This is a genomic window from Halopiger aswanensis, assembly GCF_003610195.1.
GTDB lineage: Archaea > Halobacteriota > Halobacteria > Halobacteriales > Natrialbaceae > Halopiger > Halopiger aswanensis.
Genome location: NZ_RAPO01000003.1, coordinates 557,554 through 610,210 on the forward strand (window position 1 = coordinate 557,554; position 52,657 = coordinate 610,210).

61 protein-coding genes, 1 tRNA gene and 1 pseudogene (1 of these 63 cut by a window edge) are annotated in these 52,657 nt (G+C 66.3%); 35 read left to right on the forward strand and 28 right to left on the reverse strand.

Annotated elements, in window-relative coordinates; translation table 11 throughout:
- Nucleotides 1-146: 146 nt before the first annotated feature.
- The 4 genes from ATJ93_RS16665 (at nucleotide 147) to ATJ93_RS16680 (ending at nucleotide 2,484) form a co-directional block, all read left to right on the forward strand.
- Nucleotides 147-1,319 carry a YeeE/YedE family protein gene (locus tag ATJ93_RS16665; protein WP_120245774.1) on the forward strand — a complete coding sequence of 391 codons (1,173 nt, stop codon included), beginning with the start codon at nucleotides 147-149 and terminating at the stop codon, nucleotides 1,317-1,319.
- A 64-nt stretch (nucleotides 1,320-1,383) separates the two neighbouring features.
- Entirely contained in the window at nucleotides 1,384-1,677 is a 294-nt protein-coding gene (locus ATJ93_RS16670; RefSeq protein ID WP_120245776.1) for a sulfurtransferase TusA family protein, read from the forward strand.
- A 3-nt stretch (nucleotides 1,678-1,680) separates the two neighbouring features.
- Entirely contained in the window at nucleotides 1,681-2,004 is a 324-nt protein-coding gene (locus ATJ93_RS16675) for a rhodanese-like domain-containing protein (RefSeq protein WP_120245778.1), read from the forward strand.
- A 129-nt stretch (nucleotides 2,005-2,133) separates the two neighbouring features.
- The gene (locus ATJ93_RS16680; protein ID WP_120245780.1) at nucleotides 2,134-2,484 is read left to right on the forward strand and encodes a hypothetical protein; all 351 of its coding nucleotides are present in this window, start codon (nucleotides 2,134-2,136) and stop codon (nucleotides 2,482-2,484) included.
- 28 nt (nucleotides 2,485-2,512) lie between these two features.
- On the opposite strand, the gene ATJ93_RS16685 is transcribed toward ATJ93_RS16680, so the two are convergent.
- Entirely contained in the window at nucleotides 2,513-4,690 is a 2,178-nt protein-coding gene (locus ATJ93_RS16685; protein ID WP_120245782.1) for an ATP-dependent DNA helicase, read from the reverse strand.
- Nucleotides 4,691-4,830: 140 nt separating this feature from the next.
- Between ATJ93_RS16685 and ATJ93_RS16690 the strand changes: the two genes are divergently transcribed.
- On the forward strand, nucleotides 4,831-5,247 hold the full coding sequence (locus ATJ93_RS16690; RefSeq protein ID WP_120245783.1) for a hypothetical protein: 417 nt from the start codon (nucleotides 4,831-4,833) through the stop codon (nucleotides 5,245-5,247).
- Between the two features lie 16 nt (nucleotides 5,248-5,263).
- Here ATJ93_RS16690 and ATJ93_RS16695 read toward each other — a convergent pair whose 3' ends face one another.
- Nucleotides 5,264-6,220 (reverse strand): cation diffusion facilitator family transporter, encoded by a 957-nt coding sequence (locus ATJ93_RS16695; protein ID WP_120245784.1) that lies wholly within the window; start codon nucleotides 6,218-6,220, stop codon nucleotides 5,264-5,266.
- Nucleotides 6,221-6,442: 222 nt separating this feature from the next.
- Between ATJ93_RS16695 and ATJ93_RS16700 the strand changes: the two genes are divergently transcribed.
- Nucleotides 6,443-6,970, forward strand: a complete 528-nt coding sequence (locus ATJ93_RS16700; RefSeq protein WP_120245785.1) for a metallophosphoesterase — start codon at nucleotides 6,443-6,445, stop codon at nucleotides 6,968-6,970.
- Between the two features lie 449 nt (nucleotides 6,971-7,419).
- A complete protein-coding gene (locus ATJ93_RS24380) occupies nucleotides 7,420-7,551 on the forward strand; it encodes a DUF7859 family protein (RefSeq protein WP_281271572.1) in 132 nt (43 codons plus the stop codon).
- Here the strand turns inward: ATJ93_RS24380 and ATJ93_RS16705 are convergent, their stop codons facing one another.
- Nucleotides 7,552-8,565, reverse strand: a complete 1,014-nt coding sequence (locus ATJ93_RS16705; RefSeq protein ID WP_120245786.1) for a threonine aldolase family protein — start codon at nucleotides 8,563-8,565, stop codon at nucleotides 7,552-7,554. It abuts the gene before it with no gap.
- Between the two features lie 161 nt (nucleotides 8,566-8,726).
- Between ATJ93_RS16705 and ATJ93_RS16710 the strand changes: the two genes are divergently transcribed.
- Nucleotides 8,727-9,440, forward strand: coding sequence for a class I SAM-dependent methyltransferase (locus tag ATJ93_RS16710; RefSeq protein ID WP_120245787.1), 714 nt, complete (start codon nucleotides 8,727-8,729; stop codon nucleotides 9,438-9,440).
- Between the two features lie 15 nt (nucleotides 9,441-9,455).
- Here the strand turns inward: ATJ93_RS16710 and ATJ93_RS16715 are convergent, their stop codons facing one another.
- Nucleotides 9,456-10,118, reverse strand: coding sequence for a helix-turn-helix domain-containing protein (locus ATJ93_RS16715; protein ID WP_120245788.1), 663 nt, complete (start codon nucleotides 10,116-10,118; stop codon nucleotides 9,456-9,458).
- Nucleotides 10,119-10,272: 154 nt separating this feature from the next.
- Here ATJ93_RS16715 and ATJ93_RS16720 point away from each other — a divergent pair, with 154 nt between their 5' ends.
- The 5 genes from ATJ93_RS16720 to ATJ93_RS16740 all read left to right on the forward strand — a co-directional run bounded on the left by ATJ93_RS16720 (nucleotide 10,273) and on the right by ATJ93_RS16740 (nucleotide 14,627).
- Entirely contained in the window at nucleotides 10,273-11,295 is a 1,023-nt protein-coding gene (locus ATJ93_RS16720; RefSeq protein ID WP_120245789.1) for a hypothetical protein, read from the forward strand.
- Nucleotides 11,295-11,501 carry a hypothetical protein gene (locus tag ATJ93_RS16725; protein WP_120245790.1) on the forward strand — a complete coding sequence of 69 codons (207 nt, stop codon included), beginning with the start codon at nucleotides 11,295-11,297 and terminating at the stop codon, nucleotides 11,499-11,501. The genes ATJ93_RS16720 and ATJ93_RS16725 overlap by 1 nt, the downstream gene beginning before the upstream one ends.
- Before the next feature lie 60 nt (nucleotides 11,502-11,561).
- Nucleotides 11,562-12,656 carry an aminopeptidase gene (locus ATJ93_RS16730; RefSeq protein WP_120245791.1) on the forward strand — a complete coding sequence of 365 codons (1,095 nt, stop codon included), beginning with the start codon at nucleotides 11,562-11,564 and terminating at the stop codon, nucleotides 12,654-12,656.
- A gap of 303 nt (nucleotides 12,657-12,959) precedes the next feature.
- Nucleotides 12,960-14,162, forward strand: coding sequence for an inorganic phosphate transporter (locus ATJ93_RS16735; protein ID WP_120245792.1), 1,203 nt, complete (start codon nucleotides 12,960-12,962; stop codon nucleotides 14,160-14,162).
- A gap of 48 nt (nucleotides 14,163-14,210) precedes the next feature.
- Complete coding sequence (locus tag ATJ93_RS16740) at nucleotides 14,211-14,627, forward strand: universal stress protein (RefSeq protein ID WP_120245793.1); 417 nt, start codon at nucleotides 14,211-14,213, stop codon at nucleotides 14,625-14,627.
- 45 nt (nucleotides 14,628-14,672) lie between these two features.
- Here the strand turns inward: ATJ93_RS16740 and ATJ93_RS16745 are convergent, their stop codons facing one another.
- Nucleotides 14,673-15,446 carry an SDR family oxidoreductase gene (locus ATJ93_RS16745; RefSeq protein ID WP_211334078.1) on the reverse strand — a complete coding sequence of 258 codons (774 nt, stop codon included), beginning with the start codon at nucleotides 15,444-15,446 and terminating at the stop codon, nucleotides 14,673-14,675.
- A gap of 130 nt (nucleotides 15,447-15,576) precedes the next feature.
- The gene (locus ATJ93_RS16750) at nucleotides 15,577-16,128 is read right to left on the reverse strand and encodes a hypothetical protein (protein ID WP_120245795.1); all 552 of its coding nucleotides are present in this window, start codon (nucleotides 16,126-16,128) and stop codon (nucleotides 15,577-15,579) included.
- Between the two features lie 137 nt (nucleotides 16,129-16,265).
- Between ATJ93_RS16750 and thiE the strand changes: the two genes are divergently transcribed.
- From thiE to ATJ93_RS16770, 4 genes are all read left to right on the forward strand, one after another.
- Nucleotides 16,266-16,934 (forward strand): thiamine phosphate synthase, encoded by a 669-nt coding sequence (gene thiE / locus ATJ93_RS16755; protein WP_120245796.1) that lies wholly within the window; start codon nucleotides 16,266-16,268, stop codon nucleotides 16,932-16,934.
- Nucleotides 16,927-17,760, forward strand: a complete 834-nt coding sequence (thiM, locus tag ATJ93_RS16760; protein WP_120245797.1) for a hydroxyethylthiazole kinase — start codon at nucleotides 16,927-16,929, stop codon at nucleotides 17,758-17,760. Before thiE ends, thiM begins: the two co-directional genes overlap by 8 nt.
- 89 nt (nucleotides 17,761-17,849) lie before the next feature.
- On the forward strand, nucleotides 17,850-18,122 hold the full coding sequence (locus ATJ93_RS16765; protein WP_120245798.1) for a DUF7553 family protein: 273 nt from the start codon (nucleotides 17,850-17,852) through the stop codon (nucleotides 18,120-18,122).
- A gap of 68 nt (nucleotides 18,123-18,190) precedes the next feature.
- Nucleotides 18,191-18,712 (forward strand): hypothetical protein, encoded by a 522-nt coding sequence (locus ATJ93_RS16770; protein ID WP_120245799.1) that lies wholly within the window; start codon nucleotides 18,191-18,193, stop codon nucleotides 18,710-18,712.
- A 43-nt stretch (nucleotides 18,713-18,755) separates the two neighbouring features.
- Here ATJ93_RS16770 and ATJ93_RS16775 read toward each other — a convergent pair whose 3' ends face one another.
- The 3 genes from ATJ93_RS16775 to ATJ93_RS16785 all read right to left on the reverse strand — a co-directional run bounded on the left by ATJ93_RS16775 (nucleotide 18,756) and on the right by ATJ93_RS16785 (nucleotide 20,738).
- The gene (locus ATJ93_RS16775) at nucleotides 18,756-19,391 is read right to left on the reverse strand and encodes a rubrerythrin family protein (RefSeq protein ID WP_120245800.1); all 636 of its coding nucleotides are present in this window, start codon (nucleotides 19,389-19,391) and stop codon (nucleotides 18,756-18,758) included.
- 79 nt (nucleotides 19,392-19,470) lie between these two features.
- Nucleotides 19,471-19,704 carry a hypothetical protein gene (locus ATJ93_RS16780; protein WP_120245801.1) on the reverse strand — a complete coding sequence of 78 codons (234 nt, stop codon included), beginning with the start codon at nucleotides 19,702-19,704 and terminating at the stop codon, nucleotides 19,471-19,473.
- Between the two features lie 176 nt (nucleotides 19,705-19,880).
- Complete coding sequence (locus ATJ93_RS16785) at nucleotides 19,881-20,738, reverse strand: sulfurtransferase (RefSeq protein WP_120245802.1); 858 nt, start codon at nucleotides 20,736-20,738, stop codon at nucleotides 19,881-19,883.
- A gap of 282 nt (nucleotides 20,739-21,020) precedes the next feature.
- Between ATJ93_RS16785 and ATJ93_RS16790 the strand changes: the two genes are divergently transcribed.
- Both ATJ93_RS16790 and ATJ93_RS16795 read left to right on the forward strand, forming a co-directional pair.
- Nucleotides 21,021-21,833: a sulfurtransferase gene (locus ATJ93_RS16790; RefSeq protein WP_120245803.1), complete on the forward strand. Its 813-nt coding sequence runs from the start codon at nucleotides 21,021-21,023 to the stop codon at nucleotides 21,831-21,833.
- A 69-nt stretch (nucleotides 21,834-21,902) separates the two neighbouring features.
- On the forward strand, nucleotides 21,903-22,361 hold the full coding sequence (locus ATJ93_RS16795) for a winged helix-turn-helix domain-containing protein (RefSeq protein ID WP_120245804.1): 459 nt from the start codon (nucleotides 21,903-21,905) through the stop codon (nucleotides 22,359-22,361).
- A gap of 60 nt (nucleotides 22,362-22,421) precedes the next feature.
- Here ATJ93_RS16795 and ATJ93_RS16800 read toward each other — a convergent pair whose 3' ends face one another.
- Entirely contained in the window at nucleotides 22,422-22,991 is a 570-nt protein-coding gene (locus tag ATJ93_RS16800; RefSeq protein ID WP_120245805.1) for a DoxX family membrane protein, read from the reverse strand.
- A gap of 351 nt (nucleotides 22,992-23,342) precedes the next feature.
- On the opposite strand from ATJ93_RS16800, the gene ATJ93_RS16805 reads away from it, so the two are divergent.
- A complete protein-coding gene (locus ATJ93_RS16805) occupies nucleotides 23,343-24,155 on the forward strand; it encodes an aldo/keto reductase (protein WP_120245806.1) in 813 nt (270 codons plus the stop codon).
- A 33-nt stretch (nucleotides 24,156-24,188) separates the two neighbouring features.
- Here ATJ93_RS16805 and ATJ93_RS16810 read toward each other — a convergent pair whose 3' ends face one another.
- The 4 genes from ATJ93_RS16810 to ATJ93_RS16825 all read right to left on the reverse strand — a co-directional run bounded on the left by ATJ93_RS16810 (nucleotide 24,189) and on the right by ATJ93_RS16825 (nucleotide 28,031).
- The gene (locus tag ATJ93_RS16810; protein ID WP_120245807.1) at nucleotides 24,189-25,679 is read right to left on the reverse strand and encodes a dihydrolipoyl dehydrogenase; all 1,491 of its coding nucleotides are present in this window, start codon (nucleotides 25,677-25,679) and stop codon (nucleotides 24,189-24,191) included.
- A gap of 105 nt (nucleotides 25,680-25,784) precedes the next feature.
- Nucleotides 25,785-26,666, reverse strand: a complete 882-nt coding sequence (locus tag ATJ93_RS16815) for a DUF106 domain-containing protein (RefSeq protein ID WP_120245808.1) — start codon at nucleotides 26,664-26,666, stop codon at nucleotides 25,785-25,787.
- A 157-nt stretch (nucleotides 26,667-26,823) separates the two neighbouring features.
- Nucleotides 26,824-27,699 carry a universal stress protein gene (locus ATJ93_RS16820; RefSeq protein WP_120245809.1) on the reverse strand — a complete coding sequence of 292 codons (876 nt, stop codon included), beginning with the start codon at nucleotides 27,697-27,699 and terminating at the stop codon, nucleotides 26,824-26,826.
- An 86-nt stretch (nucleotides 27,700-27,785) separates the two neighbouring features.
- Entirely contained in the window at nucleotides 27,786-28,031 is a 246-nt protein-coding gene (locus ATJ93_RS16825) for a type II toxin-antitoxin system HicB family antitoxin (protein ID WP_120245810.1), read from the reverse strand.
- A 150-nt stretch (nucleotides 28,032-28,181) separates the two neighbouring features.
- Here ATJ93_RS16825 and ATJ93_RS16830 point away from each other — a divergent pair, with 150 nt between their 5' ends.
- Nucleotides 28,182-28,862: a haloacid dehalogenase type II gene (locus ATJ93_RS16830; protein ID WP_120245811.1), complete on the forward strand. Its 681-nt coding sequence runs from the start codon at nucleotides 28,182-28,184 to the stop codon at nucleotides 28,860-28,862.
- Nucleotides 28,863-28,908: 46 nt separating this feature from the next.
- On the opposite strand, the gene ATJ93_RS16835 is transcribed toward ATJ93_RS16830, so the two are convergent.
- Entirely contained in the window at nucleotides 28,909-29,883 is a 975-nt protein-coding gene (locus tag ATJ93_RS16835; protein ID WP_120245812.1) for an aldo/keto reductase, read from the reverse strand.
- Nucleotides 29,884-30,043: 160 nt separating this feature from the next.
- Here ATJ93_RS16835 and ATJ93_RS16840 point away from each other — a divergent pair, with 160 nt between their 5' ends.
- The gene (locus ATJ93_RS16840; protein ID WP_120245813.1) at nucleotides 30,044-31,441 is read left to right on the forward strand and encodes a signal recognition particle protein Srp54; all 1,398 of its coding nucleotides are present in this window, start codon (nucleotides 30,044-30,046) and stop codon (nucleotides 31,439-31,441) included.
- Between the two features lie 187 nt (nucleotides 31,442-31,628).
- Nucleotides 31,629-32,612, forward strand: a complete 984-nt coding sequence (locus ATJ93_RS16845) for a hypothetical protein (protein WP_120245814.1) — start codon at nucleotides 31,629-31,631, stop codon at nucleotides 32,610-32,612.
- 130 nt (nucleotides 32,613-32,742) lie between these two features.
- Here the strand turns inward: ATJ93_RS16845 and ATJ93_RS16850 are convergent, their stop codons facing one another.
- Nucleotides 32,743-33,156 carry an RNA-binding domain-containing protein gene (locus ATJ93_RS16850; protein ID WP_120245815.1) on the reverse strand — a complete coding sequence of 138 codons (414 nt, stop codon included), beginning with the start codon at nucleotides 33,154-33,156 and terminating at the stop codon, nucleotides 32,743-32,745.
- Nucleotides 33,153-33,806 (reverse strand): AAA family ATPase, encoded by a 654-nt coding sequence (locus ATJ93_RS16855; RefSeq protein WP_120245816.1) that lies wholly within the window; start codon nucleotides 33,804-33,806, stop codon nucleotides 33,153-33,155. Before ATJ93_RS16855 ends, ATJ93_RS16850 begins: the two co-directional genes overlap by 4 nt.
- Before the next feature lie 277 nt (nucleotides 33,807-34,083).
- Here ATJ93_RS16855 and ATJ93_RS16860 point away from each other — a divergent pair, with 277 nt between their 5' ends.
- The 5 genes and pseudogenes from ATJ93_RS16860 (at nucleotide 34,084) to ATJ93_RS16875 (ending at nucleotide 35,422) form a co-directional block, all read left to right on the forward strand.
- Nucleotides 34,084-34,326: a hypothetical protein gene (locus ATJ93_RS16860; RefSeq protein ID WP_120245817.1), complete on the forward strand. Its 243-nt coding sequence runs from the start codon at nucleotides 34,084-34,086 to the stop codon at nucleotides 34,324-34,326.
- A 30-nt stretch (nucleotides 34,327-34,356) separates the two neighbouring features.
- Nucleotides 34,357-34,572, forward strand: coding sequence for a hypothetical protein (locus ATJ93_RS16865; protein WP_120245818.1), 216 nt, complete (start codon nucleotides 34,357-34,359; stop codon nucleotides 34,570-34,572).
- An 84-nt stretch (nucleotides 34,573-34,656) separates the two neighbouring features.
- Nucleotides 34,657-34,797: a hypothetical protein gene (locus ATJ93_RS23770; protein ID WP_170155598.1), complete on the forward strand. Its 141-nt coding sequence runs from the start codon at nucleotides 34,657-34,659 to the stop codon at nucleotides 34,795-34,797.
- Between the two features lie 87 nt (nucleotides 34,798-34,884).
- Nucleotides 34,885-35,262: pseudogene (locus tag ATJ93_RS16870) on the forward strand (YccF domain-containing protein).
- A gap of 55 nt (nucleotides 35,263-35,317) precedes the next feature.
- Nucleotides 35,318-35,422: transfer RNA gene (locus ATJ93_RS16875), tRNA-Arg, on the forward strand.
- A 344-nt stretch (nucleotides 35,423-35,766) separates the two neighbouring features.
- On the opposite strand, the gene ATJ93_RS16880 is transcribed toward ATJ93_RS16875, so the two are convergent.
- Both ATJ93_RS16880 and ATJ93_RS16885 read right to left on the reverse strand, forming a co-directional pair.
- The gene (locus ATJ93_RS16880; protein WP_147376661.1) at nucleotides 35,767-36,003 is read right to left on the reverse strand and encodes a hypothetical protein; all 237 of its coding nucleotides are present in this window, start codon (nucleotides 36,001-36,003) and stop codon (nucleotides 35,767-35,769) included.
- 439 nt (nucleotides 36,004-36,442) lie between these two features.
- Nucleotides 36,443-36,898 (reverse strand): type IV pilin, encoded by a 456-nt coding sequence (locus tag ATJ93_RS16885; protein ID WP_120245820.1) that lies wholly within the window; start codon nucleotides 36,896-36,898, stop codon nucleotides 36,443-36,445.
- 993 nt (nucleotides 36,899-37,891) lie between these two features.
- Between ATJ93_RS16885 and ATJ93_RS16890 the strand changes: the two genes are divergently transcribed.
- Complete coding sequence (locus ATJ93_RS16890; protein WP_120245821.1) at nucleotides 37,892-39,067, forward strand: C45 family autoproteolytic acyltransferase/hydolase; 1,176 nt, start codon at nucleotides 37,892-37,894, stop codon at nucleotides 39,065-39,067.
- A 67-nt stretch (nucleotides 39,068-39,134) separates the two neighbouring features.
- On the opposite strand, the gene ATJ93_RS16895 is transcribed toward ATJ93_RS16890, so the two are convergent.
- Nucleotides 39,135-40,241 (reverse strand): glutamate-cysteine ligase family protein, encoded by a 1,107-nt coding sequence (locus ATJ93_RS16895; protein WP_120245822.1) that lies wholly within the window; start codon nucleotides 40,239-40,241, stop codon nucleotides 39,135-39,137.
- 501 nt (nucleotides 40,242-40,742) lie between these two features.
- Here ATJ93_RS16895 and ATJ93_RS16900 point away from each other — a divergent pair.
- Genes ATJ93_RS16900 through ATJ93_RS16910 form a run of 3 tightly spaced genes read left to right on the forward strand, consistent with a single transcriptional unit; the run spans nucleotide 40,743 to nucleotide 42,673 of the window.
- Nucleotides 40,743-41,369, forward strand: a complete 627-nt coding sequence (locus ATJ93_RS16900) for an FAD-dependent oxidoreductase (RefSeq protein ID WP_120245823.1) — start codon at nucleotides 40,743-40,745, stop codon at nucleotides 41,367-41,369.
- A gap of 6 nt (nucleotides 41,370-41,375) precedes the next feature.
- Nucleotides 41,376-42,002 carry a VOC family protein gene (locus ATJ93_RS16905; RefSeq protein ID WP_120245824.1) on the forward strand — a complete coding sequence of 209 codons (627 nt, stop codon included), beginning with the start codon at nucleotides 41,376-41,378 and terminating at the stop codon, nucleotides 42,000-42,002.
- On the forward strand, nucleotides 41,999-42,673 hold the full coding sequence (locus ATJ93_RS16910) for an alpha/beta hydrolase (RefSeq protein WP_120245825.1): 675 nt from the start codon (nucleotides 41,999-42,001) through the stop codon (nucleotides 42,671-42,673). The genes ATJ93_RS16905 and ATJ93_RS16910 overlap by 4 nt, the downstream gene beginning before the upstream one ends.
- A gap of 15 nt (nucleotides 42,674-42,688) precedes the next feature.
- Here the strand turns inward: ATJ93_RS16910 and ATJ93_RS16915 are convergent, their stop codons facing one another.
- Nucleotides 42,689-43,294 (reverse strand): GNAT family N-acetyltransferase, encoded by a 606-nt coding sequence (locus ATJ93_RS16915; protein ID WP_120245826.1) that lies wholly within the window; start codon nucleotides 43,292-43,294, stop codon nucleotides 42,689-42,691.
- Between the two features lie 135 nt (nucleotides 43,295-43,429).
- Here ATJ93_RS16915 and ATJ93_RS16920 point away from each other — a divergent pair, with 135 nt between their 5' ends.
- Entirely contained in the window at nucleotides 43,430-44,077 is a 648-nt protein-coding gene (locus ATJ93_RS16920; RefSeq protein WP_120245827.1) for a bactofilin family protein, read from the forward strand.
- A 23-nt stretch (nucleotides 44,078-44,100) separates the two neighbouring features.
- On the opposite strand, the gene ATJ93_RS16925 is transcribed toward ATJ93_RS16920, so the two are convergent.
- The gene (locus tag ATJ93_RS16925) at nucleotides 44,101-45,081 is read right to left on the reverse strand and encodes a phosphatase PAP2 family protein (RefSeq protein ID WP_120245828.1); all 981 of its coding nucleotides are present in this window, start codon (nucleotides 45,079-45,081) and stop codon (nucleotides 44,101-44,103) included.
- Nucleotides 45,082-45,203: 122 nt separating this feature from the next.
- Here ATJ93_RS16925 and ATJ93_RS16930 point away from each other — a divergent pair, with 122 nt between their 5' ends.
- Entirely contained in the window at nucleotides 45,204-45,713 is a 510-nt protein-coding gene (locus ATJ93_RS16930; protein ID WP_120245829.1) for a DedA family protein, read from the forward strand.
- Between the two features lie 113 nt (nucleotides 45,714-45,826).
- Here ATJ93_RS16930 and ATJ93_RS16935 read toward each other — a convergent pair whose 3' ends face one another.
- The 5 genes from ATJ93_RS16935 to rpl18a form a co-directional block, all read right to left on the reverse strand.
- A complete protein-coding gene (locus ATJ93_RS16935) occupies nucleotides 45,827-47,503 on the reverse strand; it encodes a Coenzyme F420 hydrogenase/dehydrogenase, beta subunit C-terminal domain (RefSeq protein ID WP_120245830.1) in 1,677 nt (558 codons plus the stop codon).
- Complete coding sequence (locus tag ATJ93_RS16940; protein ID WP_120245831.1) at nucleotides 47,493-49,193, reverse strand: nitrite/sulfite reductase; 1,701 nt, start codon at nucleotides 49,191-49,193, stop codon at nucleotides 47,493-47,495. The genes ATJ93_RS16935 and ATJ93_RS16940 overlap by 11 nt, the downstream gene beginning before the upstream one ends.
- A 546-nt stretch (nucleotides 49,194-49,739) precedes the next feature.
- A complete protein-coding gene (gene ftsY / locus ATJ93_RS16945) occupies nucleotides 49,740-51,182 on the reverse strand; it encodes a signal recognition particle-docking protein FtsY (protein WP_120245832.1) in 1,443 nt (480 codons plus the stop codon).
- 49 nt (nucleotides 51,183-51,231) lie between these two features.
- Complete coding sequence (pfdA, locus tag ATJ93_RS16950; protein ID WP_120245833.1) at nucleotides 51,232-51,687, reverse strand: prefoldin subunit alpha; 456 nt, start codon at nucleotides 51,685-51,687, stop codon at nucleotides 51,232-51,234.
- A complete protein-coding gene (gene rpl18a, locus ATJ93_RS16955) occupies nucleotides 51,687-51,878 on the reverse strand; it encodes a 50S ribosomal protein L18Ae (RefSeq protein WP_120245834.1) in 192 nt (63 codons plus the stop codon). The genes pfdA and rpl18a overlap by 1 nt, the downstream gene beginning before the upstream one ends.
- Before the next feature lie 295 nt (nucleotides 51,879-52,173).
- On the opposite strand from rpl18a, the gene ATJ93_RS16960 reads away from it, so the two are divergent.
- The gene (locus tag ATJ93_RS16960; RefSeq protein WP_120245835.1) at nucleotides 52,174-52,485 is read left to right on the forward strand and encodes an ASCH domain-containing protein; all 312 of its coding nucleotides are present in this window, start codon (nucleotides 52,174-52,176) and stop codon (nucleotides 52,483-52,485) included.
- 41 nt (nucleotides 52,486-52,526) lie between these two features.
- Here the strand turns inward: ATJ93_RS16960 and ATJ93_RS16965 are convergent, their stop codons facing one another.
- Nucleotides 52,527-52,657, reverse strand: partial view of a hypothetical protein gene (locus ATJ93_RS16965; protein WP_120245836.1) — the end only. It continues 202 nt past the right edge of the window; the window shows 131 of its 333 coding nt (coding positions 203-333); its start codon lies off the right edge, out of view; the stop codon is at nucleotides 52,527-52,529.

The window sequence follows — 52,657 nt, forward strand, 5'->3', positions numbered from 1 at the left end:
TACGCCGCCGACCGAGGCGGCTTTGTCCGCACATCGCCCGCGAGACCCATCGTATGCACCTACTTCTTGAATACGGCGCCGTCTCGAGCCGTGGCCAAAGCGGCCGACTGACTGCGGGTTAAGTCGGTCGAGTTCCTGGTAACGGTGTGGTTTCGACGCTACTCGTCGCAGCGGTCGTCGGGATCGCCCTCGGGGCCTTCCTCCAGAAGGGGCGGTTCTGCTTCGTGAACGCTTTCCGGGATTTCTTCGCCTACAAGGACTCCCGGGTCACGAAGGGCGTTCTCGCGGCGACGCTGCTCACGATGGTTTTCTGGGGCATCGCCTATCAATTCGGCTACTACCAGGGATTCTGGACGCCGCGGTGGGGCCTGACCGGCCTCGTCGGCGGCTTCATCTTCGGCGTGGGGATGACCTACGCCGGCGGCTGCGCCAGCGGCACGCTCTACCGGGCCGGCGAGGGCTACCTGCAGTTCTGGCTCACCCTGCTGTTCATGGGCGTCGGCTACGCCGGCTTCACCGTCGCCTTCCCGACGCTCGAGAGCACGTACTTCGACGCGCTCACGTTCGGTGAGGGCGTGAGCCTGTTCGCGTACTCCTCGCTGCCGGCCGGCCTGCTCGCGCTGCTGGTCTCGGGCGCCGCGTTGCTCGTCTACGCGACGCTCACCGGCCGCTCGTCGGTCGGCGCCGCGCTCGGCGAGCGCGCCGACGCGGCCGAGTTCCGACCGGCGGCGCTGGCCGCGCCCGCCGTGGGCCTCCGGCAGTTCGCCGACGGGACTCGCGCGTACTTCGCCGGGCTGGCCCGCGCCTGGCGGAACCCGATCGAATCGAGCAAGCAGCCGTGGGACCCCCGCACCGCGGCGCTTGGAATCACCGCCGCCGCGGTGCTGTGGTTCACGCAGGTCTCGATCGTCGGCGTGACCGGCCCCGAGGCTCGCTGGACGGGCTACCTGCTCTCGCAGGTCGGCGTCGACGCGGGGTCGTTCGAGTACTGGGGCTCGGTGCTGTTCCAGGGCCAGGGCGTCGGCGTCACGGTCGACATGGTGATGATCGCGTTCGTCATCGTCGGCGCGTTCCTAGCCGCCCTCTGGAGCGGCGACTTCTCGGTGCGCGTCCCGAAGCGCCGCCGGCTTCCCAACGCCGTCTTCGGCGGCCTCGCGATGGGCGCCGGCTCGCGGCTCGCGCCGGGCTGTAACATCGGGAACATCTACTCCGGCATCGCGGAACTGTCGGTCCACTCCTTCATCGCCGCCGTCGGCATCGTCGCCGGCGTCTACGTGATGACCCACTGGATCTACCGCGAAGTCGGCTGTGCGATCTAAGCGACTCGAGCGGTATCGTTCGCCAACCATACCACGCAGCGACAACTGACACACGCACACCACAATGCCATCCATCGACGACGTCACCGACGCACCGGACGAACTGAGCGACGACCGAGCCGACGAACTGCTCGAGGAGGCCGACCTCGTCCAGGACATGATGGGCGAGGTCTGCCCGTATCCGCAGGTCGAGGCTAAGAAGGGGCTCCAGCAACTCGAGTCGGGCGACCTCCTCGTGCAGGAGACCGACCACGTCCCCTGTACCGAGAACGTGCCCAAGGCCGTCGGCGACGACGCCGAGGCGAAGGTCTGGCGCAGCGGGGACGCGACCTACCGCATCTACCTCCGCAAGCAGTAGAGCATGGTCGAGGAACTCACCCCCGAGACGGTCCGCGAACGCATCGAGCAGGACGACGCCGACGAGTTCGACCTGATCGACGTCCGCGACGCCGACGCCTACGACGACGGCCACCTCCCCGGCGCCGAGCACGTCACCATCGGGGAACTCGAGGACACCGTCCTCGACCGCGACTGGGCCGACGACGTGGTCGTCTACTGCTACGTCGGCAAGACGTCCGTTCAGGCCGCCAGACTCATCGAGGAGTACGGCGACGCCGAGTCCGTCGCGAGCATGGCCGGCGGCTACGACGCCTGGGAGCCGCTCGAAGCGGAAGCCGCGGACTGACTCGAGGCGTCGGCTCGAGGAGAGCCGCCCGAACGCTGCGACGGCGTCGACCCCGAAGTCGAGTCACCGCCTGTTTTCGCCGCCGTGATCGGCCAGTAGCTATATTTTCGCGTACTGATATCTCATCCCATGCGCCGACGCACGTTCGTCTCGCTCGCGGCGGTCGTCCCGCTGGCCGGCTGTAGCGGCTTGCTGCCCGGGGGCGGCGTAGACACGACGCTCGAAGAGGGCGATCGGGCGGAGTTCAGCGCCGACGAAGGGGCGGAACTGACGGTGACGGTCGAGGTTCAGGAGGTATTCCAGATCGAGGACATGGACATCGAACGGGAGGGCGTGAGCCTCCGCATCGACCACGCCGACGCTGGGCTCGTTGAGACTCGGACCATCGCGGAGACGACTACGTTCGATCTGACGATCGCCAACGGCGGGACACACACCGTGGCGGTCGCCGGCGGGGTCGCCGACGTGACGATCGAGTAACGCGGCATCGTTCGGCGTCTCACGACCCTCACGGCGCCGGCGGCTCGCCGTCGTACGCGCCGTGATCGCCGTAGAAGTTCCGCATCGCGAACTTGAGCTTTTCCGGGCCGATGTCGATCAGTTCCTCGCGCTCCTCGTGGGGGAACGTGCCGTTGACGCTGTACCGACCGAGGTCGGATTTGGCCGACCGCGAGTAGCGCCGGTCGAGTAGCGCGCGGACCCCGACATCCTCCGGCGAGCGGAGCACGCGGCCGAGCGCCTGTCGCGTCTTGCGGACCGTCGGAATCTCGACGGCGTAGCGCCAGCCGGTCTCGGTGCCGTCGAAGGCCGCGTCGTAGGCCTCCTGAACTGCTTCTGCGCGGTCGTCGAGGTGCGGATAGGGGACGCCGACCACGAGGACGGTGTGGGCGTCGTCGCCGTCGAAGCTCACGCCCTCCGCGAGCGTTCCCCACAGTGACGTACAGAGGACGGCGTTGTCATCCGCGACGAACTCCTGTCGCAGTTCCTCGACGGCCACGCCCGGCTCGTCTACGTAGAGTTTCCGGTCGCCGCCGAGCCGGCGCTCGAGGCGATCCGCGTACCGCTCGGCTTCGCCGTAGTTCGGGAAGAAGGCGAGCGTATTGCCGGGCGTCATGCGGGCGGCGTCGTAGATGGCGTCGGTGACCTCCTCCTGAACGGCGGGATCGTCCCGGTCCGACGCGAACAGCGGCGGCGTCTCGACGGCGTAGGTACGACGGTTCTCCTCGGGGAACTGCAGTCCGTAGGCCATCGTGACGGGATCCTCGAGGCCGAGCACGTCCTCGGTGACGTCGAACGGCTGGAGGGTGGCGCTCATCAGGACGGTGGCGTACACCTCCTCGAACAGTTGGCCGGTGACCTGTCGCGGGAGGCACGTGTACAGTTCCGCGCGGCCGTAGATTTCGTCGGTGCCGGCGTCGCGCGTGACGGAGACGACCGGGTACTGGCCCTCCTTCGAGCCCTCCGACATCCACGCGCTGACGAAGGCGGCGGCCTGCAGGGTCTGACACTCCGTCCGGGTCGCGGTCTCGCCCTCCCGATACGCTTCCTCGTACTGCTGGTCGAGTTCCTGGCCCAGCTTCATCGCCGCCTCGAGGTCCTCCTGGATCCCACGACCCGAGTAGCGCTGGAGGAACTCGAGGGTCAGATCGTCCTTGCGGTCCTCGTTGGCGATGGGGACGTCTTCCCAGTTCTCGCCGATCTGTTCGCGCTCGCCGAAGCCGAAGGAGTCCTCGTAGGTTTCGACGAGCGCGCGGTGGAACGCCGAGAGGACGTTCGCGGCGTCCTCCGATCGCGGGTCGTCGGCGTCGGCGAGTTCGTCCAAAGCAGCGTCGAAGGTCCGCTCGGAGCAGTGTTGCGTGGCGTGGTCCCTGGCGGCGTCCTCGACGTTGTGGGCCTCGTCGAAGACGGCGATGACGTCCTCGGGGTCGCGGCCGAGCCAGCGGAAGAACTGCTCGCGGATCATCGGGTCCAGCAGGTGGTGGTAGTTACAGACGACGAGATCGACGCCCTCGATGCCCTCCTTCAGCAGTTCGTAGCCACAGAGGTGCTGTTGCTCGGCGTACTCGTAGATGTCGTCGGGCGTGCGGACGTCCTCGAAGAGCCAGCCGAAGAAGTCGTCCGTGTTCTCGGTGAGGTTGTTCCGGTAGTAGTCGCAGACGTTCTGGTCCTCGAGATCCTCGAGTCGCTCCTCGATGTTCTCGAGTTCGTCCATCACCGCGGAGCGGGCGTCCGCGGCGCTGCCGTCGCCCTCCTGACTCTCTGCGAGCAACTCGCGCTGGCGGCGCTCGAGTTGCTGCTTGTCGCGTTCGGCGTCGACCAGCGCGCGGGTGTTGTCCCGCAGCGCCTGGCACTCTTCGTAGCCGACGTCGATGTGGCACATCGAGCCTTTTCCCTTGAAGACGACGGCGCGAATGTTCTCTTCGCGGGTGATCGCCCGGGCTTCGGCGACGAACTGGCGCATCTGCTGGTGGACGTTGGTCGTGATGACGACCGTCTTGTCCTGCTCGCGGGCGACCTCGAGCGCCGGCACGAGCGACGAGAGGGTCTTGCCGGTCCCGCAGGCCCCCTCGAAGAGGACGTTCTGGCCGCGTACCAGGGCGTTGTGGATGCGGTCCATCGCCTCGCGCTGGTTCTCGTACGGCTGGTCGTACGGGAAAAAGCGCATGTACCCGGTAGTCTCGGACACAGTGCGTGATAGGTTCCCGCTGCGATAAAAGCGTTCGTCTCGAGTCAGAGTCGGATATAACCTGCCGACTGCGAATCGACCGCCGGCCGGCTATCGCACGGTCCACAGCCATACGTCTTGAGCGCTTCGCCCCGAATAGAATGGCCATCCCGGGATACGATTCCGATAGCGTCGCGGAAGCCACACTCGAGTACGCCGGCGCTCGCGTCGCCGTCGTCGCGGGCGTCGTCCCCGACGAGTTCGGGCTCGAGCGAAGCGACAGCGAGCCGCCGGTCGACGGCCTCTCGGAGCCGGTCGACATCGCGGGGCTGGACGGGCTGAAAGCGATCGAGGCCGTCCGCATCTCGCTGGTTTACGACCCCTCCAAGCTGCCGCCCGGCGCGAGTCCGACCGACGTCGCGGTCGCCGTCGAGACGGACGACGGCTGGGACCCGCTCACCTCGACCGTGGATCTCGAGGAGACGACCGTCGAGGCGGTGCTGAACGAGCGCCCGCCGGGGTCGACGATCGTGGCCGGCTACGACGATCGGGACGAGACCGACGCCTCGAGCGCGTGAGCCCGCGCGTCGACGATTAGGGCGTCGCCTGCGTTTCGGGTTCGATGTAGACGCGCTGCACCTGACCGTCGTGGTCGCGCAGCGCGCGTTCGATCTCGGTGATGCGCTCGTCGATTTCCTCGGCCTCGAGATCGGCGTCGAACGCGACGTCGGCGGTGACGAGCAGTTCCTCGGCGCCGAAGTAGACGGTCCGGAAGTCGACGAGTTCGGTGACGCCGTCCCAGTCGGCGACGATCGCGCGGAGTTCGTCCTCGGCCGGTTTCGGAAGGCTCTCCCCGATGATGAGCCGCTTGTTCTCCCAGGCCAGCGCGACGGCAAAGCCCATGAGCAGGAGGCCGATGATGAGCGCGGAAGCGGCGTCGTACATCGGGTTGCCGGTCGCTCGAGTGAGGTAAATGCCGAACAGCGCGATCCCCGCGCCGGCCAGCGCGATGCTGTCCTCGGTGAGCGCGGTCAGCGTCGTCACGTCGCTGGTCTTGCGGAACGCCTCGCGGAGGCTGGTCCAGCCGAACTCGTCCATCTGGCGGCTGATCCCCTGATAGGCCTTCCAGAGCGCGTAGGTCTCGAAGACGATCGCTCCGATCAGGACGGCGTAGTTGACGTAGACCGGATCGAACGTCCGTCCCAGTAGGGTAACGTCCCCGGCGGCGCGGTGGACCCCGCCGTGGGTCAGCGCGTCGTAGCCGTGGTGGGCGCTCTCCCAGCCGGCGATGCCGAACAGCATGATGCTTACGAGGAGGCTGTAGAAGAACTGCGATTTCCCGTAGCCGAACGGGTGGGTCCGGTTCGCCTCCTGGGCGCCGTACTTGATCCCGATCAGCAGGAAGATCTGGTTGCCCGTATCCGAGATCGAGTGGTACGTCTCCGACAGCATGGCAGGACTGCCCGTCAGCAGATACCCGCCGAACTTCAGAATCGCGATCGCGCCGTTCGCGAACAGCGCCGCGAGCACGACGGAGGTACTACTTGCCATCGGCGGCGACTACAGAGGGCTCCGTGAAAAGTATAAGGCACTCTAGAGCAAGTCGACGCGGCTCGGGTGCGGTGAACGATCGTCGCTATCGCGGACTCGAGCGGCTATACTCGGGTCCGACCGGCAACAGGCAACCACCGGGGTCGGCCCCGTCGCCGGACGTGGACACGAACGGCGACCGGAAAGGGAAAGGAACCTGTCACCGGCGGCCGAAGCCACGCTATGACCAGGATCGCGATCTTCTCGGACACGCACAGCGCCGACGGCCACGAACTCGAGGGCGAGGCCCTGACCGCCGCCCGCGAGGCGGACGTGGTCATCCACGCCGGCGATTTTACGAGCACGGCGGCGCTCGAGGCCTTCCGGAGGGAGTGCGACCGCCTGTTCGCGGTCCACGGAAATTCCGATAGCGGTGCGGTTCGCGATCGACTGCCCGAAGCGCGGGTCCTCGAGGAAGGAGGCGTCCGCTTCGCGGTCACGCACCGCCGCGAGGGCGGCGAGGTCGGCCTGTCGATGTTCGGCCGCTCGCGCGGCGCGGACGTCGTCGTCTCGGGCCACACCCACCGGCCGACCGTCGTCGACGCCGAGGACTGTCTTCTCCTCAACCCTGGCAGTCACGCCCAACCGCGCGGGCACAGACCCGGATTCGCCGTGCTCGAGGACCGCGAGGACGGGACCGGACTCGAGGGCGAGATTCGCGAGCCGGACGGGACGCTCGTGGAATCGTTCGACGTGGCGGGGACGGCATAGCCGTTGCAGCGGTAGCCGCTGGTCAGCGGAATCGTTCTGAAGAACTCGTGACCGAACTCGGGGAAGCGTCAGCGGGATGGCGCGCGATACGCAGTCGGGGCGGTCGGGACGTCAGCGGGAGCCCCCGATCCGCTCGAGCGTTCGTCGAGCGGACCGGCGGTGGGGAGGGCGATTCGATCGACCCGAGGCCGGGGTGGATCGGATCCGGAGTGATGATCGGGACCGTGGCCGTCTCGATCCGGCCAAACAGGCCGTCGGGCGGCGGTGGCGGGCCGCAGATCGAGACGCAATACTGCCTTCGCTCTCCGGGGCATTATACGCAGCGTAAGGTGAAACTCCGGTTTTAGCTACCGTCGTGAGCGTCGATCGATCGGTCGGCACACACTCGCGAGCGGTACCGCTGAAACGCGTCGAAACCGTTATCCACGCTGACACGGTATCGCCCTCGTATGCTGGAGCTCATCCCCGACGATCCCATCATCATCGCCATCGTGTTGATCCTGCTGGCGCTGATTTTCTTCTCGTACCTGCTGCTCCGGCGCACCGTCCTCGAGTTCCGCGAGGGAATGCGCCAGAAGTAGTCAGAACTCGGCCGCGAGCCGCTCGAGCGCCCGTTCGATATCGGCGCGATCGACGTCGCGGTGGGTGCAGAACCGAACCGTCGTCGGCCCGAAGGCCGTCGCCAGGACGTCCCGCTCGCGACAGCGTTCGAGCACGGTCTCAACGTCCAGTCCCGTCTCCGAGACGTCCGCGAGGACGATGTTCGTCTCCGGCCCCCGTACGTCGAATCCCGCTACCTCGCTCAGGCCGTCCGCGAGCAGCCGTGCGTTTTCGTGGTCCTGCTCGAGATCGGCGACGTTCTCGAGGGCCTCGAGGCCGGGGCCGGCGATGATTCCGGCCTGGCGCATGCCGCCGCCGAACAGCTTGCGGGTGCGTCTGGCCTCCTCGACGAACTCCTCGCTGCCGGCGAGCATCGAGCCGACGGGTGCGCCGAGCCCTTTCGAGAGGCAAAACATGACGGAGTCGACCGGCTCGACGATGTCGCTGACGGGGACGTCCAGCGCCGTCGCGGCGTTGAACACCCGCGCGCCGTCGAGGTGAACCGGCACGTCGCGCTCGCGTGCCGCGTCGGCCGCGGCGGCAATCTTCTCGGGGTCGATCGCGAGCCCGCCGCGGGCGTTGTGTGTATTTTCGAGGCAGAGCAAGCCGGTCCCGGGTCGGTGGAGGTCCTCGGCGACGTACTCGGCGGCGACCTGTTCGGGGGCCGGCACGCCCCGGTCGGTCTCGAGCATGCGGACCTGTAGGTCGGCGTGCTGGGCGAACCCGCCGAGTTCGTACTTGACGACGTGGCTCTTGCGGTCGGCCAGCACTTCCTGCCCGCGGTCGGTGTGGACCCGCGCCGCGATCTGGTTGCCCATCGTGCCGGAGGGGACGTAGAGGGCCGCTTCTTTGCCGACGGCCTCGGCCGCGCGCGCCTCGAGTTCGGTGACGGTCGGGTCCTCGCCGTAGACGTCGTCGCCGACCGCGGCGGTCGCGGCGGCCTCGCGCATGGCATCGTCGGGGGTCGTAACGGTATCCGAGCGGAGATCGATCATACCCGTGGTACCCGCGCAACGCGAAAATAGGCGACGATCCGGCGGCTTCTTGACCGAGGATCACATCCGCCGTCCACCCACCCCCTGCGGCCCCACCCCCGTATAAAGACCCGATAGGCTTCGCGAGTACCTACTCGTTCGACTCGCCCCGAACGACGATCATGGAACGGAAGGTGCGAGACGCGACGGAGGCCGGCAATTCGGCCGGTGCAGGCGGCTCGAGACGGTCGTCCTACGAAGCCCACCTCGAGCGAAGCCGCCGAGTGTGGGATCGCTGGAGCGACTACTACGCGATGAGCGAGCGCGATCTCGAGCCGATGCGCGAGGCAGCGATCGATCGCTTGGCGCTCGAGTCCGGGGATCGCGTCCTCGACGTGGGCTGCGGTCCCGGCGTCAACTTCGAGCGGCTTCGGGACGCGATCGGTCCCGAGGGGCAACTGGTCGCGGTCGATTACAGCCCCGAAATGGTTGCGAAGGCGTGGGACCGCGTCGAGCAACGCGGCTGGGAGAACGTCGAGGTCCGCCGCGCCGACGCAACCACAGTTGAGTTCGAGGAACCATTCGACGCGGCGGTCGCGACGCTGTCGCTGAGCGTCATGCCCGACGTCCGCGGCGCCGCCGAGAACGCCTACGGCCTCCTCGCCCCTGGCGGTTCGTTCGCCGTCTGTGACGTGCGACCCGTGCCAGCGGGACCGCTACGTCTCGCGAATCCGCTGCTTCGGCGCTTCTTCCGCTGGTACGCGAACCGGAACCCCGACGGTGACGTCCTCGAGTCGCTCCGGGCCGTCTTCGACGAATGCGCGGTCCTCGAGACGTACTGGTGCGGCATCGGCTACGCCGCAGTCTGCCGGCGGGCGGGTTCGTCGGACGCGTAGCCGCAGGAAGGCGGGTTACCGCCGCGAGTCGAGTACTCGGTCGATCACGTTGGCCTCGCCGCGTCGCAGGAGCGTCGATGCCGTCGAGACTGCGCAGTCGAGTTCGTCGGCGACCGCCTCGATACCGTTGCGCCGCGGCACCTCGTAGTAGCCGACCGCCCGCGCAGCCCGCAGCGCCGTCAGTTGACGGTCCGACGCCGCCGTTTCCGTCGTCGTGACGCCGTCGCTCGTCCACAGCACGTCGACCGTCACGCCGTCCGAAAGCGACTCGATCACGGCCGTGAGGTCCGGCGAGCGGCCGACGATCGTCGTCCGGATCGTTCGATCGGCACGCAGTTCGATCGGCGGTACGACGACGACCGTCTCCTGCGCGAGCGCGTTCAGCAACGACAGTCCCTCGGACCCGAGTTCACGGCGGAGGTAGAGAAAGAACCCCTCGTCGGCCGGCGTCGCGTCGTACTCGCGGACCGCCTCGAGGTCCTCGAGCGCCGATTCGTAGTCGCCTCGTCCGTCCCCGCTCCCGCCCTCGTAGACGAACGAGGTGATCGTTTCGACGCCGTCGACCGCCTGCCCGCCGAGGACGACCTCGCGCTCGAGCGCGGGCGACGTACAGAGGGTCTCGTGGAGCGGCCCGAGCGTCGCCGTATCGCACCCGAGCGAGACGCGGACGGATCGCATCGCGCGGTGCAACGGTGCCGAGCGGGATAAAGGGTCGAGACGGTTCGAATCGTCGTCCGAGCGGGTGGGTTCCCTCTCGAGTCTCGGGACAAGGCGGCGACCGCCGCGTCGACCGAGCGAAGGTTTCAATTCCGTACCATTTGTTGGCGGTCGTATGGTTCCCGAACCGGAGTCATCCGCCGAGTCCGCTGCCAGCCCGCCGCCGCGGGATCGGTCGAGTGGCGCGTTTTCGCGACACGTCTCCCGCGTCACCGACCGCCTCGGCGACCTCCTGCCCTACGCCGTGGTCCCGTTCGTCCTCTCGCTGCTCGAGGTCGACAAGATCGAGCGGACGCTCGATCCGCACCGCACCTCTTTCTCGGTCCAGTTTTCCCTCCCCTCGCCGCTGCTCGAGCTGTGGTCGCTGGTCGATCCGCCCGACCCGGCGAGCACCGGCTCGAGTACGACGACGGGGTGGGATACGGGCGCGCCGTTCGAGGGCTCGGGCGGCGCCGCGCCGGTCGGCGGCCCGACCACTACCGGCCCCGAGATCACGATCGAGACGCCCGTCGAGTCGATCGTACTGCCGGTCGACGCCGTCGGATCCGCGGAGATCGCCTGGCTCGGAATCGCCCTCCTCGCGTACGGGGCGATCGGCGCCGCGGTCGCGGCCGCCTACCTCGGCGGCATCGATCGCCGACTGCGCGACGAGCCTGCGGTGCTGCTCGCCTGCGTCGTGGACTACGCGCCGCGGCTGTTCGCGTACTACCTCGTCGTCTTCGCCGCGTTTCTGGCCCTGCTTCCGATCGCGCTGATCGCGCCGGCGTTGGTCATCCTCGCAATTCCGCTGGTGCTCGTACTCGGCTATCTTTTCTACGCGGCGCCGTTCCTGCTCGTCGTCGCCGACGCGGGCGTCCTCGAGGCGTTCCGCCGTTCCTATGCGTTCGCGATGGCAGGCGGGGCGTACTTCCGGTTCGCCGTGGGGCACGTCGTCGCCGCTGCCATCGTTTCGCTCGTGCTCTCGATACTCTTGAACGGCGGCGTCGTCGGGTTTGCCCTCGCGTTGCTCATCGCGAGCCCGGTCGGACTCGTGCTGACGGCCGCGACGGTCTCGCTCTGTCAGGAACTCGTCGACGCCGACGATAAGCCGCATCGAGCCCCGAGCGTCGACCGCGACCGTTTCGACTCGAGCACGTAATGTCCCGGCGAATCACCGCGACCGACGTCGTTTCCCTCCTTCGGCTGGCGGCGCTGGCCCTGCTGGTGAGCGGCTTCATCGGCTGGGTAGTCGAGGGTAGTGCGTTCGACCTCGAGTCGCCGTACACGGTCGCGTTCGGTGCCGGACTGGGCTGTGCGCTGGTCGCGATCTATCTGGGCGTCTTCCTCGCGAACCGCGGGGAGTGATCGCCGCCCCATCATTTCGATTCGAAAACGGTATCCCGCCGTCTCCGGTACTCCCGCGACATGGATCCGCGCATCCGCGAACACGCCGAGATCATCGCGAACCACTCGGTCGACCTCGAGGAGGGGGACAACGTCGTCATCGACGCCCACCCAGTCGCCGAGGATCTGGTCGTCGCGCTGCACGAAGTGATCGGCGACCGGGGAGCGAACCCGGTCACGACCACTCAGCGAACCGGCGCGCGACAGCGCCGCGCCTACCTGCGCGCCGCCGATGGCGAGTTCGAGACGCCCGAGCACGAACTCGCGCTCATCGAGAACACGGACGTCTACATCGCCATCCGCGCCAGCGACAACGTCACCCAGACCAGCGACGTCGACCCCGAGACGCAGGCGGCCTACCAGCAGGCCCACCAGCCCATCCTCGAGGAGCGCCTCGGGATTCGCTGGTGTCTCACGCAGTTCCCCGCGCCGGCGAACGCCCAGCTCGCGGAAATGTCCACCGAGGGCTACGAGAACTTCGTCTGGGACGCCGTCAACAAGGACTGGGACGAACAGCGCGAGCACCAGGAAAACATGGTCGAGATCCTCGACCCCGCCGACGAGGTCCGCATCGTCAGCGGCGACACGACCGACGTGACGATGTCCGTCGACGGCAACCCGACGATCAACGACCACGGCGAGCACAACCTCCCCGGCGGCGAGGTGTTCACCGCGCCCGTCCCCGACAGCGTCGAGGGTGAAGTGCTGTTCGACATGCCGCTGTACCATCAGGGCCGCGAAATCACGGACGTCTACCTCGAGTTCGAGGGCGGCGAAGTGGTCGATCACTCGGCGGCGAAAAACGAAGGTGTCCTCACCGAGGTCCTCAATACGGACGACGGCGCGCGCCGGTTGGGCGAACTCGGCATCGGGATGAACCGCGAGATCGACCAGTTCACCTACAACATGCTGTTCGACGAGAAGATGGGCGATACGGTCCACATGGCGGTCGGCCGCGCCTACGACGACACGGTCGGCGAGGACAACGAGCAGAACGACTCGGCGGTCCACGTGGACATGATCGTCGACATGAGCGAGGATTCGTTCATCGAGGTCGACGGCGAGGTCGTCCAGCGCGACGGTACGTTCCGGTTCGAGGACGGGTTCGAAGAATAGTACCGCGACGAACAGAGTGAGTTGTGGCTTTTTCATCGAACTTTTTCCGCTCGGGTGGCTCACTGCGTTCGCCACCACTCGCGCAAAAACTTCGGTGCAGGTCGTGCAGCGAAACGGCACGTTCCGATTCGAGGACGGCTTCGACGACTAACCGTCCGACTGATTTTTCGAGTTTCGATGGCTGCATCTCGGATAGCCCTACAAACGAACGTCGTCTACTACCGGTAACTGAGGCTGTGGATCGGTAGTTGTCAGGTGCATAATCGGTAAATACCATGCGTAACATATTGGAATGTAGACAGTATGTCCGAGTTGCTTCTCGGTATCGGCGTCCTCGCCGCGGTCTTCGTCGGGTACAACGTCGGTGGCTCGACGACCGGTCCGGCGTTCGGCCCCGCGATCGGTGCCGGCGTCATCGGCAAGGGCGTCGCCGCCGCGCTCATGTCCGGCTGTTTCCTCCTCGGCGCGCTGACCGTCGGCCCGGAGGTCGTCCTGACCCTTTCGCGGGACCTCCTCCGCGATCCCTCCGTGTTCACCCTCCGCTCGAGCGTGGCCGTCCTGCTCGTGATCGGGGGCGCGCTGTTCCTCGGCAACTACGCGGGCGTCCCGGCGTCGACGTCGATGACCGCCGTCGGCGCCATCGCGGCGCTGGGTTCCGCGACTGGGACCCTCGCGTGGAGCGCGCTGGGCGAGATCGTCGTCGCGTGGCTGGTCGCGCCGGTCGTCGGCTTCTGGGTCGCCGGCGTCGTCGGTCGGTACTGGTATCCGCGACTCGCGGCTTGGCTCGCGCTCGAGGAGCGGGGAGCCGATCGCGCTCGAGCGCGACCGATGGTGACCGTGGTCTCGTCGGGACTCGTGCCGTGGCTCCGAATCCGTTCGACCGACGGGCGACGGCAACGGATCGGAGCGGCGGCCGTCGTCGGCGTCGGCTGTCTGATGGCCTACGCCTCGGGGACGAGCAACGTCGCCAACGCCGTCGCGCCTCTCTACGCGATCGACGCGCTCGAGTTGGATGCGCTGATCCTGCTCGGGTCGGGTGCCGTCGCGCTCGGCGCGTTCACGATCGCCCGGCGCACGCTTGAGACGCTGGGCGACGACCTCACAAGGCTGCCGCTGCCGGCGGCGATCATCGTCGCCGTCATCAGTTCGGTGCTCGTCGTCGCGCTCTCGGCGGTCGGTATCCCGGCGAGTTTCGTCGTCATCGCGACGACCTGCATCATCGGACTGGGCTGGGGGCGGGCGACGCGAACGACGACGCTGGCCGACGCCGCTCGCGGCGAGGACACGCCGGTTTCAGTCGGCGCGCTGGCTGCGGACGATGAGAACGGCGACTCCGAACCCGCACCGCCGATCGGCGAGGAGACGGCAAGCGACGTTCCGGCGACGGCCGAGCTATTCGATCCCGCGACAACCGCCCGCGTGCTCGTCGTGCAGAACCTCGTGCCCGCGGTTGCCACGGTCGGCGCCTTCGTCCTGTTTCGGTTCGCTCCGGTCGTCGGGGCCTAATCCCGACCCGCATCGGTCTTTATTGGCGTCGGCTCCGTACCGCCGATAATGACCGTTCTCGTCGCCTACGACGGCTCCGACCCCGCACAGCAGGCGGTGACCTACGCGTTCGACGAATACGCCGACGACGAAATCGTCTTGTTGCGGGTCGTCGAGGTCGCAGACAGCTTCACCGAAGCAACCATCCAGGCCATCGAGGAGACGCTCGCCGATCGGCGCAAAGCCGCGTCCGAGACCCTCCGCGAGGACCTCACGGAGTTAGTGACGACGACGGACGTCGAGTACCGGGTCGAAACCGCGGCCGGCGATCCCGCTCGAGAAGTCGTCCGGTTCGCCGAGGAGCACGATGTCGATCACATTATCGTCGGCAGCCACGGGCGAGAGGGGGTCTCGCGCGTGTTGCTCGGCAGCGTGGCCGAACGAATCGTCCGCCGTGCACCGGTGTCGGTTACCGTGGTTCGCTAATCGGCGGGCGACGGCGCAATCCGCCGTCCGAATTCGGGGTACCCGCTACTGCGTGTTCGTCAGCCCGCCGTCGACCACCAGCGACTCGCCGGTGACGTAATCCGAGAGGTCGCTCGCCAGGTACAGCGCCGCGTCGGCGACGTCCTCCGGTTGACCCGCTCGCCGCGAGGGGATCATCTCGAGGAACTGGTCCTCCGCGTCCGTGCCGATGATCGGGAAGTCCTCGGTCGTCATCTTCGTCTCGATGAGTCCCGGATGGATCGCGTTCACCCGGATTCCGTCAGGTCCCAGCTTCGCCGCCATCGCGTAGGTCAAGAGTCGGACGGCCCCTTTCGTCCCGCAGTAGGTGACGAAATCGCCCGATCCCTCGAGGCCGGCGACCGACGAGAGGTTGATGATGCGGCCGCCGCCCGCGTCGACCATCCGTTTCGCCGCGGCCTGCGCGCCGAAGTAGACACCCTTGACGTTGATATCCATCATCCGCTGGAAGTCGTCCTCCGCGACCTCGAGGAACTCCTCGCCGTGGAAGATGCCGGCGTTGTTGACCATCACGTCGACGCCGCCGAACTCCTCGGCCGCCTCGACTGCTCCCTCGAGGTCGTCGACGTTCGTGACGTCGCACTCGACGTAGGTCGCACTGACCTCCTCTTCCTCCTCAACGAGGTCGTGAGTCGGCGTCCCGCCCTCGCGGGGTTCCTCCTGTACGTCTGCGATCACGATGTCGGCCCCTTCTGCTGCGAACCGTCGGGCGATCTCCCGGCCGTTACCGCTCGAACCTCCTGTGACGACGGCGACGTCGTCTGTGAGCATTGGTGACATTGCACATGCCAGTACCACGTTTTTCTTTTAAATGTTGTTGACGATTCATCGAGGAAAGCGCCGAAACGCGACGTTGACCGCGAACGGAAGCGTTTCGCCGGACGTCGCCGCTCGAGCGTTCGACCGGCGATCAGTCCGACTCAGGAGAAATGAGTTGTACGTCACCGAGTTGCCCCACCGGCTGGTACTCGCAGCGGTAGGTGTCCATCTCCGGCGTCGCCTCGAACGCGAGCGTTTCGCGCTCCCCGAGCGTCTCGTTGCCCGGCGTCGAGTAGTCCTCGACGACCTCGCGATTTTCGTCCCAGAACGCGATGTTGTGGTGGATCCCGTCCTGATTCGTCCAGGTAAGTTCGTACTCCCGCCCCTCGACGAGCACCAGCGTCGGGTTCTCGACCAGTTCGATCGGGGCCGGCTCGAGGCCAAGCCAGCCGCCGACGTAGCCGTCGAATCGGAGTTCGGTGACGTCCCGCCACGCCTCGGGGTCGGTGTTCGCGACGGTCGTCTCCGCGGCGTCGACGACGGGCTCCTCCGGGCCGTCGCCCTCGCTGTCGCCGCCACCGCCGCTACCCTCGTCGCTGCCGCTCAGACAACCGGCCAGCGACGCTACGGCCGTCGCCCCGAGTCCCGTCAGGACCGCTCGCCGTCCGGTTTCGCCGCCGGTTCCGGTGCGGTTCGATCCCATCGTCGAACGTACTTCGCGTACGTCCATAAGCGTGGGTTCACGGTGAGTGAACCGTCTTTGCGAGCGGACGGTTCCGGCTCGAGATCGATACTCCAGCGACCGAAGCGGCTTAGTGTAATCACCGACGAATATACACCGTGAATTTCCCGAACTGGCAGACCTACCTCGTTACGCAGGCCTCGCTTTCCGAGGGGCGCTCGACCCTCGAGATCGTCGAGGCGGCGATCGACGGCGGGATCGACGCCGTCCAGTTGCGCGAGAAGGATACCGACGCGCGCCGGCGGTACGATCTCGGCCTCGAGGTGCGCGACCTGACCGCCGAGGCGGGCGTCGACCTGATCGTCAACGACCGCGTCGACCTCGCGCGGGCGATCGACGCCGACGGCGTCCACGTCGGCCAGTCCGATCTCCCGGTCTCGGTCGCGCGCGACCTGCTCGGCCCGGACCCGATCGTCGGCTGTTCGGCCTCGACGGTCGCGGAGGCCTGCGAGGCCGAAGCCGCGGGCGCGGACTACCTCGGCGTCGGCACGGTCTACGGCACCACCTCGAAGGACGTCGACCCCGAGCAGGACGGCGTCGGTCCCGAACGCGTCGCCGAAATCGCCGAGGCAGTTTCGATCCCGATCGTCGGCATCGGCGGCATCACGGCCGACAACGCCGGCCCGGTCGTCGAGGCCGGCGCGACCGGCGTCGCGGTCATCTCCGAAATCGCCGCGGCCGACGATCCGCGGGCCGCGACCGAGGCCCTTGCACAGGCCGTCGAAACGGCGACGCCGCTCGAGAACGGAGGGATCACCAATGAGTGAGGACATCGACCTGGAGTCACAGGACCTCACGAACTCACTGGACGCCATCGCCGAGTCCGAACCGCTCGTCCACTCGGTGACCAACGAGGTGACGATGAACGACGTCGCGAACCTGATCCTCCACTGGGACGCGCTGCCGGTGATGGCCGACTCGGAGGGCGACGCCGGCGAGATGGCCGAACTGGCCGACGCGATCCTCTTCAACACCGGCCAGGTACCGGAGCGACGCGTCGACGCCATGCACGACGCCGCCGAGACGGCCAACGACCTCGGCACGCCGATCGTTCTCGATCCCGTCGGCGTCGGCGCGACGGCCACCCGCCGAAGCGTCGCCGAAGCCCTGCTCGAGTCGACCGACTTTGCGGTCATCAAGGGTAACTACGGCGAGATCAGCGCGCTAGCGGGCGTCGAGGCCGAAGTGAAGGGCGTCGAGTCGGTCGGCGACTACGAGGAGATCGAGGACACAGCGCAGTCGCTGGCCGAGTCGACCGGCGCGACGGTCGTCGCCAGCGGCGTCGAGGACGTCGTCGCAACCGAGGACGCCGTCTATCGGCTCGCCGTGGGCCACGAGATGCTCTCGACGGTCGTCGGCACCGGCTGCATGGTCGGCGCGACGATCGCGGCCTTCCGCGGCGCGCTCGAGGACGATTTCGCCGCGGCCCTGCACGGGGCGCTCGCGTTCGGCCTCGCCGGCGAGCGCGCGGCCGACGCGAGCTACGAGGGACCGGCGAGCTATCGGACGGCGTTCCACGACACGGTGGCCGGGCTGTCGGGCGCGGATCTGGAAGCCGTCGACCTCGAGGCGCGGATCGAACGCGTCGACTGACGGCTCCCGCACCGTGACAGCGATCCGGGTGTTCCCGCGAGCGAGGGATTATTGAAACCGTTTTAGTACCGACTGCCGAACGTCAGTATATGACGCGAGAAAACCTCGCAGACGCAGCCGAATCGCTTCAGACCGCAGCGGACGCGACCAGCAACGACGACGCGCGCGAGCGCCTCGAGAACCAATCGAGCGAGTTCGAGACCCTGGCGACGGCCGACCGCGGCCCGGACCACGGCAAACTCGCGCGCCACGAGCACATCCTCACGGACATCGCCGACGAAGAGGGCGGCGAGGTCGCCGCTCACGTCGAGGAGGCCCTCGAGTCGATCCGCGCGTTCCGCTCGACGGTCGAAGGGGTGTAGGCCCGAGTCGCCCGCCGACGCGCCCGGAAGCAGGGGTTACTTCCGCCGGTGCCCCGTGGCGGGCCGTAGTGAGCGACGTGATTACCGAGTACGCCGACTACGACGCGTTCGCCCGCGAGTGGCACGCGCGGGACCTCGAGTCGCATTCGGTGACGCTGTCCGAGGCCCGAGCCCGGGGCCTGCTCAACGAACAGGACACGCGTCAGATCTGGCAGCTGCTGGACTTACTCGAGGACGACGAACTGTTCCTCCACCTTCCGCAGTGGCTGGCCGACGAGAAGGTCGACGGTGCGGACGGAGACGGGGACGCGCCGACGACGTTCGTCGGCCGTCTGTCCCGCGAAACCGACAAGGCGATTCTCGTCGAGGATTCGGCGGCGACGCACGCGCTGATGCGCCTCGCGCACGGAATCCGCTCGCTCGAGCGGGGCCTCGAGAACACCGGGGCCGACGCGGACCGCCGCGAGGAGTTAGAACAGCGGCTGCAAGCGAAGTACCGACAGTTCGAGACTCGCGAGGGGGCCGTCGGACTCGCGGACGAGTGGGTACCCAAGAGTCAGATCAGGAGCACCATTCGACGGCGGGAGTGACCGGAACGGCGGCGTTTCGGCCTCCGGCTCGAGATCGCGGGGATCAGCAGACCGGCTTGGGGTTCGCGCCCATCGCTTCCATGTTCTCGACGTACTCGTCGTAGGCGGCCTCGATCGCGCCGTTAGCGGCCGCCTCGGCCTGCGCCCAGTCGTCGTCGCTCTCGCAGACGTCCTCGAGCAACTCCGTCGCGCGCTCGAGTTGCGCGTCCAGATCGCCGCCGAACTCCCGGAAGACGCTGGCGGTCTGGGGACTGGCGTCGCCGACGAAGAAGCCGACGACCTGATCCTTCGAGCGCTGGCTCGCGAGGATGCGCCCGACGAGCGCGCCGACGCGGTCGACGGTCGAGTCGAGGCCGCGCAGGTACTCGTGGAGCGCGGGCACGTTCTGGGGCTCGTACTCCTCGTCGCCCAGTTCCTCGAGGACGGTCTCGAAGTGACCCTGTTCCTCCTCGGCCGTCGTTTCGAAGGCCTCGCGCGCGGCGTCGTGGTCCTCGTCGTCGGCCCACCCGCTGAAGGTCTGCCAGGCGGCGTGCTCGGCGTCGGCGGTCGCCTCGAGGACGGGCTCGGTGTCGATATCGCCGCCGGTGTCGGCGTACAGCGACTTCGAGGAGCCGAGCCGGGAGAGTTCGGTCTGGTTCTCGTCCTGAACGGTCTCGACGAACGCGTCGGCGTCGGTCATGGACGGTCGTTCGGGAGGCCGGGAGTTAGGCCTATCGTCATCGGCAGTGGTTTGCGGTCTCGAGGTGGCGACTGGCTACCTATCCGTCGCCGTCTCGAGTACGCTCTACGTCGGCTGGCCGCGGACTGACGAGCCACCCGAGAACGAGGAGTACCGAACCGGCGAGGACGACCATCAGCAGCAGTTTTGCGACTGGTTGTAAGCCGCCGTATCCCTCGCCGATGCTGACGAACCCCGCGGCGAGGACGACGATCCCCACACAGAGCAGTTGGTTCGTCGCTTTGCGACTCGAGAGCCACGAGTCGTCGGTCATCACCTTGGAAATCCAACTCGAGGGCAGTAACGGTTCCGATCCGAGCGGGTCAGGGACGCTCGCGTCGCGTGAAACAGGGCGTCGACATCCCGGTACCGACGGTACCGAGAGCGACGGCTACGGACGTCGACTCGCATCAAAAATGAAACTGATCGCTTCGAACGACTACGCTGTCGTTAGTTACCCTTCTCGATCGGGGCGTTGACGAGGTTGCCCCACTCGGTCCAGGAGCCGTCGTAGTTGACGGTGTCCTCGTAGCCGAGCAGTTCGTGCAGGGCGAACCAGGCGACGGAGGAGCGCTCGCCGATGCGGCAGTAGGCGACGGTCGTCTCGTCGCCGTCGATGCCTTCCTCGGCGTAGAGTTCCTCGAGTTCCTCGGGGTCTTTGAACGTGCCGTCGTCGTTGGTCACGGCCGCCCAGGAGATGTTCTTCGCGCCGGGGATGTGGCCGCCGCGCTGGGCCGTTTCGTTGAGTCCCGGCGGGGCGAGCACTTCGCCGCTGTACTCCTCGGGCGAGCGAACGTCGACGAGCGGAACGCCGCGCTCGATCGCGTTCTCGACGTCTTCACGGTAGGCGCGGATGCTCTCGCGCGGGCCGGCGGCGTTGTACTCCGTCTCGGAGAAGTCCGGCTCCTCGTCCGTGGTCGGGTAGTCGTTCTCGAGCCAGTACTCGCGGCCGCCGTCCAGCAACTTCGCGTCGTCGTGGCCGTAGTACTTGAACTGCCAGTAGGCGTAGGCGGCGAACCAGTTGGAGTTGTCACCGTAGAGGACGACGGTGTCGTCCTCGCTGATGCCGTGACTGCCCAGCAGGTCCTCGAAGTCCTCCTTCTCGAGGATGTCGCGCTGGGTCTGGTCCTGGAGCTGCGTTTCCCAGTTGAACCCGATCGCGCCGGGTGCGTGCTCTTCCTCGTAGGCTTCCGTGTCGACGTCGACCTCCACGAGTCGGAGGTTCGAGTCGTCGTCCTGGAACTCGTCGAGGCGCTCCTCGACCCAATCGGCGTCCACGAGTACGTCTTTGGCGTAGTCGTCTGCCATAGGTGCATGAAGGGACCCAAGGGTCATAGTGGCTCACGAACCGGACAATTCGGACACCAGTCGATCGTTCAGGAAAGTATTGCTGGTACTCTGCGCGAACGGTCACCGCGGGTGCCGCGCCGCCGACCACTGACAGCGGTTTATACATAGGGCCGACATATGAGCGGTTGGGCTGGTGGAGGTCGGGCCCCTGAACCAGAAATTATTGCCGGAATCTCGGTACCGAGGGGAGACGTGCCGGGACCGATGGGTTGTGGGACCCACAGCGGCATCGTCAACGTAATGGACGAATCCGTCGTCGTCGCCCCCGACTGGCTCGCAGCGCGACTCGAGGCCGAAGACGAGGACCCGCAGGTACGTATCGTCGACGTCAGGGACGCCTGGGAGTACGACGGCATCGGGCACATTCCCGGCGCCGTTAACATTCCCTTCGACAGCTACCGCGACGAGTCCGACGTCGACCGCGGCACCCTGCCGGGCGCCGACGCCTTCGCCGAACTGCTCTCCGAGGCCGGTATCTCGCCCGACGACACCATCGTCGCCTACGACGATACCCACGGCGTCTTCGCCGCCCGGTTCGTGCTCACCGCGCTCGAGTACGGCCACGACGACGTGCGGCTGCTGGACGGCGACTACAGCGCCTGGAACCGCGAGTACGAGACCACGAGCGAGGTCCCCGACGTCGACCCGACCGACTACGAGCCCGACCCGCTCGAGGCCGCAGAGAGCCCGCTCGTCGACTACGAGGCGGTCGAAGCGGCCCTCGAGCGCGGCGCGCTGTTCGTCGACACCCGCGAGGACCAGGAGTTCGCGGACGCCCACCTTCCGGGCGCCGTACTGTTCGACTGGCGCGAGGTCATCGACGACGACACGCGGCGGCTCAAGCCCGCCGACGAACTCGAGGCGTTGCTGGAAGACCACGGGATCACGCGCGACCGCGAGATCGTCCTCTACTGTAACACGGCCCGGCGGATCAGCCACACCTACGTCGTCCTCACGGCGCTGGGCTACGACGATGTCGCCTTCTACGAGGGCAGCCTGACGGAGTGGCTGGAACGCGACGGCGAGGTCGAGACTGGCGCACCCGAGGCGTGAGGCGACCTCTCGATTTCGGAACTGCCACCCGATGACTCAAATAGGTCACCTTCGAATCGGACGGTACGAATGTCACGCGAAGGGCAGTCGATCGATCGCGCGGCCGACCCCGGTCGCGTCATCGATGCGCTAGAGGACGACGCCTGTTGCGACATCCTCGCCGTTCTCGAGGAGCCGATGACCGTCAAGGAGATCGCCGCGGAAGCCGAGGTGCCGCTCTCGACGACGTACAAGAAGGTCGACCGGCTGACCGACACGTCGCTCGTCGGCGAGGAGATCCAACTCCGGCCGGGCGGCCACCACCGCTCGCAGTACGTGGCCCGGTTCGAGCGGCTCGCCGTCGAGTTCGACGAGCACAGAAATTTGCAGGTCGAGATCGAGCGCCCGCCCGCGAAGTCGGAACGGGAACGCGAGTCCGGACTCTCCGAGCTGTGGTCGTCGGTTCGAGAGACTGCGGAGACCGTCCTCGAGGGCGGAACGGAAAGCCAGCGCTCGAGTCGAAGTGAGGAGTCGTCGACCGCGGACTAAATCGTCGTCACTCGCGGTTGGCGTTCGAATACCGAAGGAAAGGGGAACGGAAAACGCGACTCATCCGAGGATGTAGTCGAGTTTCGGGTACTTCTCGAGCAGCGGTTGGCCGTCGATTTCGTACCGTTCGATGAGCGCGTCGAGCCCGAGGATCCGGCCGGCGCCGAAGGCGGCGACGGCGAGGAAGACGAGCAGGTACGCGAAGTCGCCGTTGATGAGGCCGTGTTCGACGCTCCAGTTCGCGAAGTAGAACATGAACATCATCATCGCGCCGAAGAAGGCCGCGAGGCGGACCAGCGCGCCGACGAGCAGGCCCAGGCCGATCGCGACCTGTCCGAACGGGACGGCGACGTTCACGAACTCGACGAACCAGGGTGTCGTTCCCATCCAGGTAAACAGGCCGGCCAGCGGCGAGGCCTGGTTGACGCCGTAGAGGAGGAACCCCTCGGCGCTAAACGGCTCCGCGGCCAGGAGTTTGCCGAGGCCGGCGTAGAGGAACGCGTAGCCCATCATGAGCCGCAGCGCGAGGACGAACCACGCGCTCAGGCTGTGAGCCTTCCCGCGGACCGTCATGCCGCCGACCTTGCTCTCGAATACGTTCGCACCGACAGTCATCTTCTCAGTTGCCATTATATCTTCACCTACTCCTATAGAGGGCGGAAGATACTATATAAATAGACGGCAATTCTCCGGAGGCGAGAATGTGCTCTCGTCGGCCGTAGAATCCACACGACCGCGAATCTGGAAAATCGGCCAGAGGGCGTTTGCTTATAAATGTGGGGGGGGGGGATGGCGTAGACGATCCGAGAGGGAACGGTCTCCGATCCGTCTCTCGAGCGCCCGTCAGTCCTCGAGCGTTCGCATCGGTTCGCGTCCGTGTCGCCGGGGACGCCGGAGGCACCGCTGCTGAGGGGCAGCCTCGAGACCGACGGACTGCCGGAAGCAGAAGAGTAAACCGCCCCTCTCGAGAAGCCCGACGCGATGCCACGCGACGATTTCCCGCAGATCGGTCTCGGTACGTACTCGGACGACAACCGCGAGCAGTGGACCGAGAACGTCCGGACCGCCCTCGAGGTCGGCTACCGCCACGTCGACACCGCGCAGGTGTACGAGAACGAGGCGTACGTCGGCGAGGGGATCGAACGGGCCGACGTCGACCGCGATGACATCTTCCTCTCGACGAAGACCGTCCACCACGACGTCCCGCCCGGACCCGAGCAGGTCCCCGAGGCCATCGACGGCTGCCTCGAGCGCCTCGGCGTCGACGCCGTCGATCTACTGTACGTCCACTGGCCGTCCGGGATCTACGAGCACGAGGAGATCCTGCCCTACTACGACGAGGCCTACGAGGCAGGCACGACGCGCAACGTCGGGCTCTCGAACTTCACGCCGGAACTGCTCGACGAGGCCCTCGAGGTGCTCGACGCGCCGCTGTTCGCCCATCAGGCCGAGATGCACCCGCTGCTTCCCCAGGACGACCTGGTCGCGCACGCGCAGGAACACGACTACTGGTTCGTCGCCTACTCGCCGCTGGCCCAGGGCGCGGTGTTCGACGTCCCCGAAATTCGGGAGGTCGCCGAGAAGCACGACGCGACGCCGGCCCAGGTCTCGCTGGCCTGGCTGCTCGATCACGATAACGTCGCCGTCATCCCCAAGGCCAGCAGCCGCGAGCACCTCGAGGGGAACCTCGCCGCCGCCGACCTCGAGTTGGACGCGGAGGACCGCGAGTTGATCGACTCGATCGACCGGCGGGAGCGCCAGATCGATCCGGATCACGGTCCCTGGAACTGGTAACCCGATTTCGCTGCCCCTCGAGTCCTCGAGGTACTATTCCTCACCCGACCCGCGACCGCTCGGCGCGACGTCCCGCCAGTCCGGCGCCGTCGAGAACTCGCTCGAGGACAGGTCGTCGAACGCCGTATAGATCGCTTCGGATAGCGCCGGGTGGACGTGCACCGGCTCGGCGACGTCGTCGACGGTACCGTCGCCGCGGTCCATCGCGACGACGACCTCCTGGATCAGCGTCGAGGCCTGCGGCCCGACGACGTGACAGCCGAGAATCTCGCCGTCCGGCGCCGCCAGCACCTTCACGAACCCGTCGTCGGCCCCGAGGATCAGTCCCAGCGGCGCGGCGTCGAACGGGACCGTCGTCGCCTCGTAGTCGCGGCCTTCGTCCTCGAGTTTACTTTCCGTTCGCCCGACGCTGGCGACCTGCGGGCTGGTGAAGATCGCGTGGGGCATCGCGCCGTAGTCGACCTCCCGGCCAGCACCGTCGAGGACGTTCGCCATCACGATCTCCGCCTCGTAGTCGGCCGCGTGCTTGAACGGCTGCTCGCCGACGATGTCGCCCAACGCCCAGATTCCCTCGGCGGTCGTCTCGAGGCGCGCGTCGGTCTCGACGTACCCCTTGTCGTCGGTTTCGACGTCGGTCTCCTCGAGCGCGAGCGTGTCTGTGTTTGGGCGGCGCCCGGTCGCGAGGAGGAGGTCGTCGGCCTCGATTTCGACGGCGTCGCCGTCGCTACCGTTGCCGCTATCGTCGTCGCTGGGTTCCGCCGTGATCGTAACGCCACCGTCCCCGTTCTGCGAGACTTCCGCCGCCTCGTAGCCGGTGTAGAGTTCGCAGTAGTCCGCGAGCGAGTCGGTAACGACGGCGCTCGCGTCGTCGTCCTCGCCCGGAATCAACTGCTCGCTGCGCCCGATCATCGAGACGTCGGTGCCGACGGCGCCGAAGAAGTAGCCCAGTTCCGCGCCGATGTACCCCCCGCCGACGATCGCGAGTTCGTTCGGCCGCTCCTCGAGGTAGAGCGCGTCGTCGCTGGTGCGGAAGTCGACGTCCTCGAGGCCGTCGATCGGCGGCACCATGGGCCGCGAGCCGACGGCAAGGATGATCGCGTCGCCGGTGATTTCGCTGCCCTCGCCGCTATCGCCGGTCGGTTCAACGGCAATCGTCCGCTCATCGACGAAGTGCCCCTCGCCGCGGTAGAGCGCGACGTTCTCGTTCTCCTCGAGCGACCGGTCCTGTCGTGCAGCCTTCTCGTAGACGGTGTCGTGGATCGCGTCCGTGATCTCGCCGTACGCGACGTCCTTCAGGTCGGCCGCGACCCCGAACTCGCCGGCGCGTCGCACCTCGTCCGCGAGGTCGGCGCGGTGGAGCAGCGCCTTCGAAGGGACACAGCCCCGGGTGATGCAGGCCCCGCCTAGCGGTCCGGGCTCGATTACGGCCGCCTCGAGGCCCCGGTCGGCCGCCGCGGTCGCGACTTGACTGCCGGACCCGCCGCCGATCACGACGGTATCGTACTCGTCCCTGTCTTGGTCCATGAACTGGTTCCACCACGGACGGACGCGTAAAACCGAGACCTGCTCCCGAATGGCCTCCGATGGCCCCCGTTTCGACTCGACGATTCGAGTCGCGGTTCGGACTCGCTACGACGGACGTCCCTCGAAGCCGGCGGGAACGACCCGACCGACGCCTCGAGCGACGAGACTCGAGACGAGCGAGCACAGCGCGTACCAGGCCATCCACGCCTGTACCGGCCCGACGATCCGCGCGGTCCAGACGATATCGCCGAGCACGGGCGCGACGGTCACCAGCGGCGCGGTCGCGTGGGCCGGCGCCGTCACCAGCCACGAGAGGTAGAGAAAGACCGGGACGGTCAGCACCATCGTCCACGCCAGCACCTTCAGGTGGTCGGTCAACAGCAGCGCCTGCCGCCCGACGAGGTCGCGGCGCTGGTCGGCGAGTCGCTCTACCGTCGTCTCGTCCCCGCGCGCTCGAGCGGCGGCCAGCCGCTCCCGAAGTTCCCGCGTCCGATGCCTGAACGCGCCCGTGTCCGGCCGCTCGAGGCGGCGGCGGACGAGCGTCGTCGCCAACGTGGTCGCGACCGCCAGCGCGAGGACGACGACCGGAAACGGTAACGCGGCCGCGAGCGGTCCGATCGCGAGATCGAGAGCCGCCGCGACGCCGTCGCGAATCGCCGACACCTGATAGCCGGCGACCAGCGAGAGCGCGCCGATGCCGGCGGCGACGTCGCGCCGCGACCATCCCTCGGGTTCGGGCGGGTCGAACTCGCGGCCGTCGAGCGTTTCCCTGACCGCCGTCGGGTCGTTCAAGACGAACCGATCCTCGCCGTCGACGGGAACGAGGACGCCCTGCTCGAGCATCGCGCCCCAGTGTTCGCGGTCGATGTCGTCGCGGACGTCCGTCCGCGCGACGGTACCGTCGCTCTCCTCCGCAGTACGGAGGACCGTCGCCAGCGCCGCCGCGCCCTCGTCGTCGGCCGCGACGTGCGTTCCGGATGCTGTCATCCTCGAGGAGTTCGACGGCGACGGGTATCGACAGTGGGCTCGCGTTTCCGACGGCGACACGGCTACCGAAGGTTTAGGAGGCCGGTGCGGGCGGTGCCGAAACGGTGTTGCTCTGCGGGTCCGCGGACGGATACTCGAGAATCGACGCGCCGCGGGGTTACTCGTCGCCCCGCTGGACGGTCAGGACGGGGACCGGCGCGCTGCGCAGGAGTTGCTCGGTGAAACTGCCGAGCAGGTGCCGATCGAGGCCGGTGTGGCCGTGGGTCCCCATCGCGATGAGGTCGACGGCCTCGGCGTCGGCGTGGGTCCTGATTTCGTGGGGGACGGAGCCGCTCGAGACCGTCGTCGTGATCGACGCCTCCTCGAGCCCCGTCTCCGTCGCGGCCGCCGTCGCGGCCTCGAGGATCGCAGTGGCGTTTTCCTCGAGTTCGGCAGCGACCTCGTCTGAAACCGGCTCCTCCACTTCCGGCAGTTCGTCGATCACGTACAGCAACTGCAGCGTCGCGCCGGTGTGGGCCGCGACCTGCGCGGCGAATCGAACCGCCGCCGTCCCGTGGTCGCTGCCGTCGGTCGGAACGAGAATCGCCTCGTAGGGATACGATCGGGTGACGCCCTCGGCCGCCCGAACCGACAGGACGGGCGTCTCGGTGACGTTGATCACGTAGTCCGTCGTCGTGCCGAGCACGTACTCGCCGATCCCGTGACAGCCGTGGGCGCCCATCACGACGAGATCGGCGTCGGCCGCGGCCGCGACGATTTCCTCCCGCGGTTCGCCCCGCCGAACGTCGGTGACGACGTCGATCCCGCGCTCTTCGGCCCGCTCGCGCGCGTTTGCGATGATTTCGTCGCCTTCCGCCTCGAGCGCGTCGGCGACGCCGCTGCCGAGTCGGGCGAGGCTCGGCATCGCCGTGTCCGCGACGTGGAGCACGCGGAGGGTCGCGCCCATGTCCGCGGCGATCTCGAGGGCGTGGTCGAACGCGGCCGTCGCGGCGTCGCTCCCGTCCACGGGGACGAGAATATCGTCAACGGTCATACACACCCGTGTCGTTCGCTCGGGTGGGGTTTACATCTACGGGCGGCGGGTGCCGCGTCGTCGCAGCGTCCGCGCCCCCGCGGCGGTCAGAGCCAGTTGTCGCCCGTCGTGTCCTCCTGCGCGTCGCGGTAGGAGCCAACCGCCTCCGCGAGGTTCGCGACGGCCGCGCGCTCGCTCTGGCCCTGGCTCGAGACGCCGGTGATCTCGTCCTCGGCGATGTGGAGCCCGTTTTCGTCGACCCAGGTCGTCACGTCCGCGTCCACGAGGGCGTCGTACTCGTTCGGGTCGACCGATTCGGCGTCGTCCGCGTCGACCTCGTCTCCGTCCGTCATACCCGTCACTTCTCGCCGCGCGAGTGAAATACGCATCGCCAGCGGTCGGCCGCGCGGGCCGTCTCGTCTCGAGTCCGAGCCGCCGGTTCCGCAACGGTAACGCCGACGACCGCCTCGAACCCTTATCACCCTCGTCGTGGTCCGTCCCGTATGTCGTTCGATCCCGACCGCGTCACGACGATCACCTTCGACTCGTACGGCACCCTGGTCGACGTCGAGGCAGCCACCGCCGCGCTGGCCGACGTCGTCGACGATCCCGACGCCGTCTCCCGGCGCTGGCGAACCCGATCGCTGGCTTACGCCTTCGTCGCCAACCAGATCGACGCCTACCAGCCCTTCTACGAGATCAACCGCGACGCGCTCCAGTACGCGCTGGACGCCCACGACGCGGCCGTCACGGCGGACGAGCGCGACGAGGTCCTCGCGGTCTACCACGAACTCGAGGTCTTCGACGACGTCCGCGACGGCCTCGAGGGGCTCGTCGATGCGGGCTACGATTGCTACGTCCTCTCGAACGGCAATCCCGAGATGCTCGAGTCGATGGTCGAACACGCCGACATCGAAGAGTTACTCGAGGACACCATCAGCGCCGACGAGGTCGAGACCTTCAAACCCGACAGCGAGATCTACCGTCACGCCGCGGCCCGAACCGGGACGCCGATCGACGAGATCGCCCACGTGGCGGCCGGTTGGTACGACGTCCGCGGTGCGAACCACGCCGGCATGCAGAGCGTCTGGGTCGACCGGAAAGGCAAGCCGTGGGGGCCGTTCGACGGCGAGCCGGATCTGACGATCGAAACGTTCGACGAACTGGTCGAGACGCTCGCGTGAGGTCGCGCGGCGACGGTTGTGTCGTCCTGCTCCGCCAGATCCCTCGTTACTCGATCCCGATGATCGGCTGGGGCTCGTAGGGCTCCTCGAGGTACTCGACGTCCGACTCCGAGAGGTCGATCTCGAGGGCCTCGACCGCGTCCTCCAGGTGCTCGACGCTGGTCGTGCCGACGATCGGCGCGTCGACGTACTCGTTCTGGAACTGCCAGGCGAGCGCGATCTGGGCCATCGTGACGCCCTTCTCGTCGGCCAGTTCCTGCACCCGCTCGTTGATCTCGCGGCCGCCGCCGCGCTCGTACTCCGGCGCGGGGTTGTGGAAGTTGTCCGGATCGCCGCGTTCGGTCGCCTCGAGGTCCTCGACCGGGCGGGCGAGGTAGCCCTGCCCGAGCGGTCCCCACGGGATGACGGCGATATCGTTCGCGTCACAGAGGGGGAGCATCTCGCGTTCCTCCTCGCGGTAGGCCAGGTGGTAGTGGTTCTGCATCGTCTCGAAGGAAACGAGGTGCTCGCGTTCGCTCGTCCGGAGGCGCTCGGCCAACTGGTGGGCGTACATCGAACTCGTGCCGACGTGTCGGACTTTCCCGCGCCGGACCGCGTCGTCCAGCGCGCGGAGCGTGGTTTCGGGCGGCGTGTTCGGATCGACCCGGTGGGTCTGGTAGAGGTCGATGGTGTCCATGCCGAGTCGATCGAGCGAGGCCTCGAGTTCCTGTTCGATGGTCTTTCTCGAGAGGCCCGCCGCGTTCGGGTGCTCGTCGCCCGAAGGGAACCGGACCTTCGTCGCGACGACCATCTCGTCGCGGTCGTAGTCGGCGAGCACGTCGCCCAGGATTTCCTCGCTCTCGCCGTCGGAGTAGGCGTTCGCCGTATCGAAGAAGTTGATGCCGAGGTCGATCGCGCGCTCGATGAGCTCGCGGCTCTCCTCGCGGTCGAGCATCCACGGTTCCTCGCTGCCGAAGCTCATACAGCCCAGACAGAGCTCGCTCACTTCCATCCCGGTCGAGCCGAGGGTGGTGTATTCCATACCGATCGATTGTGATGGTCGCGCACTTACAGTCCCGTGAATCGGCGATATCCACCCCTTCGTTCGCGCCGGTGCGGCCGATATCGCCGCGATTTCGGGCCGCGAACCGAGATCCGGGGTAGAAAAAACCTTTAACGCCGTCGTCCCGTAGAACGAGCAAATGGTACTCGACGATCTCGGGAGTTCTCTGCGGGGCACCCTCGACAAACTCCGCGGGAAGTCACGAATCAGCGAGGAGGACGTCGAGGAGATCGTCAAGGAGATCCAGCGCTCGTTGATCTCCGCCGACGTCGACATCTCGCTCGTACAGGAACTCTCCGGCAACATCAAGGAACGCGCCTTAGAGGAGGAGCCGCCCGCCGGCACGCCCGCGCGGGACTTCGTCCTCCGTATCGTTTACGAGGAACTGGTCGATCTCATCGGCGACTCCACGGAACTCCCGCTCGAGGAACAGACCATCCTGCTGGCGGGGCTGCAGGGGTCCGGTAAGACCACGTCCGCCGCGAAGATGGCCTGGTGGTTCTCGACGAAGGGGCTGCGCCCGGCGGTCATCCAGACCGACACCTTCCGGCCCGGCGCCTACGAACAGGCCGAGGAGATGACCGAGCGCGCGGAGGTCGACTTCTACGGCAACCCCGACAACGACGACCCCGTCGAAATCGCCCGCAACGGGCTCGAGGCAACCAGCGAAGCCGACGTCCACATCGTGGACACCGCCGGTCGCCACGCCTTGGAGGACGACCTGATCGACGAGATCGAGCAGATCGAGGGCGTCGTCGAGCCCGACACGTCGCTGCTCGTGTTAGACGCCGCGATCGGTCAAGGGGCGAAGGATCAGGCCCAGCAGTTCGACGAGTCGATCGGCATCGACGGCGTCGTCATCACGAAGTTAGACGGTACGGCGAAGGGTGGTGGCGCGCTGACCGCGGTCGATCAGACCGACTCGTCGATCGCCTTCCTCGGGACCGGCGAGGAAGTCCAGGACATCGAGCGCTTCGAGCCCGACGGCTTCATCTCGCGGCTGCTCGGGATGGGCGACCTCTCCCAGTTGGCCGAGCGCGTCGAGCGCGCGATGGAGCAGACCGAGATCGAAGAGGACGACTGGGACCCCGAGGACATGCTCCAGGGCCAGTTCACCCTGAACGACATGCAAAAGCAGATGGAGGCCATGAACAACATGGGCCCGCTCGATCAGGTGATGGACATGATCCCCGGCTTCGGCGGCGGGATCAAGGACCAGCTCCCCGACGACGCGATGGACGTCACCCAGGAGCGGATGCGGACGTTCTCGGTCATCATGGACTCGATGACCGAGGCCGAGAAGGAGTACCCGAAGGCCATCGGCGCCAGCCAGATCGAACGCATCGCCAAGGGCTCCGGAACGAGCGAGGAACAGGTCCGGGAACTGCTCCAACAGTACAAGATGATGGAGAAGACGATCAAGCAGTTCCAGGGCATGGGCTCCGAGCAGGAGATGCAGCGCATGATGAAGCAGATGCAACAGCAGGGCGGCGGCGGTGGCGGCGGTGGCATGGGCGGCATGGGGCCGTTCGGATAAGTCGCCGCTCGAGTTGCGATTCGGCTATTCTATCTCGCTCGTTCGTCCCTTCTTGAGTCTGCATCGCTTGCAATTCGACCCGTACCAGCGAATAGTCCTCGAGCCACCGCCTCACCCGCCGAACGGTTCGTTTCGGTGACAGTCCGGTCGCCATATTAAAGAACGGCTAGACCTAGCCTCGAGTATCATGGCGACGAACCGGCGACAGTATCTGGCCCGCACCGGCGCCGCGCTGGGCACGGCCGCGCTTGCAGGATGTCTCGATGTCCTCGGCGGCGAGGACGGGACCGACGTCGAGGTCGAGGATCGAACCGGCCCCCGGGAACTCGACCGGGCGGTCGGACAGTTGAACCGGGCCGCGCTCGCGTTGAACGTCGACGAGGAAGCTCTCGAGAACCCCGAGGCGGTCGACTTCGACGGGTCCGAGCCCCAAGACCACATCGAGCGGGCTCGCGACCACCTTTCGACCGCCGAATCGGAACTGGACGGCCGCGAGGACGATTTCGAGGCGCTGCGGACCTACGCGAGCGTCCTCGAGACGCTGACCGACGTCACCGCGACGGTCGCCGACGACGCGCTCGTCGAGGACGTCGAACAGGTCAATAGCGCGCTCGAGAGCGACGACAGCGCGGATCTCGACGAGGCGGTGACGACCGTCGAGGACCGGCGGGCGACGCTCGAGTCGGCCCAGTCGGAGTTCGACGCCGCCACGTCCGATCTGATGTCGCTCGACGCCGCTCGTCTCGAGGAACTGGCCGTGATCGACCGGGCGGAGATCGAATCCGGCGCGTCGATACTCGGCGACGTCCTCGACTCCCAGGTCACGCTGGCCACGGGGTACGAGACGCTGCTGGGCGGCTACGAGTACCTCGACCAAGGGCGGACCAAGGCAGACAACGGGAATCACGAGGACGCCGAGATGGCGTTTACCGCGGCGAAACAGGAGTTCGCGACCGCCGCCGAGACGCTCTCGAGCGGCAAGGAGGACGCCCCCGAGGGGTTGGTCGAGTACTTCGCGACGGCGCTGTGTCAGAGCGGCCACCTCGAGTCCGCGGCGGGGAGCTTCGCCGATGCCTCGGCTGCGGCGGCCGAGCGGGACGTCGTCGCCGCACGCCAGCACCGCGACGAGGCCGAGGCCTCGCTGGAGGATGCTCGCGCCTGCGCAGATTGAGGTCGCAAGAACTGCAGCGCAGTACACCTGAGCCGCGACCGCGGCGACTGCGATACTCGAGCCCTCGCCGCGTTTGGTCGTCGTCCGTCGACTCGATCGGCGGATCGGAGAACTACAGCAGGCGGGTCGTTCAGCCCGTAACCGGTTCGCCGTCTTCCGTCGGCGGCGCGATCTGATTGATGTACTCTTCGACGGACGGCTCCTCGACGCGAACGCGGACGTTGATCTCGCCGAGTTCGTCCGGTTCGCCGACCGAGAAGTTGATCCGATCCATAAAGGCGGCCTGCTTCTTGAGCGCGAAGGAGAACGTGTCACCCTCGCGGTTCGCGAAGAACTCGCCGCGGGCGGTATCGAGGATCTCTTGGCGATGGAGCAGGTCCGAGAAGTGGTCCATCGAGTGGGCCTCGGCCCTGATCTCGCCGAACTCCTCCTCGAGGTCGGCGTTGGGGAAGATGTTGGCGACGGCGTCGGCGACGCGGCTCGTGACTTCGGTGTCGTAGATCGGTGCCGTGATCTCGACGTCGACGCGGTAGATGTCGGTCATGGGTCTGCTTCCGCTTCGGTTCGGTTGGTACTTTCGTCGTCGGTTTCGGTTCCGGTATCGGTATCGCTATCGCTATCGGCGGCGCCGTCGCCCTCGAGCGCTTCGGGCCCCTCGCGGATGATCGTCTGCATCCGCTCGTGGAACGCCTCGAGCGAGTCGGTGTTCTCGACGACGACGTCGGCTTCGTCCATCGCGTCGTCCATCCCGAAGCCGCGCTCGCGCTCGTCGCGGGCGGTTAAGGGCTCGCCGCCCTCGTTCTCGCCGGCATCGCGGCCGCGGGCGTCGATCCGCTCGGCGCGGACCTCGAAGGGGGCCTCGATGCTGACGAGGATGAAATCGTCGCCGAAGCGCTCCTCGAAGACGTCGACCTCGGTGTCCGATCGGATGCCGTCCACGAGGACGGTGTCGTGGTCCTCGAGGCGGTTCTCGATCATCGGGAGCGAGCGCTCGGCGATGGCCGCCGGGCCGTTCTCGTCGCGCAGGGCCTGCGCGACCTTTCCGTGGTCTTTCGTCGGGTCGAGTCCGCGGTCGGCGGTCTCCTGGCGGACGACGTCGCCCATCGTCACCACCGGGATTCCGTCCTCGCGTGCGACGGTGGCGGCTTCGCCCTTGCCGCTGCCGGGCAGTCCCACCGTTCCGATGACGTGCATCGAGTCCGAATAGCAGCGTTGCCCGCTTAAGGACTGTGTCTCCGACTCGTCACAGGCAGGTCCCGACTCGAGAACGACGGTGTTCGACGAGAATAGCTTGGGCGCCCCTTTTTTCCACCCGCGGTGGATGGTCGGAGTGGCGACTCGAGAGGGCAGCGATCGTCGCGCTCGAGTGACTGTGTCGCTCCCGTCGCGGCGGCTGCGTCGATCGTCCGTCGTGTCGAATAGTAATGTTCAATCTGACAACATCACAACGTATCGACACTGGTCGATTGCCATGGTCATGCGAATCCGGCTGGATGGGGACAGTGACGACTCCGACGACGCCGACGACCGGACGATCAGGGAGTGGATACGAAACCCCTCGGATGTGGGTGGCGTGTTCGTCAGAGCCGCGATCGGGTCCATCGTGGCGACCTTTTTGTCCGTTCTCGGGCTCGTCGGCCAACTGCTCCTCGCTGCCGACGAGCCGCTCGTCGACGAACCGCACCTGGAAGAGCCGCTCACGGGATGGGTGTAGCTCGTCTCGCAGACCGCTGCGGGGGTCTCGGTGCTGGGATACGCCGTCTGGTCGGTGTGGAAGCAACGGCAGCTACGCTCCCGGAGCGAGTCGTCGCTGTTACGGGCGCTTCGACCCGCGGACGGACACAGCAGCGACCCCGACGCGTACGAAACCCAGGTCAAAAACACCGTCTTTGCGCTTTTCCTCGCGGTCATCCTCGGCGCGCTTCCGTTCCAGATCATCACCCACGCGCTCCTGTCTTAGCGGCTGGCCGCCTCCCAGCACAGCGGCGAGCCCGACTCGCCTCGAGCCCCGTCCTCTTTTGGACTCGAGGTGGACGCCTCCCGTATGCGGCTGTCGACGAAAGTGATCCTCGCGGCCCTCCTCTTGATCGCGATCCCGATTCCCGTCCTGCCGCCGCTGGTGGGAACCACGATCGGCGTGGTCCTGCTGTTGCTCGGGCTGTTCCTGCGATTCCTCGGAGTGTAATCGCAGGAATAGCGTCGGTGGTGAGACGCAGGTGCTCGAGCCGGCCCCTTCGAAACCGCTATCCGTCGGTCGCGTCCCGGTCGGGGTATGACACAGCGACCGCTGTTGGTTCGTGCGCTCTGGTTCGTCTTCGTCGGCTGGTGGGCGACGCCGATCGTGGTCACCATCGCGTGGGCCCTGCACGTGACCGTGATCCTCGCACCCCTCGGCATCATGCTGATCAACCTCGTGCCGGCGGTCCTGACGGTACAGGAACCGCGCTCGCGGCTGGACCCGGAGCAGGCCCGCGGGCAGCACCCGCTGATCGTCCGGGTGCTGTACTTCGTGCTGGTGGGCTGGTGGCTGAGTTTCTTCTAGGCGAATCTGGCGGTGCTGTGCGCGCTGACGATCGTCGGCCTGCCGGTTGCCATCTGGCTGGCGAACCGACTGCCCTCCGTCACGTCGCTGTACCGTGTGCACGGATAGCGTTGACCGGCGAATCCACACTGTTTATGCCGGTCGATCCGTCATATGTGCTCGAGGGCACGTAGCTCAGTCTGGATAAGAGCGTCGGACTTCTATCCTCGTCGCGTCTGCGATGGGGGAAGACATCCGACGGTCGTGGGTTCAAATCCCATCGTGCCCGTGATTCTGCGACGAACGGACGTGAGGAGCGAATCACGAACGGAGATGGGTTGAAGTAGACGGCGGCGAGCGAACGCGAGCCGACGGCGTGGTTCAAATCCCATCGTGCCCGTCCGAAAACTATCGTTTTAGAACTTCTCTCAAGAAGTCCACTCGAAAGGTACTATCGTCCGTATTCGCGATATTCCAAATCAGAACGCCGCGCCTCGAGCAGCTATCCGAGTCTTGGCGGGCCGTGGGCTGTCTACATTCATAATCCACCCTGAAGCGCCATGATTACGACCGTCAGGAATACCATCGGGAATGGCCACGCGACGATCGCCGCCAGCTCGTACCGGCCGTGACTTATGTCCCACGAGATCGCGAAGACCGCAGCGAGCAGTGCCACCGAGATATCCGCGCCCCGATGGTCCAGATTGCTCCCGTCAGGTTGTAGCCCCCGAATACGTCGATACTGATCGTGAACACGCCAAAGATCAGCGACGCGAAGAACGGCAGGAAGATCAGCGCCGCTACGTCGATCAGGTCGATTTCATTCTGTCCGCTCGGTCTCATCGAACCGATGTTCACTCGAGTTGCCATAGTGCGACGGCGAGCGGTCGCACCCGCCCCTACGAAAACCTCAGCAAAACCGTGGCACAACCTTGGTATCGCAGATAGTCACCACCATTTGTACCAAAGCGGGTTGCCGCCGCTGCTATGGCGCTGAATAAACTCTGCCAGTTGGACCAGAACTAACTCGGTGTGACGCTCCCGAAAGACGATCTCCGTGTCGAGGGGTTGGTGAACGAAGACGGCGAACTCGAGGAAGAGCTTCACATTCATATCCGGCATGTGGACGACGGCAAGTAGCAACTCGAACTCGTCAAGGCGATCGATATGTGATCGAAACGGATGAAATGTATTTTAGAACGGATTATATACTATGATCTGATGGAAACAGTGCTCCTGTTATTCTAGACAAGACCAGCTAAGTAGCCGCATATGCGATACAACGCCCAAAAAATCAGTGGTTATTTGCTTAGAAGTCCCACTCAGCAGAGCCAATAACGGTCTCAGCGTTACCGTCAACAGCAACGATGTTCACTTCACCAGAATCCAGAAGATGGCCAGTCGAGGTACTGTTCCCAATCGTCACAGTACTCCCGACGCCACTAAAGCTAAGTTCTGTTTCTCCATTACTAACGTCGGGGTGGCTGTCATCAAGCCCAGTGCCATTACGAATGTAGAACTCCTCAGCATTCCCTTCCTGTTCAAGGGTGAACGTTACTTCTCCGTCAGTGTTACTGACATCAGTATCAACAGCAGCGTTCACGGAACCTTCGCCCATGCTGTCACCCATATCTAGGACGAATGTCGCGATCACGGCAGCCAGAATCACAGTAATAGCCACCATGAGGATGACGCCGATAACGGGCGATACGGCGCGTTGTTCTTCCGATCCGACCAGTTTGTCACGCATTAGTTTCAGATCCATGTATTCTCATGCGCCGTGAACGGTCGGAAGGATTATACACAGTGGTAAGGTACCACCGACTGCACGGGGGGATTGGACACACATCCCGTTGCACCCTTCCTTGCCGCTCCGATTTGGCGCTGATAACTACCAGTGGAAGCGGGGTATATATAATTTCCCGATAGTGTATTCGATCGAACGAAAAGACGGTCATATACGCTTTCAGGTCTGATAATTAGGCGCCTGTAGAACATCTACAGCACCGGCTTGAAGCAACGCCGTCTTGTGATTTCGGTTCTATCCCTCGAGTCAGTAGTTACTTGATACGTCTTTCGTGACGGAATTGTATGACTGTGGATGGCCCACTACCGACCGAGCGTGGCTTCGCGCGCACCTACGGCGGCGGCTACTACGAGGACGCGGCGTCGGTCGTTGAGCAGTGCTACGACGTGCTCGCGTACGCACGCAAGCACGACGCAGGCTCGGCGGCAACCGCATCGGCTCTGGACCTGCCCCGGTCGCGGCTGCGGACGTGGATCGACGACAGTGGGGTACCCGATCCGGTTCATGCGGTCGAAACGGCGCGAGACTCAGGTGGCTCGAGTACGAATTTGATAACCCGGAGTTCGTTGGCCCGAACGCTCTCATCGCGAACGTCTTCTCCCGCAGATCGATCGCCGAAGAGGACTACCGACCGTGTACGCGATCAATCACCGTGGTGAAGATAGCCACGTCTTCGACGCTCTCGAGTTGGCCGGGGTCGAGTACCAGGTCGTCGATGATCGCGACGGCCGAGCAAACGAAGTTCGACCGGCGGAGGCCGTGCCAGTATACCTCGAGGTCGCTCCGACTAGCGTTCGCGAGACGTTTGTGTACGCATATTTGGAAATGGAATCGCTACAACTGCTATTCTCGGAGTTACACATTGGCAAAAACAGCGCGGATGCCACTGATTCCGGCAGCCCCAATCGTTTCAAGCCGACTCCCCAAACGCCTCGAGCCACCAGCACCTGTATGGACGACACCGCAACCAACCCCGCCGCGACCGTCCCCGAGGTCGACAGCTTCGCGGAACAGGCCCGCCGGCGCGCCGAAACCGAACGGGAGGCCGTCGGGTGGGCGATCGACGAACTCGAGACCCTCATCGACGCCCGCGGCGTCGACCTCGAGCCGTTGCTCGAGTACGCTCGGCGCAGCCGCGAGAGCCTGCCGGATCGCTACCGGCGGGCCTACGAAGCGATGGCGGACGTGTTCGACGTCGACGCGCCGGTCTACGAGGTCTACGTCTTCGCGTACTCGGAACTGTGCGAGGAACTGGCCGAGGGCCCCGAACCCTGCTCGGAGAAGAACCCGAAGGGGTGTACGAACGCGCTCGTGGCCGAGTCGTCGGTCGCCGACGGAGCCGACGCCGCCGGCCCGCTGGTGTTCAAGAACCGCGACATCGCGGGGCGGGGCCTGCGCCCGAAGTCAATCGTCGAACAGCCGCCGATCGACGACTATCACGGCATCCTGACGATCGATACCTGCGGTACGATTTCGATGTTTAAAGGGGTCAACGATCAGGGACTGGTCGCCGCAAATACCTACATCGACAGCGAGTCCGCCGACGTCGACCCCGAGGATCAACTGCGCAACGGTACCGTCATCCGGACGCTCTTGGAGGAGTGTGCGACCGTCGACGCAGCCCGCGCAAAACTCGAGTCCCACCCCACGAAACACCTGATGGGCCAGACGCTGTTTCTCGCCGACGAGACCGATGCCGTCTTGCTCGAGGTCGACCCCGCTGCCGAGCGGATCGCGGCCGACGAGGGGCCGATCGCCACCCGAACGAACCACTTCGTCATCGCCGAGTCGACCGAGGCCAGGAGTTCCACGAAGCGACGCCGTCGCGCCCTCGAGTTGCTCGATGACCTCGAACCGCTCACCCGCGAGGACCTCTGGACGATCGCCCGCGACCACGAGCACGGCCCCGGCGACAACTCGATCTGTCGTCACCCCGAACCCGAGGCCGGCGAGTACGCGATGGGCCAACTCACCACCGCCAGCACGGCTGTCTTCGAGGGCGGTACGCCGACGATCGAGGTCGCGATGGGCAACCCCTGCGAGGGCGAGCGGCTGCGGTACTCGTTCGGCGACGCGGTGCCGGCCGACCTGCGGACGGGCCGGCGCTGGCTCGAGGGGATGAGCTAACGACTCCGGTGAATCGTCTGACAAAAGTCGCTCCTCCGTAGCCAGCGGTGCCCGGATCCGAACGGCTTCAGGCGCGAACGCGGCGCCGCTCGAGATCGGCCTCGAGACGCCGCGCGGCCGCGAGTCGCAGACGCTTGGCGCGCCGTTCGGTAAGCTGGCCGTCGGGAAGCTGCGTCGTCAGCGGCTCGTACTTCGACGGCGTGAAGCCGAGCCTGCGGAGGTACGCTTGCACGTTCGCGTCCTCGAGGCCGTCGTAGATCGCGGCGTCGGTAACCTCCTCGACGGTGTCGAACGCGGGGAGCGGGACGCCGTCGGCGTCCGGATCGCCGCTCGTTTGGGCGCCGGCGCGATCGGGATCGCCGTCGACGACGGCGGTGCCGCGAGCGTCCGCCCGCGCGACGATCGAGCGGACTTCTTCGGCGAGTTGCAGCACCTGACTCGGCAGCGCGGCGTCCGGCGAGCGCCACTCGACGGTCGGCATCGCCCGCCGCAGCCGGACCGGATTCCAGCAGGCCTCGTAGGGGTCGAACTCCTCGTCGAAGGCCGCCGGGTCGACGCCGCGCTCTATCGCGCGCTCGCGGAAGGTCTCGAAGGCGTCGTCCATCCGTTGCTCCCACTCGGCGACGCTATCGACGTAGGGCCACAGCTGGCCCTGGTCGGGGCAGGCGCCGTAGCAAGACCGGCGGTAGAGGTAGGGGCGGGCGCACTCGAGGATCGGTTCGCCGCGGTAGTGGGACGAACTGGCCACGAGCGAGAACGCGGGATCGATCGCCGTCAGTGCGTTGAGCTGGTCGACGACGCTCGACTGTTCGAAGTGGATGTGCGTCCCGGCACAGACCCGAGCGTCGTCGAAGGCCGGGCCGACGATCCGGCGCTGGAGGTCGGTGCTTTGCTTCTCGCGGTACGGGATTTCCGACGGCGGGGCGTACAGCGGCGTCGCCAGCGGGACGAGCCGCTTTCCCCGCTCGCGGGCCGCCTCGACGACGGTCGCGATCCGATCGCGAAACTCCGCGCGGAGCTCCGCCATCGACGTACAGGGGGTTGTCTTGATCTCGAGCATCGGCTCGACGAACTCGGGGTCGATCCCGTCACAGACGTCGAGCAGTGAGTCGGGCGGGACCAGGTCGCCGTCGTCGTCGACGACCCAGTACTCCACCTCGAGGCTGGTTTTCATGGATGTCTCTTGCGCGTGTGAAGCGGTGGCTCTCGAGCGCCGTCGGGGGACGGCGGGAGCCGAGTTGTGGCAGCACCGATACCGAATATCGCACTGCGCTGTACCGCATTCGGTGCCGACGTGGTGCGTCGTGTGTACCGGAAGTGTAGCGCCTATCCCCGTGAACCGATTGAGCTTGCGTACGAAAGTGATAGATTGGGGCGTAGAGGGCCTGTAACGTGCTAGCACACGGGTTTCAGAGAATGTGGTTCGGTACCAGGGAACCCACAATTCAGGGTCGCGCAACCGGCGTTTCGCTCTCTTTCTGTCCCCTCGAGGATCGAAGATCCCGCCCGACTGTCGATCCGTGGGCCCGTGGGCCGAATTTGACTCGTCGTCCGCGCCGTCCCTCCGTCCCTCCGCCGGCTGTGGTCAGCGCCGCCCCACTAACGCCCGTGTCACGTGATTGCGTCGGCGTCTCTGCTGGGTTCTTACCCCTGCAGTAACAAGATACAACCACGTATGAGCGACGACGCAACCGAGACTGCGGACGACGGCGACGCTTCGGTGATCGTGGTCGGCGGCGGCCCCGCCGGTCTGAGCGCGGCCCTCTTTACCGCGAAGAACGGCCTCGAGACGACGGTGTTCGACACGGACGCGACGTGGATGCACAAGGCGCACCTGTTCAACTACCTCGGCATCGGCTCCGTCGGCGGCACGGAGTTCATGGAGACGGCCCGCCAGCAGGTCGACAGCTTCGGCGTCGACCGCCGGCAGGGCGAGGAAGTGACGAGCGTCGAGGAGACCGAGGCCGCCGACGGCTTCGTCGTCGCGACCGAGGCGGGCGAGTACGAGGCCGACTACGTCGTGCTCGCGACGGGTGCGAACCGCGACATCGCCGACGAGTTGGGCTGCGAGTTCACCGAGGAGGACGTGGTCGACGTCGACGTCGACATGGAGACCAGCGTCGATAACGTCTACGCGACGGGCGCGATGGTCCGTCCCGAGGAGTGGCAGGCCGCGATCGCCGTCGGCGACGGCGCCGCCGCAGCACTCAACATCCTCTCGGCCGTTAAGGGCGAACACTACCACGACTTCGACGTTCCCGCAGATGCCGAGCGCGTCTTCGGCGACGCGGTCGCGGAGTAAACTCCCATGTCCGACGAATCCGAATCCACGACGCCGGTCACGCCCGAACTCCCCGATAGCCCGTTCCACACGACGGGCACCGATCACATCACCATCTGGGGGAGCAACGAGGAGGACACCGTCGAATTCTACCGGGATCTCCTGGGGATGCCGCTGGTGCTGCGCCAGCCGAACCTCGACGACCCCTCCCAGACCCACCTGTTCTTCGACACCGGCGACGGCCGCATCCTGACCTTCTTCGTCAGCGACGACCGTCCCTCCGCGCGCGGCCAGCGCGCCGGCGTCGGCGCCGTCCACCACCTCTGTTTCAGCGTCGAACCCGACGAGTACGAGGAGATCATGCAGTCTCTCGAGGAGGCCGGCCACGGCTACAACGTCTTCGATCGGGGCATCTTCCACTCGATCTACACCCGCGACAACAACGGGCTGGTCATCGAACTGAGCGCCGACAAGTACGAGATTCCGAACGACCGCCGCGGCGAGATCCTCGCGAAAGCTCAGGAGCTGCGCGAGGCCGACGGCGCCGAGTACGCCAAGGACGAACACCTCCGGCAGGCGATCGAGGACCTCGGCCTCGAGGTCGTCAAACACGACCTGCCCGACGCCAGCGCCGGCGTCGGTGGTGTCGAATGAACCGCGGCGGCGGCCACCAAGGCGAGAACCCCCATCAGGGGCAGGAACTGGTGACGGCCGGCACCGACCTCGAGGACGCCGAAGCCGCGATCGTCCTCGTTCACGGCCGCGGCGCGACGGCCCGCAGCATCGTCCAGATGGGCAGCGAACTCCACCGCGAGGGCGTCGCGCTACTGGCCCCGCAGGCGGCCCGGCGCACGTGGTATCCGAACTCGTTCCTCGAGCCGGTCGAAAAGAACGAGCCCGGCCGCACCTCGGGCCTGCAGGCGATCGAGGACGCCATCGACGAAGCGAACGAGGCCGGCATCCCCACGGAGCGGCTCGTGGTGCTCGGTTTCTCGCAGGGCGCCTGCCTCTCGAGCGAGTACGTCGCGCGCAACCCGCAGCGCTACGGCGGCCTCGTCGCCTTCAGCGGCGGTCTCATCGGGCAGGAAATCGATCCCGACGACTACCTCGACGTCGAGGGCGACCTCGAGAACACCCCCGCGTTTCTCGGCTGCAGCGACTCCGATCCGCACATCCCCGAGGAGCGCGTCCACGAGACCGCTGACGTCCTCGCGGACCTGAACGCCGACGTCACTAAGCGCCTCTACGAGGGGATGGGCCACGGCGTCAACGAGGACGAACTCGAGTTCGCGTCCGAGATGGTCGCGAACCTCCTCTCGGCGTAACTGCGGCGCTTTTTATCATTCGAGTCGGTGGTCGCCCGCTGCGACGAGCGACTCGAGGTCGACGGCGTCATCGGCTCGTAACTCGACAAACGACCGCGGCCGGTCCGGATCGTCGGTCTTCTCGCCGATCGAGCGCCGCCACCAGGCGACGTCCCGCCACTCGGCCTCCGTGTAGCCGACGGCGGGGAAATCGCCGACGCGCTCGAAGCCCATGCTCTCGTGGAAGCCGACCGTCTCGGGGTTCGGCAGCGTCGTCACGGCGTAGGCGTCGCGGATCCCCTGGCGCTCGAGGACCGCAAAGAGCGACTCGTACAGCGCGCGGCCGACGCCGGCCCCGCGTGCGTCCTCGGCGACGTAGATCGAAAGTTCGACCACCCAGTCGTACGCGCGGCGCTCGCGCAGTCGGTGGGCGTAGGCGTAGCCGACGACCTCACCTGCGACCTCGCAGACCAGCCACGGGTACTCCTCGAGCGTCGATTCGATTCGTTCGGCCATCTCGGCCGCCGTCGGCGGCGTCTCCTCGAAGGTGACGGCCGTCGAGTCGCAAAACGGCGCGTAGATGTCGCGGACGGCCGCGGCGTCGTCGGCCGTCGCGACTCGAATGCGCGATCGCGATTCCATAGCGGGCGTTTCGATCGGTCGCTGATAAGCGCGCCGACTCCTCGTCGCCGCGTTCTCGCCCCGTTTTCGCTATCTCAGCCGCTGCAAAGGCACACAACGACTTTCCGTGCCGTCGGTGTCCGATCCCCGTACGCGATGTCCCGATCTCGAGGACCGCGATGCTCTCGACGGCGACTGCTCTGGGCCGCGAGCGGCGCTGCGGTCGGTCTCGCCGGCTGTACCGGCTTGCAGTCCGATGCGGGCGCCCACTGGCGGGAACCGGGTGCCGACGACGGCGAGTACGAGCGCTTCGGCGACGGTACCGAGTCGGCGGACACGGTCGCGGAGTCGGACGTCGACGCACAAACGGACGCGAACGGGACCGACGGCGACGACGACGGCACAGCCGCCGGATCGACCGACGACCTCGTCGTCGTCCCGCCCGATGACGAACCGGAGGGCGGGATCGAAACCGCCGGCTCCGTCGTCCTCGAACCCGATGCCTCGGTCGACGATAACGTCGAAGCCGGCTATCAGGTCGTCCTCGAGGACGAGGCCGAACTCGACGGAAATCTCGAGGCCGGCGACGACGTCCGGCTGGATCCGGGGGCCGCGATCGACGGCAACGTCGAGGCTGGCGGCGGCGTGATCCTCAGAACCGGTGCCGAGATCGACGGGAATCTCGAAGCAGACGGGACCGTTTCTATCGCGGAAGGCGCGGAAATCGACGGGAACGTCACCGGCAGCACGGTAACTGTTGCCGGCGACGCCGAGGTCGACGGCGAGATCACTGAAACGGGCTGAGGAGACGAGTCGGACGACTGTTCTCAAATGCCGCTGGCCCGACGGGATCGCACCGTGTGCAGTACGGGAACTGCAAGGATCGCGGCGAGACCGAACCCGAGTGCGCCGCTGGCTGCGGGCACGGGCATCGAGACGAGTCCGAAGTAGACGAGCGCCACCGCCAGCGGCGCGAACGCGCCGACCGCGAGCCCGATTCTGAGCGCGAGGCGGCGATCGATCCGCGAGCGCGACCGCGAGTGGGAGCGGTGATCGCGTGCACGGTCGCGTTTCCGTTCCTGTTCACGTTCACGTTCGCGTTCCGGGAACCCTTCGCTAAGCCGAACGAGTTGCCAACCGCCGAACGCGCCAAGCGACGCACCGAGTAACAGGACGGCGTCCGGATCGTCGCTGGCGACGAGAACGGCACTCGCGCTCGCGAGAATGGCCAGTGCGAACGCGGCCGTGGCGCGATCGGCTGCATATCGATCGAGCAGCCACTCTGTGGCGAGCACCAGGAGCAACCCGCCGGCCGCTCCGGCAGCGACGTCGACGAGGTAGTGGACCCCGAGCGCAACCCGCGAGAGACAGACCGCGACGATGACGGTCGCCGCGCCGAGTAGCCGCTGGCGGGCCGTTCCGATCGAGAGTCGTCTGGCGAGAGCGACGTAGATCACCGTCGTCATGAACGCGTGGCCGCTCGGAAAGCCGTAGCCGTCGGCCGTCCCGATCGACTCGTACAGTGGCCGTACTATTGCTGGCAGCGACTCGAGTCGGACGAACGGCTGCTCCGGTCGCGGGAGCGCGAATGCGTATTTCAGCGTGATGATGGTGGCGAAGCCGGTTAGCAGCAGGCCGACGACGACGGCCGCTTCCTCGCGGTCGTCCGTCCGGTACAGGTAGAGGCCGCCGACGAGCAGGGTCAGGAACCAGACGTCGCCCAACTGCGTCACGAGCGCGACGACGATCGCTGCCCACTCCGGGATCAGATCCTGTATCGGGCCGAACTCGCCGATGCCTCGAGCCATACCGTCCCTCTAGACGGAGCAGCGACTAAGACGTGGCGCCTTCGCACGTCGCACTCGTCGGATCAGATAGGCAGCTAGATAGGAGATGGTGCTGATACCGTCGAACAACGCCCGCTCGTGCCATGATCTCCGCTCTCGTCGACGCCGGCTACGCTGCGCTGCTGGCGTACGGGTTGCCCGCACTGTTCGTCCTGTTCATCGTCAAGGGGGCGATCATCGGCAAGCCGTTTCCGACGTCGGTCTTTCTCCCCGGCTACATCGTCGCCGTCTCGGCGTCGCGGTGGACGATCGTCGCGAGCGTTCTCGTCGCGTCGCTTGGCTACACCTGCGGCCAACTGCTAATATACTGGCTGGCGGCCGCTCGCGGCCGCGAGGCGGTCGAATCGCTGCCCCGCGTCTCGATCACCGACGATCAGTACGCCCGAGCGGAGCGGTGGTTCCAGCGATACGCTGGTGCCGGGATCGTGATTACGAACCTGGTCCCGTACGTCGGCAGCTTCATCATGATCCCGGCGGGAATCGCGTCGTACCCGTTCGAACGGGCGGCGTTCTACGCGTTGACCTCGACGCTGCTGAACTACGTGCTGATCGTCTGGGTCGTCGTCGGCTCCGTGCAGTTCGTTACCGGTTGAAGTCGATGATTTCGCCCCTCGAGCGGAACCAGTGAGCCGAGACGAGAGCCGAACGGTGATGCAGAAATCGACTGAACGAGCCGATCCGAAAGCGAGTGAAGGTAGCGATAGCGTTAGTGGCCCTGATCGTGCGGGTTCAGCGCCGTGCCGTAGTTCTCGGCGTGGTCCGTGTAGTCGATGAACCGGGGCGCGTCGGGGTCGAAGGGCCGCTCTAAGCTCTCGAAGGCCTTCTTCTTGTCCCAGCCCTGGAGCTTGCCGATCGCCGAGCGGTCCTCTAAGTCGTGGTAGTCGAGGTTCGGCTCGGTGAGTTCCCAGGCCTTCATTCCCTGCTCGGTGCGGATGATGACGCTCGAGTACTCGTCGCTCGAGCCCACGGAGCCGACGGTGACGTCGGCGCAGAAGCCGGTGAAGTCGGCGCACTCGTCACAGCCCTTGAGCGCGGCGTCGTGGAAGTTCTCGATGTCCTCCTCCAAGATCATCTCGCCGTCGTGGCCGTAGATCATCATCTTCCCGTGGAGGACGTCCATCTTGCCGATGTCCTCGGGGTCGATGCCGCGCTGCTCCTGGACCATCTCGCCCATGAGGCTGTAGTAGTTGAAGTTCTTCGTACACATCAGGGCGATCGTGTAGTCGACCGCGCGGATGCCCTGATTTTGGGCCTGGTAGTCCCACTCGAAGTCCTGTAGGGCGCGGATGCCCTCGATCTCACAGGGCGTGCCGACGAGCGCCAGCGAGAGGTCGTCCCAGTCCTTGTCCGGGAGCTTATCCTCCCACTGCTCCAAGTCGAGGTTGCCCAGCGCCAGCGTCTGGTTGTAGACCGTGCCGGCGTTCTCGATGAGCTCCTCCTTCGTCGTCGCGAGGAAGCTCTCGGCCTTCCAGGCTTCCTCCTCGCTCTCGGTCGCGATCAGCGCGCCGTCGATCTCGCCTTCCTCGAGCAGCGTCGCGAGGATGCCGGTGACGACGCCGCCGTCCTGGGCCTGATCGGTCCAGTCGTCGTCGACCTTCGCGGAGAACTCCGTGATCGGGTCGCCGGCGCCCTTGACGTTGTCCTCGCCGCCGGTGATCTTCCACTGGCGCTCGTACCGGAGGCCGCCGCGGGGACAGAAGTCCCAGCAGAGCGAACAGCCGGTGCACATCTTGACCAGCTTGGGCAGGTCGTCGTCGCCGACGCCGATCGAGTCGGAGGGACAGGCGGCGACGCAGGTCCCACACTGGATACAGCGTCCCTCGTCGATGACGGCCTCGTCCAGTTCCATGAACCAGGTCTTCTCGTCCGGCGTCTCGATGTCGTTCATCTCCGACCGGATGGAGTACTCCGGCGTGTCCAGATCGACGCCCTCGGGAACGCCGACGCGGGTGTCCGGCGCGTCGTCGTAGACGTCCTGACTCACGTTCTCGGCAGGTTCGGTGAACTCGAGGTCTCCGAGATTGCCTTCTTCGTCGACGTTGGCGACGCCCGCACCGTCGGTGGCGACGGGTTTGTCGGCTGACGCTGAGTCGGCGGTGGTGCTCGAGGCGTCGGCTGCGGGTTCTGCGGTCTTCTCGCCGCAGGTACAGGTATTCGGCGAGCAACTGTCGCCCTCTGCGTGTTCGTGACCGTGTCCGCCGTCCGTCGCGATAGCGCCCTCTCGAGCGTGCTCGGTCCCGTCCCGCGAGCGCGGCGCGGCGTGGCCGGCGTCGGGGACGATGACGGCGTCGTCGTCGCGAGCCTCGGATTCGGGGACGCTGGGGAACGTGCGTTCTTCGGCGTCCCGTCCGTCGGTTCCGTCGTCGCGTCCGTTAGTCCCCATGGGCAACACCTCGTGCAACCGGCGCGTCGGCGTCGGTCATGAGCGACCGGAGCCGCTCGTTGTCGATGCGGCGGGCCCACTCGTAGAACCGCTCGTCGTCGTTGCGGTCCGCGTTGTAGGCGTCGAACAGCTGCTCGAGCGCCGGGATCACGCCCTCGGCGGGCACCGCGCGCTCGATCCAGTCGAGGAATTCGTTGTCGGCCCCGAGCGCACCGCCCAGCCCGAAGTCCATCCCCTCGACGAGGTTGTCGCCCTCGTCGTTGGGCGAGTCCTCGTCCTCGAGTTTGACGGTCTCGCCGCGGAAGCCGATGTCCGCGATCTGGGGCTGGGCGCAGGAGGCCGAGCAGCCCGACATGTGCATCCGGACGACCTCTAAGTCGTCGGGCGTGTCGATGCGCTCGTCGAGTTCGCGGGCCCAGCGCTTGGTGCGCTTTTTGGTCTCGATGATGGCGTAGTTGCAGAACTCGGTGCCCGTGCAGCCGACGGCGCCCCGCGAGAACGGCCCCGGATCGGGGCTGTACTCCTGGGCGAACGGCTCCGCGAGGAGGTCGTCGACGTTCTCCTCGGGGATGTGGGTGATGAGGAAGTTCTGGTCCGTGGCGAGGCGGATCGAGGTCTCCTCGGTGCCGTACTTCTTGGCGGCGCGGGCGGCTTCCGCAAATTCGTCGCCGCCCATGCGGCCGGCGATGACGTTGAAGCCGACGTACTTCAGCCCGTCCTGCTTCTGGTCGTGGACGCCGACGTGGTCGCCGCGGTAGCCGACCGTCAGGTCCTCGCCGCTCTCGGGGAGGTCGACGGTGCAGCGGTCGCGGACGGCTTCCTCGAACTTGTCCGCACCCATCTGCTCGACGAGGTAGCGCATCCGGCAGACGCCGCGGTTGTTGCGGTCGCCCAGCTCCTTGAACGTCTGGGCGACGGCGCGGCAGAACTCGACGGCGTCCTCCGGCGGGATGAAGACGTCGAGATTCGAGGCCATCCGCGGGCCGTCGGAGAGGCCGCCGCCGACGCGGGCGTGGAAGCCGTAGTAGTATTGGCCATCTATTTCCTTCTTCGCCGGCGTGAGTCCGACGTCGTTGATCTGGGACTGGGCGCAGTCGTGCTTACAGCCCGTGATCGTGATCTTGAACTTCCGCGGGAGGTTGGCGTACTCGCGGTTTTCGGTGAAGTAGTCCGAGACGGCGTCGATGACCGGCTGGGCGTTGAAGCACTCGTGGTCGTCGAGCCCGGCCGCGGGACAGCCCAGCACGTTCCGGGCGGAGTCGCCACAGCCCTGGACCGTCGTCAGGCCGACCTCGTCGTACCGCTCCCACATCTCGGGGACGTCCGAGACTTCGACCCAGTGTTTCTGGATGTCCTGACGGGTCGTAATGTCGAGGAAGGCGTCGCCCCAGAGCTCGTTCTGCTCCTCGCCGCCGTACTCTTCGGGTGCGGTAGCGTAGTCGGTGGCACACTCCCCGATGACCTCGGCCTGCTCGGGCGTGAGATAGCCGCCCGGGACCTTGGTCCGGATCATGAAGTAGTCGTCCTGCTTCTGGGAGTACATGCCGGCCCACTTGAGCCGCTCCCACTCGCCGCCGCCGGCGCGCTCCTCGATTTCCTCGTCGGAGAGGTTCCCCTCCGCGTAGTCGTAGACGTCCTCGATGACGTCCAGCGGATGCTTTTCTTGCTTGTGTTGTTCGACTGTATTCACGCAAACCACCTCGTGGTTGGCTGAACGGTGTGAAGCGAACCTCGAGACGGCGGAGCCGTCTCGGTGGTTTGTGTGAGTTCGAAAACGCTCGCGTTTTCGTTATTCACGCAAACCACCCCGCGAGACGGTCAACTCGAGAATGAGTGTCGCTACCTTCAAGGACCATTGTTTAGCGGGTACTAGAACCCGACACGTATACGCTCCCGTAACTCGGCGAATCATGTCGTGGGTCGCTCCAACCAGTAAATGTTGCCTCATACGTTCGCGTTGACACGCCGTTGAATCGGGAAATTCCTTTCCACAGGCCGGTAGCCGGCAGCGACCGAATCTATCCGACAGAAACCGTGCCAACTACCGGAGATATGATCCGGTAGTTGTGCGCATTCGGGCGATCGGGTTCTGCTCGTGGATCGGATTCGCAATTCGGCCGTCGAAGCGGGTGAGGTCCACCTTCATGCTCGGATACCGACGCGACGAACTGTAGCCAAAAACAGACGCTGAACAGCTTGCCGACGGACCGCTACCGACGGCGATGACGAGCCGTCGCTACTCCTCGTCGTCCTCGAGCAGCCGGTCGACCATCTCGTCGGGGTCGAACCGCTCTAAGTGGTCGTAGCCCTGCCCGACGCCGAGGAAGAGGATCGGTTTCCCGGTGACGTGGGCGACCGAAATCGCCGCGCCGCCGTTGGAATCGGCGTCGGCTTTCGTCAAGACGGCGCCGTCGATCTCGGCGGCGTCGTTGAACTCGCGGGCGCGGTTGACGGCGTCCTGCCCGGCGACCGCCTCGTCGACGAACAGCGTCATGTCGGGGTCGACGACGCGGTCGATCTTCGCCAGTTGGTCCATCAGCCCCTCGTCGGTGTGGAGCCGACCCGCCGTGTCGCCGAGCACGACGTCGACGTCGTTAGCCTCGGCGTACTCGACGGCGTCGTAGAGCACCGCGGCGGGGTCGCCGCCCTGCTCGTGGCTGATGCACTTCGTGTCCAGCGCGTCGGCGTGCTCCTGAATCTGCTCGTTCGCGCCGGCACGATACGTGTCGCCGTTGGCCATCACCGTCGAGTAGCCCCGCTCCTCGAGGTAGCGGCTCATCTTGGCGATCGTGGTCGTCTTCCCGACGCCGTTGACGCCGGTGAAGACGATGACGACGGGCTTGTCCTCGATGGCGATGCGCTCGTTGAAGTCGAACTGGCCGACGCTGATCACGTCGTAGATCGCGTCGCGCAGGGCCTCCTCGATCACGTCGCCGGTCGAGGTGGTAAAGGCCCGCGTCTCGCCGATCAGTTCGTCGCGCAGGTTGTCGAGGATCTCGTCGACGACGCCCATCTCCACGTCGCTCGAGAGCAGGGCCAGCTCGAGTTCGTGGAGCGGGTCCTCGAGGTCCTCTTCCTCGATGACGAACTTGCCCTTGACGAGCGACTTGGCCTTGCGGCCGAAGCCGGTGCTGTTGCCGTCGTCCTCGCCGGCTGACTCCTCGTCCGCCGGTTCGTCGTCCTCGACGGGCTCCGCAGCGGCGTCGGCCGCGTCAGCCGTATTGACGTCGGATTCGGCGGCCTCGTCCGCCGGCTCCTCGGGCTCGTCGTCCCGAATCATCCCCTCGAGATCCAGTCCGGAACTGGACTCGGACTCGCTCTCGGGTTCGGGCTCGGCTACGGCGTCAGATGCGGCAGCCGTGTCGGCATTCGCCACCGATTCGGATGCGGTCGTCTCGGCCTCGAGACCGCTCTCGCCGTCGCCGTCGGGACCGGGATCGGGATCGGCCCCCGCGGCCGCGTCGTCGGTGGTAGTGGTATCCGGGGCTTCCGGCTCGGCTGCGTCGGGTGCATCGGCTGTCTCGGTATCGCCATCGGCAGCCGCAGCGTCGCCCTCGATCGCCGCCTCGTCGACGTCTGCGAGATCGTCCTCGTCTTCGACCTCCTCGACGTTCTCTTCGGCGGCTTCTTCGGCGTCCTTCCGGAAGCTCCCGAGCTTCTCCTTCAGATTATCGAACATGGTGGGTAGGTAAACGTGAACGGAAACGTGGGGCCGCGGTTACGTGCGGTTACTCGTCGTCCGGCTGGCCCTGTCCCTGGCCCATCTGCTGCATCTGCTGTTGCATCGCCTGCTGCTGGAGCTGCTGGGCCTGCTGCTCGAGCTGTTCGCTTTCGCTCTCGAGTTCGGCGATCTCCTCGTTGACATCGTCGATGCGGTTGTCGACGGTGTCTTTCTTGTTCTCGAGGGCGTCGACGGCGTCGTCCTGCTCGAATTCGGCGGCGTAGTCGGCGCCGAGGTCGACGATGGCCTCGTCGATGTCTTCAATCGTCGCGCGAAGGTAGGCGCCGCCGCCGAGCGGGACCTGCACGGTCGAGCCCGTCTCGAGGGTCTCGAGGGCCTCGATGGCCTCGTCGATCTCGGTCTTTTCCTGCTGCAGTTCCTCGACGTTGGCCTGCAGCGCCTCGATCTGTTCCTGAATTTCCTGCAGTTCCTGGGAGAGCTGCTGGAGTTGCTGCTGCCCCATTAGGCCGTCACCTCCTCACTCTCGACGACGTCCTCGAGCTCGATCTGGGTGCGCTTGAGGCCGTGCTGGCTCCCGAGCTGCGCGTAGGCGTGCTCGCGAGCGACGTTCTCGTTTTCCGCCTCGATGGTCGTTTCGAACTCAGCGAAGCCGTCGCGAGTCTGGAACCGGCCGGTGACCGTAAACTGACTCATAGGTCCCACTCCGGCGGGCAGTCGGAAGAATCTTCCCTTCTATAAACGGGGGTGGCTTTCGGTCGCACCGAGTCGTTTCGAGGCCAGAGCCGGCCTCGAGTCGCTACGATCCCTGTCTTTCCCCGTCTTCCCGGCGATTTCGTCGACAAGCGTTCGGCGGCTCAAAGCGACGGCGCTCTCCGACGGCCGACAGGCTCCGACCGGGGATTCGAGGGACGGCCGGTTCGTAGCGACGTGCTTCCCGCCGTCCCCCTCGAGCCCAACTAATTTCGTCCGCGCCGCTCAAGGATGACCCATGGGAGAAATTGATTCCGACGACCTGTTACCCAATGACCGAATGCGCCAACAGGCCCTCGAGGGCGAGGTGACGCAGATCCACCGCGGCCACCGGTATGCCGACGAGGGAGACACGTTCGCGATCGACGACGAGACGTTCGAAGTGACGACGGTCACCGAACGCACGCTGGGCGATATGACCGACGAAGACGCACAGGCAGAGGGGATGGACGATCTCGAGACCTACCGCCGGATGCTCGAGCGGGTCCACGACGACTTCGAGTGGGACGACGACAGCGAGGTCGTGTTACATCGGTTCGAGAAACGGTAGCCGAGAATCAGCGCGGTAGCCAACAGTTGCTGCACGGTCGCTTACTTCTCGAGGTGGCGCAGTTGTCCCGGGGCGTCCGTGGTCCCGGATAGTGCCTCGGCCGTGGGATCGGTGGTCGAGCGAACCGCCGCTCGCGGCGCCCGCGGCGACCGGTACGCCGCGAGCAACGACC

Coding starts and splice junctions, on each gene's coding strand:
- ATJ93_RS16740 (WP_120245793.1), top strand. CDS start 14,211: ATGACCGTTCTCGTCGCCTACGACGGCTCCGACCCCGCACAGCAGGCG.
- ATJ93_RS16850 (WP_120245815.1), bottom strand. CDS start 33,156: ATGACCGACATCTACCGCGTCGACGTCGAGATCACGGCACCGATCTAC.
- ATJ93_RS16675 (WP_120245778.1), top strand. CDS start 1,681: ATGGTCGAGGAACTCACCCCCGAGACGGTCCGCGAACGCATCGAGCAG.
- ATJ93_RS16925 (WP_120245828.1), bottom strand. CDS start 45,081: ATGGCTCGAGGCATCGGCGAGTTCGGCCCGATACAGGATCTGATCCCG.
- ATJ93_RS16750 (WP_120245795.1), bottom strand. CDS start 16,128: ATGGGATCGAACCGCACCGGAACCGGCGGCGAAACCGGACGGCGAGCG.
- ATJ93_RS16745 (WP_211334078.1), bottom strand. CDS start 15,446: ATGTCACCAATGCTCACAGACGACGTCGCCGTCGTCACAGGAGGTTCG.
- ATJ93_RS16810 (WP_120245807.1), bottom strand. CDS start 25,679: ATGGACCAAGACAGGGACGAGTACGATACCGTCGTGATCGGCGGCGGG.
- rpl18a (WP_120245834.1), bottom strand. CDS start 51,878: ATGAGTCAGTTTACGGTCACCGGCCGGTTCCAGACTCGCGACGGCTTC.
- thiM (WP_120245797.1), top strand. CDS start 16,927: ATGAGTGAGGACATCGACCTGGAGTCACAGGACCTCACGAACTCACTG.
- ATJ93_RS16780 (WP_120245801.1), bottom strand. CDS start 19,704: ATGACCGACGACTCGTGGCTCTCGAGTCGCAAAGCGACGAACCAACTG.
- ATJ93_RS16800 (WP_120245805.1), bottom strand. CDS start 22,991: ATGGCAACTGAGAAGATGACTGTCGGTGCGAACGTATTCGAGAGCAAG.
- ATJ93_RS16935 (WP_120245830.1), bottom strand. CDS start 47,503: ATGGGGACTAACGGACGCGACGACGGAACCGACGGACGGGACGCCGAA.
- ATJ93_RS16905 (WP_120245824.1), top strand. CDS start 41,376: ATGTCCGACGAATCCGAATCCACGACGCCGGTCACGCCCGAACTCCCC.
- ATJ93_RS16840 (WP_120245813.1), top strand. CDS start 30,044: ATGGTACTCGACGATCTCGGGAGTTCTCTGCGGGGCACCCTCGACAAA.
- ATJ93_RS16895 (WP_120245822.1), bottom strand. CDS start 40,241: ATGAAAACCAGCCTCGAGGTGGAGTACTGGGTCGTCGACGACGACGGC.
- ATJ93_RS16705 (WP_120245786.1), bottom strand. CDS start 8,565: ATGATCGATCTCCGCTCGGATACCGTTACGACCCCCGACGATGCCATG.
- ATJ93_RS16920 (WP_120245827.1), top strand. CDS start 43,430: ATGTCCCGATCTCGAGGACCGCGATGCTCTCGACGGCGACTGCTCTGG.
- ATJ93_RS24380 (WP_281271572.1), top strand. CDS start 7,420: ATGCTGGAGCTCATCCCCGACGATCCCATCATCATCGCCATCGTGTTG.
- ATJ93_RS16790 (WP_120245803.1), top strand. CDS start 21,021: ATGGACGAATCCGTCGTCGTCGCCCCCGACTGGCTCGCAGCGCGACTC.
- ATJ93_RS16730 (WP_120245791.1), top strand. CDS start 11,562: ATGGATCCGCGCATCCGCGAACACGCCGAGATCATCGCGAACCACTCG.
- ATJ93_RS16765 (WP_120245798.1), top strand. CDS start 17,850: ATGACGCGAGAAAACCTCGCAGACGCAGCCGAATCGCTTCAGACCGCA.
- ATJ93_RS16910 (WP_120245825.1), top strand. CDS start 41,999: ATGAACCGCGGCGGCGGCCACCAAGGCGAGAACCCCCATCAGGGGCAG.
- ATJ93_RS16725 (WP_120245790.1), top strand. CDS start 11,295: ATGTCCCGGCGAATCACCGCGACCGACGTCGTTTCCCTCCTTCGGCTG.
- ATJ93_RS16700 (WP_120245785.1), top strand. CDS start 6,443: ATGACCAGGATCGCGATCTTCTCGGACACGCACAGCGCCGACGGCCAC.
- ATJ93_RS16835 (WP_120245812.1), bottom strand. CDS start 29,883: ATGGAATACACCACCCTCGGCTCGACCGGGATGGAAGTGAGCGAGCTC.
- ATJ93_RS16890 (WP_120245821.1), top strand. CDS start 37,892: ATGGACGACACCGCAACCAACCCCGCCGCGACCGTCCCCGAGGTCGAC.
- ATJ93_RS16960 (WP_120245835.1), top strand. CDS start 52,174: ATGGGAGAAATTGATTCCGACGACCTGTTACCCAATGACCGAATGCGC.
- ATJ93_RS16805 (WP_120245806.1), top strand. CDS start 23,343: ATGCCACGCGACGATTTCCCGCAGATCGGTCTCGGTACGTACTCGGAC.
- ATJ93_RS16720 (WP_120245789.1), top strand. CDS start 10,273: ATGGTTCCCGAACCGGAGTCATCCGCCGAGTCCGCTGCCAGCCCGCCG.
- ATJ93_RS16695 (WP_120245784.1), bottom strand. CDS start 6,220: ATGGCAAGTAGTACCTCCGTCGTGCTCGCGGCGCTGTTCGCGAACGGC.
- ATJ93_RS16900 (WP_120245823.1), top strand. CDS start 40,743: ATGAGCGACGACGCAACCGAGACTGCGGACGACGGCGACGCTTCGGTG.
- ATJ93_RS16880 (WP_147376661.1), bottom strand. CDS start 36,003: ATGGCAACTCGAGTGAACATCGGTTCGATGAGACCGAGCGGACAGAAT.
- ATJ93_RS16710 (WP_120245787.1), top strand. CDS start 8,727: ATGGAACGGAAGGTGCGAGACGCGACGGAGGCCGGCAATTCGGCCGGT.
- ATJ93_RS16820 (WP_120245809.1), bottom strand. CDS start 27,699: ATGACCGTTGACGATATTCTCGTCCCCGTGGACGGGAGCGACGCCGCG.
- ATJ93_RS16680 (WP_120245780.1), top strand. CDS start 2,134: ATGCGCCGACGCACGTTCGTCTCGCTCGCGGCGGTCGTCCCGCTGGCC.
- ATJ93_RS16815 (WP_120245808.1), bottom strand. CDS start 26,666: ATGACAGCATCCGGAACGCACGTCGCGGCCGACGACGAGGGCGCGGCG.
- ATJ93_RS16915 (WP_120245826.1), bottom strand. CDS start 43,294: ATGGAATCGCGATCGCGCATTCGAGTCGCGACGGCCGACGACGCCGCG.
- ATJ93_RS16690 (WP_120245783.1), top strand. CDS start 4,831: ATGGCCATCCCGGGATACGATTCCGATAGCGTCGCGGAAGCCACACTC.
- pfdA (WP_120245833.1), bottom strand. CDS start 51,687: ATGGGGCAGCAGCAACTCCAGCAGCTCTCCCAGGAACTGCAGGAAATT.
- ATJ93_RS16735 (WP_120245792.1), top strand. CDS start 12,960: ATGTCCGAGTTGCTTCTCGGTATCGGCGTCCTCGCCGCGGTCTTCGTC.
- ATJ93_RS16785 (WP_120245802.1), bottom strand. CDS start 20,738: ATGGCAGACGACTACGCCAAAGACGTACTCGTGGACGCCGATTGGGTC.
- ATJ93_RS16855 (WP_120245816.1), bottom strand. CDS start 33,806: ATGCACGTCATCGGAACGGTGGGACTGCCCGGCAGCGGCAAGGGCGAA.
- ATJ93_RS16825 (WP_120245810.1), bottom strand. CDS start 28,031: ATGACGGACGGAGACGAGGTCGACGCGGACGACGCCGAATCGGTCGAC.
- ftsY (WP_120245832.1), bottom strand. CDS start 51,182: ATGTTCGATAATCTGAAGGAGAAGCTCGGGAGCTTCCGGAAGGACGCC.
- ATJ93_RS16860 (WP_120245817.1), top strand. CDS start 34,084: ATGGTCATGCGAATCCGGCTGGATGGGGACAGTGACGACTCCGACGAC.
- ATJ93_RS16930 (WP_120245829.1), top strand. CDS start 45,204: ATGATCTCCGCTCTCGTCGACGCCGGCTACGCTGCGCTGCTGGCGTAC.
- ATJ93_RS16670 (WP_120245776.1), top strand. CDS start 1,384: ATGCCATCCATCGACGACGTCACCGACGCACCGGACGAACTGAGCGAC.
- ATJ93_RS16795 (WP_120245804.1), top strand. CDS start 21,903: ATGTCACGCGAAGGGCAGTCGATCGATCGCGCGGCCGACCCCGGTCGC.
- ATJ93_RS16715 (WP_120245788.1), bottom strand. CDS start 10,118: ATGCGATCCGTCCGCGTCTCGCTCGGGTGCGATACGGCGACGCTCGGG.
- ATJ93_RS16885 (WP_120245820.1), bottom strand. CDS start 36,898: ATGGATCTGAAACTAATGCGTGACAAACTGGTCGGATCGGAAGAACAA.
- ATJ93_RS23770 (WP_170155598.1), top strand. CDS start 34,657: ATGCGGCTGTCGACGAAAGTGATCCTCGCGGCCCTCCTCTTGATCGCG.
- ATJ93_RS16830 (WP_120245811.1), top strand. CDS start 28,182: ATGTCGTTCGATCCCGACCGCGTCACGACGATCACCTTCGACTCGTAC.
- ATJ93_RS16845 (WP_120245814.1), top strand. CDS start 31,629: ATGGCGACGAACCGGCGACAGTATCTGGCCCGCACCGGCGCCGCGCTG.
- ATJ93_RS16775 (WP_120245800.1), bottom strand. CDS start 19,391: ATGACCGACGCCGACGCGTTCGTCGAGACCGTTCAGGACGAGAACCAG.